This is a genomic window from Pantoea sp. B566, assembly GCF_024793925.1.
Classification (GTDB): domain Bacteria; phylum Pseudomonadota; class Gammaproteobacteria; order Enterobacterales; family Enterobacteriaceae; genus Pantoea; species Pantoea ananatis.
In genome coordinates, this window is the sequence record NZ_JANUQL010000003.1 from 2,241,700 (window position 1) to 2,298,268 (window position 56,569).

Consider the following 56,569-nt stretch of genomic DNA (forward strand, 5'->3'; position numbering starts at 1 on the left):
TGCCATCGTGCCCGGTCAGGGCGATGTCGCTCAGGTTAACCTGATCGATCACGGCGGTATTCCAGTAGGGGATTAACGACAGCGAAATCAGCACCAGGCTGGCGATAAACGGAAACACCAGCCAGCTCATCACCTTTACCATCAGGTCTTTACCAAACCAGATCACAAAAGCCATCAACAGCAGCAGCAACAGCGCCACCACACCGCGATTGAGGGCCGGCAGCAGTAGCTGATATTGCCAGAACGCCATGAAGGTATTGGTGATGGTGACGCCATAAATCCAGAGCAGCGGGCAAATCGCGAAAAAGTAGAGAAAAGTAATGACCACCCCGCCCGTTTTTCCGAAATGCTCTTCTACCGTTTCGGTAATATTGCCCGATACGTTACTGCCTGACAGACACAGTCGGGCCAGCGCCCGATGGCAGTAAAACGCGATGGGCCAGGCCAGCACCAGCATGATCAAGATAGGGATCAGCCCACCGTAACCGGCCCGAATGGGAAAGAAAAGCACGCCGGCGCCAATGGCCGTGCCAAACAGTCCGAGTGTCCATGTGGTATCGGACTTACGCCAGGTTGAGGTTTTTTCCTGGTCGAGAATATTTTCAGAATTACTCATAACTTATCCTTTATGCGTCAGCAAAACCCGTAATCTGGGAAACCCGGGACAAATCAATATTGCCGCCTGAGATAATGCACACCGTTTTCCGCCCCTGAATGTAGTGGTCGACTTTGCCGCTCAGTAACGCGGCGCATGCCAGCGCGCCGGCACCTTCTGTGACCACTTTGTTTCGCTGAATCAATGCAATCATACTTTTACGAATGTCGTCTTCACTCACTAACACCATCTCATCGACCAATTCTCTCACAATCGCGAAGGTGAGATCGCCCGGACAGGCGACATCGCAGCCGTCCGCAAGGGTGCCGGTAAGACGATGGCGCGTAATGGTATCAGCAAAAAAGGAGGCTGCCATACCGTGAACGTTTTCAGACTGCACGCCGATGACGGTAATCGTGGGATTAATGGACTTGATCGCCGTGGCAATCCCGGCAATGAGCCCGCCGCCGCCTACGGGAACGATGACGTTATCGACATCAAAGAGATCCTCAAGAATTTCCAGACCGATGGTGCCCTGTCCGGCAATGATTTTCACATCATCATAAGGCGGGATAAATATGCGGCCTTCGCTGGCCACAATGTCTTCCACTTTGGTTAGCGTGTCATTAAAGTTTTCACCATAAATGACCACCTCCGCGGAGTAATCGCGCGTCGCCGCTTCTTTGGATTTTGGCGCACCCGCAGGCATGACCACTTTGCCGTCAATATGCAGCATGGCGCACGACAGTGAAACGCCCTGCGCATGGTTACCCGCTGAGCAGGCGACAACGCCCTGACGTTTTTCTTTCTCCGTCAGTGAGCTCATTTTATTGAATGCACCACGAATCTTAAAAGAACCCGTTCGCTGCATATTTTCAAATTTAAGGAATATTTCTCCGTCGCAGCGCTCGCTGAGATAGTTTGAACGTGGCATGCCGGTTTTATAAACTTTCCCTGTGAGTCTCTCTCTGGCAGCATAAATTTCATCAAGGCTAACGGGAAGGTTTTTATTGATATTCATATCGACTCCTTTTTCAGGCAGGGTTTATTCAGCAAAATTCCCCGAAGAGAAATGCGATCGTATAAAAGCTGAAAAAAAGTAATAAACTTACCGTTTTCGCTTCGCAGCATGCTGTAACAGCATGAGCTTACGCAGTTGATTTAAAAAGAAACGGGCAGCGAGAGGATAGGAAAAGGATGGCGATAAAACAGCGTATTGTGTGGAAGAAACTGTATTACTGACGGAAGGGATAAAACGTATTCTTGCAGAAGAGACGGGGTTAAAGCGATTCGTTAATAGGGGGCGAACAGTGCTCTGATACAGTGTTAGCCGGGGCGTTCGTCGTTGCGTATACCTGTGCATGATGTCATTCCTTTACGTCGCCTTTATCCGCTACGAATCTTAATCATCATAAAAAAATGGGATTGTGCTGTTTCTCACACTTCACTCTTTTCTTATGAGAACCAATGCTTTTGTTTATACTGACTTTGTGAAGATCAATAAAATATCTTTTTTTCACTTAAGAATATTTCGCCGAAAAAAGCAGAGCGATGAAACAGCCGTTAACAGAACAAGGATAAGGGAAGACAATCACGCTATTTAAGACGGGCTTAGCCGGGAAAGGGGGAAGGTCATTATTATCCCTGAAACGCTGAAGATAACGCATCCAATAGCATTTTAATGCGCGACGTTTGCCGATGAGTCGCGTTAAAAGATTAACGCCCATCTGTTCAATGGGCGTTATTTAAAAGTTATTTCGTTTCGCACGCGACGGGCCAGGGCTTCGCAGGGGAGTTGAACGGATGGTACTGGTAGCACCAGGTTTCCGACACCACCTTGTCTTGTGCTTTCAAATAGAGCTTAAGCTCTACCGGATCGCCTTCGCCGGCGACCAAATCAAACTGCGCCAGCCAGTTGCCTGAATCGTCCGGCAATTTAGACACGAGCACGTTCTCAAAAGTACCACGCGATGCAGAAAGCACGGCTTCGGGGGAAACGCCTGACGGCAGATGATTAAGCACATCGCCACGGAACTCGACGGCAAACTTACGGCTGTCATGCGGACGATCGGAACCCGGTACACCGCCCCGGCCCAGTCGGGTAGCCCCACAACGCGCCAGAGGAGAAGGATAAGGCTCATCGGCCAGCCAGTGCAAACGATAATGGAAATGATGCTGATCGCCCGCTTTTGCTGGCGCATCCGGTACCCACATGGCGACGATATTGTCGTAGATTTCATCGTCAGTCGGGATTTCCATCAGTTGAACTGAGCCTTTGCCCCATTCCCCTCGCGGTTCCACCCACAGATCGGGACGTTTCTCGTAGTGCGCAGCGTCCAGATAGCTGTCGAAATCCCGATCTTTCTGCAGTAAACCAAAGCCGCGCGGGTTCTCATCATGAAAACTGGACGTGACCACGCGTAATGGGTTATTTAACGGCCGCCAGATATGTTCGCCGCTGCCGGTCCACATCGCCAGACCATCGGAGTCATGCACTTCCGGGCGCCAGTCTGTCGCCGCTCCTTTAACCGTTTTTGAGAACCAGTACATGGAGGTCAGAGGCGCGATACCGAAACGCTGAATGTCCTTACGCAGGAAAAGCGTACATTCGACATCCTGTATAACCCCTTTGCCGCGCTGCAGGATAAATTTGTAGGCGCCCGTGATACTCGGCCCGTTGAGTAGCGCATAGACCGTGAGATGTTTGCTGTCGTCTTTCGGCGCTTCAAACCAGAAATCCGTAAAGTCAGGGAACTCTTCATCGACACCCGGCTGAACGGTATTCAGCGCAATACCGCGCGCGGATAAACCAAACTGACCCAGCTCGCCGATGGCGCGGAAATAAGACGCGCCCATAAAAGATATCCAGTCATTTTGTGGATTGGTTTTTAGCGTGTCCTGGCTGGCCAGCACTCTGAAACCTGAGAATACGTTACCTTTCAGCGCCGGCAACGTAACGTTTTTATCCGTCGTGGTGAAGTAGTCAATATTTTGAATAATTTCACGCGCGGCGTTATTTTCCACGACGTGCATTTTCACCGGCATACGGTGTAAACCGTTTACCATGAAAAAGGTAACAGGAAACCGTCCGGCATTTTTAAACAGCGCATAGTCCGGCTTGTAGACGGTTTTCATGTAGGCGTCATAGGTTATGTTGGATAACAATGACGGGTCGAATGAGGTGGGTTTTTCATAGGGTTTGGCTGCCAGGGCCTTGGCCTGGGCAATCAAGGTTTCAAAGTTAAATGCTTCGCTGTTACCTAACTTGAGAACGCCTGCTGCGATAGCGCCGGGAGAAATGCCTAATGCAGATAAGGCAGCAAACGCCCCGGAATAAGTCAGTAAAGTCCTTCTTGTAACCATGATCCACCTGTTTTTTTAATCTTCATTCAATGAATTCGCGCCCAATGGGGCAAAACGTAAAATAATGACGTGTGGCAAGCTGCCTTCAACTATAGACGAGAGAAACCGTTGCCTCCCAAACAGATGGCAAGCCATCATCTGACACATCGGATGAGCCTATAGTGCATTGGAAAGAAAATGGATGGGATTTGCCTGAGAAACAAAGCCTCTGGCAACGCGGCCCATTTTTCTTGCCAGATCAGGAGAGTGAATCGCGTTTCCTCTCAGGGTCGCCAGCGCAGAAGCGCCCTGACCGGCTAACGCCACATTGTTTTACAACGGTATCGGGCAACGCCCTTCATCGCGCTGGTCAGCCCGCGTCAGCAAGGAGCCGTGGCCTGCTTGCCGATATCCCCCGCGTCTGGTGGCGGCAGCGACGCCTGCTTTGCCGCGCCATAAAGCAAAAACCCCGCTTGCGCGGGGTTTGCATTAAGAAGTCGAAACTGACCGATAAGCCGGGTTCTGTCGTGGACAGTCATTCATCTAGGCCAGCAATCGCTCACTGGCTCAAGCAGCCTACCCGGGTTCAGTACGGGCCGTACCATGTGAACCCCTATTTGGCCTTGCTCCGGGTGGAGTTTACCGTGCCACGGACTGTTACCAGCCGCGCGGTGCGCTCTTACCGCACCCTTTCACCCTTACCTGATCCCATTACTGGGCCATCGGCGGTTTGCTCTCTGTTGCACTGGTCGTGGGTTTCCCCCCCAGGCGTTACCTGGCACCCTGCCCTATGGAGCCCGGACTTTCCTCCCCTCCGCCCGTCTCCTTCAGAGAAGGACGACGACGAAGCGGCGACTGTCTGGTCAGCTTCGGCGCGCATTATAGAGGGTTTAGCCCGCGCTGTCACGCCCGGCGCGCAGGCAACTCAACAGGCTCAGGCCTGCTGCTCAAGCGCATGTTTATAGAGCGCATTCTTTTTCACACCGTGTATCTCAGCCGTGAGCGCCGCCGCCTTTTTCAACGGCAGTTCCTGCTGCAACAACGCCAGCGTGCGCAGTGCATCTGCGGGTAATGCCTCTTCGTCAGGATGATGGCCTTCAACGATGAGCACCATCTCACCTTTACGGCGATTTTCATCCTCTTTCACCCAGGCCAGGAGTTCCCCCACCGGTGCGCCATTCAGGTTTTCCCAGGTTTTGGTTAATTCGCGCGCCAGCACGACGTAACGGCCAGCCCCCAGCTCCGTGACCATATCCTGCAGGCTGTCCAGCAAACGGTGCGTGGATTCGTAAAAGATTAAGGTACGCGGCTCCTCGGCCAGCGCCCGAAGCGCATCACACCGCGCCTTTGTTTTGGCGGGTAGAAATCCTTCGTAACAGAAACGATCAGACGGCAATCCCGCTGCGCTTAATGCTGTTATCGCTGCGCAGGCACCCGGTAAAGGAACGATGCGAATACCGGCCTCACGGCAGCGGCGAACCAGGTGATAACCCGGATCGTTGATCAATGGCGTGCCAGCATCAGAAACCAGAGCTATGCTTTCTCCCTGTTGCAGCCTGGTTAGCAGGATTTCTGCTTTCTGCTGTTCGTTGTGGTCATGAAGTGCGAAGAGTCGCGCATTGATGGCGAAATGTTGTAGCAACAGTCCGGTATGACGTGTATCTTCCGCTGCGACCAGATCGACGCTGGAAAGTACCGCTAGCGCCCGCTGGGTAATGTCAGCCAAATTACCTATTGGGGTTGGCACGATGTAGAGCGTGCTGGCGGAAATGTCTGCCCGATCGAGTTGTTTCATTGTTTCATCCGAATTGCCGATTTAATATTGAGCATCTTGAAAAAAACATCACTGGATACAGTATGCTTCCTTCAAAAATCGTTCGTCATAAAGCAGGACGCTTTGTGCCTGTCCTTCTTGCTGGTCTGATTTTAGCCGCGTGTAGTGGCCAGGGCCCGAAAAGCCAGTCCGTAGACATCCAGGCACCCGTTACTAATAATTCCGCCTACTATCTGCAGCAGGTGCAGCAAAGCAGCGATGATAGCAAGACCGACTGGCAATTACTCGCAATCCGCGCCCTGTTGAAAGAAGGAAAATATCCGCAGGCTGCTCAGGCGATCGGCGAACTGCCTAATCAGCTTTCTGATAAACAGCAGCAAGAATTACTGCTGCTGAAAGCCCAGTCTCTGGTTGCTCAGCAAAAGATTGCCGATGCCCAACCGATATTGAGTCAGGTGAAAACCAGCGAGCTGTCTCAGGATCAGCTGGCGCGCTACTACGGTTTACAGATTGCCAGCGCACAGGGTAAAACCTCGCTGGCCCTGCTCCGCGCCTATATTGCTCAGGAGCCGTTGCTGAAAGGCAATGAACGCCAGCAGAATATCGATGCCACCTGGCAGGCGCTGACCCAGCTGTCGCAGCAGGATATGAATTCGCTGGTGATCAATGCCGACGAAAACATTCTGCAGGGCTGGCTGGATCTGCTCACGGCGTGGCATGCCAACGCCCAGGATGCCAACATGCTGAAGTCAGCTATTAAAGACTGGCAGACGCGCTATCCCGACAACCCTGCTGCAAAAACCTTACCGACCCAGCTGAGTCAGGTGCAGAACTTTACCAAAGCGTCCACCAGCACTATCGCGCTGCTGCTGCCGCTGAACGGTCAGGCTCAGATGTTCGCCAGCGCTATCCAGAAAGGCTTTAACGAAGCGAAGAACGGCACCCTCGCTACCGCGCCTCAGGCGACGCCGGGCAGCGCCCAGGATCCTATCGCGATAAATCAGCAGCAGCCTGCGGACGCGAATGCGGTCGTCAGCCCGTCAGCTAACCCGGCGGCTGCACAGCAGAGCGGCACGGCGCAGCAACCGGCAACGACGCAACAGCAGCCTCAGCAACAGCCGGCCGCCGAACCCGCCAGCAATGCGCAGGTGAAGGTTTACGACACCAGCAGTCAGCCCATCGCGCAGGTGATGCAGCAGGCCCAACAGGATGGTGCCACGCTCATTGTTGGACCGCTGTTGAAAAACAACGTTGAAACGGTCGCGAACAGCCAGACACCGCTGAATGTCCTGGCGCTGAACGAGCCAGAGCAAATCCAGAACCATCCGAATATGTGCTATTTTGCGCTGTCGCCTGAAGATGAAGCGCGCGATGCGGCGCATCATATCTGGGACCAGGGCAAACGCCAGCCGCTGCTGTTAGTACCTCGCAACGGCCTGGGCGATCGCGTAACGGCGGCCTTTACGAAAGAGTGGCAGTCACTGGGCGGCGGCACCGTGCTCCAGCAGCGCTTTGGTTCTGTTTCAGAACTCAAGCAGGGCATCAATAGCGGTGCAGGCATCAGCATGAGCGGTACGCCCGTGGTTATGCCCTCGTCTTCTCAGCCGCAAAGCGTTTCCGTTGCGGGCCTGAACATTCCGGCACCGCAAACCAGCGCCCCGGCCGCCAGCAGTGGCGGAGCCATTGATGCCGCTTATATCGTCTCGACTCAGGATGAACTGCAACTGATCAAACCGATGATCAGCATGCGCACCGGTAGCCGCAGCAACGTTGCGCTCTACGCCAGTTCGCGCAGCGCGCAGGCGGGCGCAGGGCCGGATTTCCGTCTGGAAATGGAAGGGCTGCAGTTCAGCGATATCCCCCTGCTTTCCGGCGCAAATCCGGCGTTGATGCAGCAGGCCGCGAAGTCGTTCAATAACGATTACTCGCTGGTGCGTCTGTACGCGATGGGGATTGATGCGTGGACGCTGGCTAACCACTTTAACCAGATGCGTCAGGTGCCGGGCTTCTCGCTCGACGGCAATACCGGCAAGCTGAGCGCCACCGCTGATTGTGTGATCAACAGGAAGTTGACATGGAACCAGTATCGCCAGGGCAACATCGTACCGGCCAGCTAAACCGCCGTCGTACGGGTGCCGAGCACGAACAACTCGCCCGCCGCTATCTTGAGCGGGCGGGGTTAACATGGGTCGCCAGCAATGTTTATTATCGCGCAGGGGAACTAGACCTGATAATGCGAGACAACCAGTGTTGGGTGTTCGTCGAAGTGCGTTACCGGCGTAACGCACGCTTCGGCGGCAGTCTGGCCAGTATTACCCGACAGAAACAACACAAGCTGCTGCGTGCCGCCTCTCTGTGGCTGGCGCAACGCGGCGGCAGTTTTGAAACAGTGAATTGCCGTTTCGACATCATTGCCATTACCGGCACGGCGCTTGAATGGTTGCCGAATGCCTTTAATGCAGACGTTTAGAACCAGGTGGTCGTGTGCAGGAAAGAATTAAAGCGTGTTTTACCGAAAGTATTCAAACTCAAATCGCTGCTGCAGAGGTGTTACCCGATGCCATTTCGCGTGCAGCAATGACAATGGTGCAGTCGCTTCTCAACGGTAACAAAATACTGAGCTGTGGTAATGGTGCGTCATCCGCCAATGCTCAGCACTTTGCCGCCAGCATGATCAACCGCTTTGAAACCGAACGCCCCAGCCTGCCCGCGCTGGCCTTAAGTGCGGACAACGTCATGCTGACGGCGATCAGTAACGATCGTCTGCATGACGAGATTTACGCTAAGCAGGTGCGTGCACTGGGACAAACCGGTGACGTTCTGCTGGCAATCTCTACACGCGGGAATACACGGGACATCGTGAAGGCCGTCGAAGCCGCCGTCACGCGCGATATGACTATCGTTGCGCTTACCGGTTATGATGGGGGCGAATTAGCCGGATTGCTGGGACCGCAGGATGTGGAAATTCGTATTCCTTCACATCGTAGTGCTCGCATTCAGGAGATGCATATGTTAACACTCAACTGTTTGTGCGATCTGATTGATAACACCTTGTTTCCCCACCAGGAATGACGGAAGGAGCACCAATGAAAGCATTGAACGCTATAGCCATTGTTTTAACCGCCATGCTGCTGCAGGGCTGCGTCGCGGTGGTTGCCGGTAGCGCCGCTGTGGCGACCAAAACCGCCACCGATCCCCGCTCTGTCGGAACGCAGGTCGATGACGGCACGCTGGAATTACGCGTCAGCAACGCGCTGGCAAAAGATCAGCAAATCAAAACCGATGCTCGCGTCATTGCTACCGCCTATCAGGGTAAAGTCCTGCTAACCGGTCAGGCCCCAAGTCAGGAGATTGCCAACCGCGCGAAACAGATCACCATGGGCGTTGATGGCGCAACCGAAGTCTATAACGAGATTCGGATTGGGCCGAAAGTCAGCCTTGGCACCTCGTCGTCTGATACCTGGATCACCACCAAGATTCGCTCGCAGCTGTTGGGCAGCGATCAGGTGAAATCATCAAGCGTCAAAGTCACCACGGAAAACGGTGAAGTGTTCCTGCTGGGCCTGGTGACGCCAGAAGAAGCAAAAGCCGCCGCGGACATTGCCAGCCGGGTCAGCGGCGTGAAACACGTCACCACCGCGTTTACCATGGTGAAGTAATGCTGAGTTAACCCCAGGACAGCTGTCCGGGTTGTTACTGGCGCAGACAGAAAAGCCGCACCCTGTTGGGTTGCGGCTTTTTTTATTGCGGGTTTAGCCGTGACCGGGCCAGAGCCAACAAACGTTTTCCGGCTTGCCGCCCAGCATTATCGCGCCGCCCGAGGTTGTCTCCGCTGGCGGCGGCGTAACGAGAGAAGGCCTCAGACCGGAATATCGATCACCAGTGCGCGGGTCGGGGTTTTCGCTGACAGCCACAGCTGTTGCTCTTCCTGCAAAAATGCGCCATCGCCACAGCCCAGCTGTTCCTGATGAGCGCCCCCGGCCGAGGCCTCAAACGCGCCATGGATAGATTGCAGATAGGCGCGCGCGCCCTGAAGCGGCACCAGATGCTGCTCGCCTGCCGCCAGCTCAACCTGATGAATCCAGACCTGCTGACGCAACTGCAGGCTGCTGTCGCCGCCATCTGGTGAGGCCAGCAGTTGCGAACGCATGCCGCCCGACAACGTCATTTTCTGCATACGGGGATTTTCACGTTCCGGGCAGGCCGCCAGCCAGAGCTGCATACGGGTTAACGGGCGATCTTTACTCGGATTAAGTTCGCTGTAGCTCACGCCAGGCTGAGCGGAGAGCAGCAACGCCTCACCTTCACGCACGCTGATGTGATTGCCTTCGCTGTCCCGGTATTCCGCCTCACCCTGTAAAACGATATTCAGCACATCCACCTGAGGATAGGTGCGCGGCTGAAATGCCGCGCCGGGTGCCAGGACTTCCTGATTCAAAACGCGTAAGGAGGCATAACCCATTAATTTGGGATCGAAATAGTGGCCAAAAGAGAAGCTGTAGCGCGCCTGTAACCAACCGTAATCGGCCTGACCACAAGCGGATGCACTGCGTGTCGTAATCATTATGTACCTCCAGCATCCGTCGGCAAGAATCGACGACGGGAAATATGCCTTTATGGTAAAAGTCTGGACGCCGGATTGTTAGCCAGTTAATCTGCCGTGCATATTCAAATTTCCTGACAGAGAACCGGGATGGCCAAAGATCGTGCGTTAACCCTTGAAGCTTTACGTGTGATGGATGCTATCGATCGCCGCGGCAGCTTTGCCGCCGCCGCCGATGAACTGGGCCGCGTGCCCTCAGCGCTTAGCTACACCATGCAGAAACTGGAAGAAGAGCTGGATGTGGTGCTGTTTGACCGTTCGGGCCATCGAACGAAGTTCACCAATGTCGGAAGAATGTTACTGGAGCGCGGTCGGGTGTTGCTGGAGGCCGCCGACAAGCTCACGACCGATGCCGAGGCGCTGGCACGCGGCTGGGAAACCCAGCTGACTATCGTGACGGAAGCGTTAGTGCCCACCGATGCGCTGTTTCCATTGGTCACGAAGCTGGCTGACAAAGCCAATACCCAGATCGCCATCATCACAGAAGTACTGGCTGGCGCCTGGGAGAGACTGGAACAGGGGCGGGCTGATATTGTCATTGCACCGGATATGCATTTTCGCGCCTCGACCGAAATAAACACCCGCAAACTTTACAGCATCATCAGCGTTTACGTTGCCAGCCCTGACCATCCAATACACAACGAACCCGAGCCGCTTTCAGAAGTCACCCGGGTAAAATATCGCGGCATTGCCGTGGCAGATACAGCCCGCGAACGTCCGGTTCTGACCGTGCAACTGCTGGACAAGCAACAGCGCCTGACCGTCAGTACGATGGATGACAAACGTCGCGCGCTCCTGGCCGGTTTAGGGGTCGCCACCATGCCTTATAACATGGTGGAGCAGGACATTGCAGAGGGCCGCTTGCGGGTGGTCAGCCCGGAGTATTCGCGTGAGGTCGATATCATCATGGCCTGGCGGCGTGACAGCATGGGTGAGGCAAAAGCCTGGTGCCTGCGCGAAATTCCTCGCCTGCTGGCCCGGAAAAACTCACCGACGCCGGGCGCCCATCCCTGAAGATTACAGCCGGCTCAGACAGTCCAGCGCGACGCTTTTAAAGCAGGCAAAGTCACTGCTGTCGCGCAATCGCGTCATCGCCCGCTCGCGCATAAAGGTCACGAACAGGTCATAGATAGCCATCGCTTCCTCATACTCGTTTTTGCTGATTGCCAGCAGGAAAATCACGTAAGCCGTGTCCTCGCCCCAGGGGATCCCCTGCGGGGCCAGCACGGTGTACACCACCGTTTTTTTCGCCATCAGCCCCAGCGAATGCGGAAGCGCAATCCCTTCGCCCAGCATGGTGCTGACAATGGCTTCACGCTCCTCAACGGAAGCATAAAACGCGTTGTCCACCACGCCTTCTGCCTCCAGCCGATCGCATAACAGCCGAAACAGCGCAGACTGACTCATCGGCCGATCGATGATGCAGAAATGGCGGGCATCAAAAAATTTCTCCAACATATAGGGCCGGGTGCGGTCCACCAGCACCAGCTTGCCTATCTGCTCCCGTTGAAATTCCGTCGGGAAAGGCGCGACCACGACAACCGGTTTCTCTTTTTCACTCAGCCGCGTAGTGGAAATCACAAAATCTTCTTCGATGCGCTGGCGGGCCTCATATTCACGCTGCGACAGGCACTGCGTCACCTGCAACTGGGGATAGTTGCGCATTAACATGGCTTCGATCATGCGGAGCGTCGACGTACCGCTGTCGCACACCAGCAGTACCTGAGGGCGACGCTGGTAACCCACGTTATAATGGCGCTCCAGCCCGACGCCGATATGAAGCACCAGAAAACCAATTTCATTTTCGCTAATCGTATAGGGCGAATATTTTCCCCAACTGGACACCGCCGCCAGCGTCACATCGTAGGCCATTGGATAGTGCTGCTTGATATTGCTTAATAACGGGTTAGGAATATGGATCTGATAACGCACGCGCGTGATCATCGTTTTAATATGGGTAAGCAGATCGGCACGGAGTTGAGGATCGTTCTGCAGATCGTAATAGTAGTGAGTGTTAATAAAGCTGAGCAGGTAGTTAACCAGCGCCTCCGCATCGTCAGCATTAATGGCGCTGGGGGCAACGTCCTGAATGCGTCGGGCGGCGATATTCACCCGCAGCCAGCTCTCTTCCGCCGGAGAAACCGGTTTAACGGTGAGCGGCCGCAGCGCATGGATCAGCGTCTGCGCAGACTCGCGCACGTCATCCCCGATCTCTTCCACCTGTGGATCGCTCAGCGGATAGCCTTCATTGATGCGACGTAGCGCCACCGCGCAGTAAAAACGCAAATAGCGCTCGCCTTCATCACTGAGGCGGATATTGTGCTGGGCAAGGCCGTTTTGCAGCAGCGGCTGAAGGGTTTCCAGCAGGCCGCTTTCCAGCGATTCGGGCACGATCAGCGGGCTGTCAGGCTGCTCCTGATCGATCTCAAACAGCAGATCGGTTAAGCAGGTGCGGATCGCCACTTCACTGCCAAACAGCTTCATGCCGTGATGGGGTTTGCTTTCGATACTCAACTGATAACGGCCGAGCCATTCGCGCACGTCGGCCATGTCATTCTGCAGCGTGGCACGGCTGACAAACCACTCCTCAGCCAGGGTTTCCAGCTTCAGGGAATAGGCGGCGGTGAGAAAGCGCACCAGCAGGTAGCGGATTCGGTCGTGTGAGGTGCGCGGCACCCGCAGAGGCGCACGCGTCTGCTGCTGCAGCACGTTAAAGCGCAGTGCATCAATAATTTTAAGCTGGTAGCCCGCACCGCGATTCAGGACAAACTGCGCGCCGTGCTGCTGCAGCATGGCGTTGAGCGCGGTAATATCCGTGCGTACGGTGCGCGTGGACACCGCAAACCGCCGTGCCAGTTCGTCCTGGGGGAGCGTTTCGTTTTTCAATGCGTCGAACAGTTGCGCAAGGCGCTGATTCGGGAATCTCACGTCGGGTTACCTGCTTCAGCGGTTAACAAGAACAAAGTAAACGTCAGACTGCCGGAAAACAGGCGGCAGGTCTATTATGCCCTGCGCGCCCGTAATCTGTCCTTGAAGTGGCGCACAGGCCTGGGCTCAGTCCAGCAGACTTTTACAGATGGCCAGCAGTTGGCGCACGTCTTCCACGCGGGTTTCGCCACTGGCTTTGTCGATGATCGAACTGTAAATGTGGGGAATGATCTTGCTCACGCCAGCGTCCAGGGCAATACGCAGGATCGGCCCAACGTTTTGCAGATCGATCCCGCCGGTCGGCTCCAGCCAGAAATCCTGTTTCGCACAGGCTTCGGCCACCGCGCGGTACTCGTCCACCGTGTCCAGACCGCCCATTGGAAAATACTTCACGGAACTGCCGCCCATGTCCTTCAGTAACGCAATCGCGGTATCAATGGGCACAATTCCGTCGCTGCCCTGTGAACTGAGGGGACCGGTGGAAATTTTCACCTTGCCCGGCGTGCCGGTTGGTGAAATCAGCCCGTTGACTACCGTTTGTGACTGACCGAGCAGCGCACGGCTGGTGCCGACGCCGGTAAACACCTGATTAACATGTTGCGGCTGTAGTACAGCGGCCAGTTCGCTGACCATTCGCGACTGCCGGGGATCGCCCGCGCCCAGGCCGATGGACAGTGCGTTATCAATCAGCGCGGCATACTCGCGCATATCCGCAATAGCGGCCTCGTTGCTGGGGTAGTTTTTTGATAACACGCCGACCAGTACGTGGCCTTCTGCGGCCTGCCAGATGGCTCGCGCGTTCTCTTTTGAACCCGCCAGTACGTTAAGACACAGGCGATCCTGATAAAAATTGGGGGTTAGCGTCATGCTATTTTTCTCCTGTTAACAGCGCCCGAATGCGGGTGAAAATAATCTGCAGCTGCTCAGCGCTGACGCTGCGCACGTCGGCTTCAATAATGCCCTCATTAGCCTTGTAGCCACGGAAGTAAATGGCGATATCACCGTTTTTTAGCGCCTGCACCAGATCGCCGGTTCGACGCGCGATGTTAGCCTCATCAAACTTAATTTCGGCACGGGCAATGTCGCGTCCGGCGGCATCCCATACAACGCGCGCACTGACGCCATCCAGACCGTTAAGGTTGTTGATGAAAGGCGTCATTTTTTCCACCATCTGGGCGCCGGTGGTTTTCGGCAGGGTCAGGTAGGATTCAATGGCCTGGGTCAGTCCCAGAATCCCCTCTTTGCCCACTTTCATGGTGCGGCCAATGCCGTTGCTCTGGCGCTTCACCCACTCGACAAGCTGATGTTTCCCGATAACCAGGCCGCTGGTGGGGCCTTCAATGGCTTTAGCCCCGCTGTAAATAACCAGATCGGCACCCGCCTGGTAATAGCACTGCAGATCTTCCTCAGCGGCGGCATCCACGATAAGCGGCACGCCATGCTTACGTGCCACCTCGGCGGCCTGCGCGACGCTCAGGTGGCTCTTTTGTACGCAGTGATGGGACTTCACATAGAGAATGGCCGCCGTCTGGGCGGTGACTGCGGCGGAAAGCTGCTGTGGCGAGCACTCGTTACTGTAACCCGCCTCAACCGTCCGACCGCCGCCCAGCGCAATCATGCTGCCAACGGGCGCGCCGTAATTCACGTTATGCCCTTTTGGCACCACGATGTCGTGCGGCACGGTCAGCGGTGCGCTATGTAAATTATCCAGCAGCCAGTCGTCATCTTTCACAATGACGGCAGCCACGCTTTGGGCGATGCCCGCAGAAGCACAGGACACCACCAGCGCATTTTCCACCTGCAGCAAATTAGCGATGTAAGCCCCGGTCTTATCAACCAGGTCCTTCACTTCAAAATAGTGCTCCAGGCCGTATTTAACCGTATCAACCACGTCGCTGGCCGGTGTAGACACGCCAAGAATGGTCATGCGGCCAGAGGCATTAATGACCTGCTTCAGGCCATATTTCTCATACAGTGAAGACATTGTGTTTTTTCCCTTCTTCAGTCATCCAGCACTCACCGGCGACGATAGCCGCCAGAGGAATCAATTGGCGATCGCCCTGCTCCGCCAGCCCTTCCGCATCCACAAACGACACGGATTCGTGCGCCACGGTAAACAGGGTAAAGTCGGCATCAAGTCCGGGCTCAATAGCACCTTTGCTGCGTAATCTCAGCCCGCTGGCCGCCTGATGCGTTACGCAGGCAATAATCTGTGGCAGCGTCATGCCTACATTGAAAAATTTCGACATCACGTGCGCCAGGGTATAAACCGGTCCGTTCAGACGATTGCGGCAGTAGATGTCTGAACTGATGGTGTCAGGCAGAATGCCTTGGGCGATCGCCGCGCGCGCCACCTCAAAGCTGAAGCTGGCACTGCCGTGGCCAACATCAAGCCGCACGCCCCTTGCCAGTGCCTGTTTTACCGCTGCACGCAGTTGCCCTTCGGGCGTCAGGATGCGGTTTGGCTTGCCGTTGTAGCAGTGGGTGATGATGTCGCCGGAGGTCAGCAACGCGGCAATTTCATCGAGGTTGGGGGGATTGTTACCAATATGCACCATCAGGGGCAGGTTGCCATTTTCCTGCTGAATCGTCTTCGCCAGCACCAGCGGCCGAATGCCGTTTTCGCCCACTACGCTGCTGCTCATCCGGGCTTTAAGCCCGACGATAAAATCGGGATGACGTCTTACCGCGTCGGCAATCGCCGGGCGATCAATCTGCGTCATGTCCGCCAGTTCATTTTGGGTAACGATGCCGGTGCGGGCGATATTCAGCAGCGCAAAAACCTGGGTGGTGACCGCTTGCGTGCGCTGTCTGAAATCATCAATGTCGTCTGCACCTGTACTGCCTGCATCGACAACACAGGTGACGCCGCTTTCCACGCCAATCCGGTCGGGATGATCGTGGTAGATGGGCGATTTTTCATAGCAGTGTACATGGGAGTCGATCCAGCCCGCACTGAGATAGCAATCCACCGCCAGGGTTTGTTCCACTTTTGCCCTGCCGGTTACCTCACCCACGGCGGCTATTTTTCCGTCGAGTATGGCGATATCGATCAGACGTTCATCCGGCAGTCGCGCCCGACGCAGAATCAGATCGTACATAGGAATCTCCTTTGACTGCCCCGATCGGCCTTCACCGATCGGGCATTAACGCGATCAGATCGCGACCGGAAAAATCGCGCCGAGGATCATGGCACCGAGGATCGCCCCGCCGGTGATCGGTTTGTTCCACAGATAGAACACCAGCGCACCCAACAGCGAACCGAGACCGATAGGAATGGAGGCGCCTATGGCGGCCAGGATAATCAATGGCCCCAGGAAGCGTCCTGATGCATTGCCCGCGCCCATCATCACGTCCGCACCATAGGTGCTGTTGCTTTGATTAATGGTGAACTTACGCGCCAGAATGATGACGTAGCCTATCGCCACACCGATAACCAGACCGGTGACCAGCGAAGCCGCAAAATTCGCCACCGGGAAGACAAAACCGGCGCCCAGCAGCAGTGCGGGCACGCCCAGCCCGACGCCGGTCTGGATGGCACCACCGATATCCAGAATCCCTACCAGCGATCCTTCAATGATGCGGGCGAACAGAAAGCTGGCACCGAAAGCAGCCACCGCGCCGTAAACGCCGGTATCGATGCCCGCCCGTAACATCGAGACGAAGGCCACCTCGTTAAAAGCGCCGATGCCGTACAGGTAGTACATATGGGTCCCGGCAAACACGCCGGAGGAGAGCAGACCGACAAAAATCGGGAATGACCAGTCGGCATACCAGAAACCTTTGTTTGATTCTTCCATTGCAGACGCTCCGTTATTTGCCGCTCAGGCTGTTATGAATACTGTCGAGCCAGCCAGGAATGCCGAGCTGGAAGGATTGCAGCATCTTCATATCGAAACCGCGGAAGAAGGCGCTGAGAACAAACAGGGCGACGATGGCGGTCATCATGATTTTGGTCACTTTGTTCCAGCCGCTCTCTTCAACCCCTTTACCAATCAAAATGCCCAGCACCAGGCCCGGTACGGCATTGCCCATAATCAGCTGTGCCAGACCGCCGAAGATGGTGGCCCAAAAGCCCGATTTCTTACCAGCGTCAATTGCCGCCAGCCAGAAGATCACCGGCATGACCGTGTTCACCAGCAAATTAGCGGCCGGTACCAGCACCTTTACCGCCGTGACCTGCAGAGCCGCCGGAACAGCAGAGGCGGTCGAGTTGAGAAAAGCCACCACCACCATGCCGATGATGCCGCAGGCGATAGCCATCTTTTTCGGGTCGTATAGCGTCTCTGCCACATTGCGGTTTTTGATCATGATCGCCGCCGCGCCCCAGTTGGGGATGATGCGATGATCCACGTCCTGCGTGAACGCACCCGCCGCCACGGAGGAGGCCCAGGCGTTAAAGAAGAATCCCAACCCAAAAGAGAAGTGAGAGGCAGGATCGCCTTCACAGGAGTTAAGTTCACCCAGTGTGCGAAAGGCGCCCATACCTTGTGTCGTCGGGGCATGGAACATGCGGGCGGCACCGGCACCCACACCGACGCCCACGAGGCCGCCGATAATTAACGACTTGAGCAAAATGATGAGAAACATCCTCTTTCCTTATATGTGTTGTTTGAGGCTGACTTACACGCGGGTGAACTCGACCTTATCGCCGTCCAGGCAGGTCACGTTAATGGTGACCTCCAGGTCGACGCTGAAGAGCCTGCGCTCGCGTGCCAGGAAAAAGAAAAGGAATTTTTCGGTTGTGACGCGTTCCCGCGCGCGCACCACCTTTACGTCCTGCGGTTCAATGCGCAGCAGAATCTTATTGGCGTTGCGCAGGACTTCGTGCTGTACACGACTCAGCGCATCTGCGAAGGCTTTCGCCTTGGTATCGCCCTTACCGCTTACGGCAACCGAGGTTGTAAAGGTCTCTTTCATTCCTTATCCACCGTGTTTTTTGTTCCAGGCCTGAACCAGACGTTCACCCAGCTCTTCTTTGTCCATAAAGCCGAAGCCCAGCACGTTGGCGCCTTCATTAATGGCGGTCACGCCTTCATCCACAGAGCGCATACCATGTTTGGCCTTATAGCCGTATTTGTTTTGCGCCGTAATCGCGCCTGCCCCTCCGCTGCCGCAAAAGGAGATACCGAAATCGGCATTCTCTGCTTTCATGACGTCGCCCAGCTTCATGTCTGCCGCGACGCCCGGCACCACAACGGCACGGCCACCGGCTTTTTCTACGCCAGCCGCCACTTTTTGTCCTTTACCTAAACGATCGCCGATCACTACGGTTACCATATGTCTGTTCCTCTCAGGGTTGGAAAATTAGTCGTTCTTCGCCACTTCAAAGTGGACAGAAAGCAGCCAGGCTTCTTCTGGTGGCAAATTGCCAAACAGGTCCACCACCTGCTGTGCCAGCGCCATCGACTCTTTGGAAATTTCGTCAAACAGCTCAGCCTCAACCTCTGGCAGACTCTCGCCGGTGACGGATCGCAATGCCATTGCCCGCACGTGCGAAGCCAGCATTTGTATCTGCACGGCATTCGGCTGGATGGCCCGCTCGGCAAAAAGCACCTCAATCTGCGCCATCACGCGATCCGTCAGGGCCTGAATCCTTTGCTGTTCGTCTTGTGACGCATTCATCGCTACCGCTCCCTTACCCGTACTCATCGTCTGCTTCCCATTTCGCGCTTAGCGTGATCTCAAACTAACCAGAGGCGGCAGCGCTGTGGAGAACGACTTTTTCCGTTTCGAAGTGGAAATCCGGCCCTTGTGAGTGATCCGGAACGCAAACTTGCGCGTTCGCTTAGCGGACGGATTATTTTTACCAGATTAAACAGTGAGTTAAAAAAGGGATATCACACAGGAAAGGCGGCAGGTGAGGAATAAACAGAAAACCGGGTTGCTGGTCAGCCGTCACAAAACTGGCAAACAGCAACCCTGAGGGCAAGGTAACAGAGAAACTTATGACTCAGCGTCAGTGGGCTGACGTAATGGCGTAACGCGGTTTTTGTCGTCAACGGGCTGGAGGCGATGCGTTTTACGTCGGCTAATGGCGGCCACGATCAGGGCAAAACGCGCTTCATTCAGCTTGTAGCAGAAGCCCATGATCAACGCCGCCGCAATCGCCAGCGAACAGGGCCAGATAAAGATCAGCTGCCTTAAACCTGCCAGCGTGCCATCGCTTTGTACGGCATTGGGCACGTAGCCTATTTGCGTCAGCATCAGACCGGGCAAAAATCCTGCCAGCGCGGCGGATATCTTGCGAAAGAAGGTGTAGCCCGTGTAACAGGCACCTTCTGCCCGAATGCCGGTTTTCCACTCCCCGTACTCGACGGTATCAGGCACCAGCGCCCAGTTAAGGCTGTTAACGAATGCCGTACCGAAAAACGCCACGCAGGAGAACATGACGAACAGCAGAGAGCTGCTTCCCCAGAGAAAGTTACCCAGATCGCCCAGGGCCCAGAGGATGAGTCCCCCCAGATAAACCTGTTTCTTACCAAACTGTTTTACCGCTGTGGGCACCAGCAGTACGCCCACCAGAATACAGCCCATGCTGAAGAAGCCCATCCAGGAGAGCAAATGAACATCGTTCAGCACGTACTGCGTGTAGTAGACCTGAATGGCCAGCTTGATATTAAACGCCGCCAGGGTACAGAGGTTCGCGAGGCACAGAACCAGCAACGGCGGATTGTGAAAGATGGCGCGGAAGGCCGTTGCCACACCGGGTTTATGATGCGTCGGGGTGAGCTCAACATAGCGCTCTTTAACCCCGCTGTAACAGAACCACATGCACAGCAGCCCGGCGACCACAAAGACGGCGGCGGCAACCTGATAGCCCAGCGCACTTTTGCCAACAAACAGCGACTGAATGGGCATAAAGCACACGGTGCAAACCAGTAATCCCACCGTTGCCCCGCCCTGCCGCCAGGCGGCGAGGTGGGCGCGTTCGTGGGGATTTTTGGTTATGGCTGGCACCATTGCGCCATAGGAACAGTTCATCAGGCTGTAAAACAGACCAAACGTCATAAACAGGGCGGTCGCGATCGTTTTCTTTATCGTCAGGCTAAAGTCGTTAGCAACAAACTGTGCCGTAGCCACCAGCGCTACCGGCAGCGAGAAATAGAGAATAAAAGGTCTGAATTTTCCTCTCGTGCCAATATGGCGGCGTGAATCCAGCACAATGCCGGTGAACATATCGGTTAGGGCGGTAAAGAATTTCGCCACCAGGAAAATCACCCCGCCGTACCAGGCTGGCATGCCCAGCTCATCGGTGTAGAACTTGAGTAAATAAAGCGTCCCGATAGTCAGCATCAGGTTGGAGCCAAAATCACCGACGCCGTAAGCCACCTTCTCACGCAGCGGGAGTTTCAGCGTTAATGGATCGGAGCCTGTCTTCATAAGTGATCCTTTTAGCGCCGCGACCGGCGCAGTCACAAAGCCAAATTAGCGCTGACGCTTACGTGCATCGATCTCCTCAATGATACGGACATACATCTTCTCATTGAGATTGTAGAAGCACCCCATGGCCACGATGGTGATCACGGCCAGCGCACCGGGATAGATGAACATCAGCTGCTTCAACCCTTCTACCGTTCCGGACGACTGAATCACGTTGGGCACGTAGCCAATTTGTGTCAGCATCCAGCCGGGGAAAAAGCCGGCCAGCGCCTGTGAGACCTTACGGAAAAAGGTAAAACCGGTATAAACCGTACCTTCAGAACGAACGCCCGTCCGCCATTCCCCGTACTCCACCGTATCGGAAACCAGCGCCCAGTTAAGGCTGTTGACAAAGGCTGAGCCAAAAAAAGCCAGACAGGAATACGCGACAAAACTGACCGAACCGCCGCCGAAGAAATAGTTGAGCAGATCGCCCGCGACCCAAATCAGCAAACCGCCGATATACACTTTTTTCTTACCAAAGCGCCTGACCGCGCCGGGCATCATAAATACGCCAATAAAAATGCACCCCATGCTGAAGAATCCCATCCATGACAGCAGAATGGGATCGTTCAGCACGTACTGGGTGTAATAAACCTGGATCGCCAGTTTGACGTTAAAGGCGCCTAGTGTGCATAAGTTGGCAATGCACAGGATAAACAGTGGACGGTTGCCCGCGATGGCACGGAACGACGCTAACAGTCCCGGTTTCTGCGTGGGGCTGCTGGCGGGTTGCTCGACATAACGCTCTTTTACGCCGGCATAACACCACCACATAAAAAATAAGCCAAACGCCGAGAACAGCGTGGCCGCAACGACATAACTCAGCTGCGGATTGCCTTCAATCAGGTTCATGACCGGTACAAAACCCACGGTACAGATCAGCAAGCCCAGCGTTGCGCCGCCCTGCCGCCAGGCGGCCAGTGCGGCACGCTCGTCGGGGTTTTTCGTCATCGCGGGCACCATCGCACCGTAGGAACAGTTCATCATGCTGAAGAACAGGCCATACATCATAAACAGCACTGTGGCGACGATCGTTTTTCCGGTGACGTCAAACGGCGTACCCACAAAATTGGCGATAGCTAACAGAGTTACCGGAAAGGCCGCGTACAGCACGAAGGGGCGGAACTTGCCTTTCGGGCCAATCCGACGCCGCGAATCCAGCATGATGCCGGTACCCATATCGGTAAAGGCGGTAAAAAACTTGGCCACCAGGAAAATGATGCCGCCGTAGGTTCCCGGCAGCTCCAGCACGTCGGTATAGAACTTCAGGAGGTAGAGCGTACCGATATCTAATAAAATATTTGAACCCAGATCGCCGATGCCATAGGCGACTTTCTCTTTGAAGGGCAACCGTAACGTCGCCGGTTCACTGCCGGAAGCAAGATGGTGTTGGCTCATGATTTCTCTCCGCTGCCCCACTGAACCTGTCAGCAGGGCCGCTTTTTCAGGATGGTTTTGAAGCGTTTTGTTGCTCGATTTCAGCGCGAATAGCGGCCACTTTTTTACCAAACAGCAGCTGCATGACGGCCAGCAGGCCAAATGAGGGCACCAGTACCTGCCAGGCCGGGATATCCAGAGCGCCTTTGATCAGCATGGAGCCCGAAGCAATCAGCAGGAGAAACACCATCAGTCGGAAAGCCCGCACGGAGATACGCTTGTGCACATACTGGCCCACTAACGATCCCAGGATCATGGTAGGAATGCAGAACATCACCAGCTTGACCGTTGAGACCGTTAAAATGCCGCTGGTGGTCAGGCCGCCAATAATGGCGATGTTATTCGCGGTAAAAAATGCATTGAGCGTGCCGCGAAAAGCAGCGGGTGCCAGATTCCTTAACATGCCGTAGATCACGACGGGCGGACCGTTGGTGGCAAACGCCGAGCCGAGCGCCCCGGCGATAATACCGGTGGGCATCACTATCCAGTTTTTGTCATAGACAGGCAGACGAGGAATAAACAGGCTGTAGAACGAATAAAGGATCAGGAAAACGCCCAGCCCGGTTTTCATCATGTCGTCCGGAAAATTGGACAGCGCGTAAATGCCCAAAGGGATACCGGCAAAGGAGAACAGGATCAGCACGAGGGCTGACTTCCAGTTGGTTTCCTTACGAGACAGCCAGGTGGCATACAGCGCCGTTGCCGTCCCCACAATCACCGACATCGGTGCAGCCATTTTGACCGGCAGCAGCAACGTCAACAGCGGCATCGTAACCAGCGCGCCACCAAATCCCGCACAGATGCCAATAAAGGTGTACAGAAACATAATCGCAATAATGATGCAGACGACCTCAGTGGTGATTTCCAGACCTTCAGGTGTAAGTAGCGTAAAGAAATCCATAATCCTTTCTCCCGCTACTGTGGCAAGATCTGACTGCCAGCAAGCCGTAATGAAGCAAACAATGACTGCCATTCGCTGTCTGCCCGATAAAATACCGGCGGCTGACCCATCGGCGCGGCGACAGTGATATCCCCGCCGTTTAGCGTTTCTCCGGTCCACATGTTGACCCAGCGGTCTTCAGGCAGATAGAGCGACCAGTCGCGGCGGCCCTCTTCATAAACCGGTGCCACCAGCAGGTCACGCCCCAGCAGATATTGGTATTTGAGCGTGTAGGTGCGGGCATCCGCTTCATAGTGCAAAAACAAAGGGCGCATAACGGGTAAGCCCGAGTGGGCATTCTGCGCGACAGCCTGCTTGATATAAGGTTTTAAGGTGGTGAAGATCGTGGACATGCGGGCAAAGTGGGCAATGGTTTCTTCATCGCTGTCAAACTGCCAGTTATCGCCAGGACGGTTCCCTTCATGGGTGCGCATCATCGGGGTAAAGGCATTGAAGTCACACCAGCGAAGCAGCAGTTCTTTACTGCGTTTCATGCCGTACAGCGTGGTGTAGCCACCGATGTCGCTGTGATGCAAACCGTGGCCGCTCATCGCCAGTGACAGCGCGGCGGGCACCACCGAGGCCAGGCCATCGTCCAGGCTCCAGTCAACATTTTGATCCCCGGCCCACATCATCACGGAGTATTTCTGACTGCCGGTGTAACCCGCACGCATAAAGAACAGCACGTCACCGAGTTTGCCGGTTTCTTCCAGCGCCTCATAGTTACACTTCGCCCACAGCGCGGGCCAGGCATTGTGCATGATTTCGGCGCTGACGCCGTTGTGCAGATACGTGTCCGTTGGCAGGTACTCCCCAAAATCCGCCATCCAGCCGCGACAGCCCAGGGCAATCAGATTGTCTTTGATGACGCCTTTGAACCAGTGGTAAGCCTCCGGATTCGTGAGATCGACGACGCCCGCATAAAACTCACCAAATTCGACGTGGTAATCGTCCCCAGCCGCATTTTTGGTCAGATACCCTTTCCGGGCAGCCTCTTCGCACAGGTTACGGTCGCTGGCGACGTAAGGGTTGATATAAGACAGGAACTGTACGCCTTCCGCTTTCCACTGCTGAATGCGCGCGTCCAGTTGGGGATAAAGCTCGCTGTCCCACTGCCAGTTCCACATCACGCGTTTGCCGAAGGAGGTCATCCGGATGCCGGACCAGTCCTGCGCCCAGATGCCATTCACTTTCACGCCCGCCTGACGCATTTTGTCCAGCTTCTGCTGGCAGACGTCGGTGCCGCCCTGGATCCCCAGCGTGACGCCATCGTAAACCCAGTCCGGTAATACCGGCTGACGCCCCAACAGGGCACTCATTTTTTCCAGCAGGGCGATGTAGGTATCGGCACATTCAAAACGTAACGTGGCGTTATTTTCCCAGAAAGCCAGTTCATGATAATCCGCTGCGCTGAAGTCAAAATTCATGTAGCCGCTGTTATCCACATGGCAGTAATACTTCTGGCTGCTGACAAAGGTCGGCTGGGGGAAAAAGGTCCAGTAGTAATCTCCGCCGGCATTCTCTGCACAGTCAGCCTGCCAGGTGACCACGCTTTTCTTATTGCGCCCGACGCCCTGTTCGCTGGTCCAGAGTGGAAAAGGTTTCCCGCGCAAATCAAAACAGGAAAACTGCTCGCCACAGCCGTAGATATGATCGTCGTCCAAGGCTGACAGCCTCAGCCAGATACGGTTAAGCCTGTCGCTGTCGTTTGTCAGCGTAAGCAACAGGCGGCCGTTTTCGTCTGTGCCGATGATCAGCGTGGCGCTAAACTCCTCTCCGCGTGAGAAGCGCACCGTCCAGCCGGTGTCCTGCGCAGTCACAACGGCCGAGGTTAACGCCAGTTTTTCATTCAACCGGTCTTTAATACTGAAATTGCCGCGAAACATGTCGATATCGGCGTTGCCATTGCCTATCCACAGACAGGGTTTTTCCTCGCTGTGGCTAAGAATTTGTCTGTTTTGATAAGTCAGTGAAAAGCCGTTACCGGCGGCAGTCAGCTTTACGCCTGCCGTCTCAGGATGTTGTAAATGCATTCTGACCTCTGCGTTGTAGGATAAAAAAATAAGGTTTAGCGTGATTCGTGCTGGTCACAGCCAATCGTGAACGTCATGAGATGGCGCGCCTGTGGCGCAAGAAAAATCACATCAATGCCAGAATTGAACGCGTCAGGTGGACAACTCATTGGCTCGGCTGCCAATCCCGTGCGGCCAAGTTTTTCGCCGCTGTAAATTTGCAACCAGGGTTGATCGCTGCGTAAAAAAACCGAAAGTGCCTGCTGTGGACAAGTTAATCTCACCTCCCATTCGCGTCCGGCTGCGCGGGTGTTAACACTGCAGTCGATCTGCGTCGACGCCAACCGACGCGGGGTAAGAAAATCCCCTTCTGCAATCGCGGCCGGTAGCGTAAGCAGGCAGTGATCCACCAGGGTCATGTTGCAGGTCAGATAAGGATGCGAACCGACACCGTAGGGCGCGGGTTGATCGCCTACGTTCTGGCTGCTGATACTGACCTGCAGGCCCTGTGCGGCATCAAGCCGGTAAGTCACTGCCGATAGCAACGCAAACGGATAGCCGTAACTGGGCGGCAGGAAAACCGTTAAGGTCGCCTCGCTGTCGGTGTGTTTGGCGATCTGCCAGTCACGCCAGGCCAATAAGCCGTGAATGGCGGTAACGCCTTCGTGGTCATTGATGGGTAGCTGAAGCAGCTTGCCGTTATGTTTCCAGGTTCCTTTCGAGACGCGATTCGGCCAGGGAATCAGGACTTTGCCCATATGCGCCAGCGGCATTGCCTCCGGAGGATGTGGGAGCACCAGATGGCGGCCCGCGTGCGTCAGCTCAGCCAGGCCAGCGCCTACGGTGACGATTTTTGCCTGATATTCTCCAGCGTGAAGAACAAGGGTTTGTCCGCTGCTGTGCATAGCTGGTACTCCCGTTAGTCTGTTTTTCAGGGGTTATTTCGCATTACAGTCCAGTAATCCTGCCGCTACGGCGGGTGCCAGCCCCGGTGCCAGAGGAAGGCGCGGGATCACCAGGCAATGCAGCAGGTGATAGATATCCTGTTTGCCGTCCCACACTTTGGTGGTCACCTTGTTTTCGCAATCCAGCTCTTGCCACCATGAGCCATTCTCGAAATCCATCATGTAAGTGATGCAGTAATCCCACCATTTCTGGTACCAGGCTTCGTATTGCGCCTCGCCAGTGACCGCATACAGGGCGTAAGCCGTGCCCATTGCCTCAACCACGGGCCAGCGCACTCTTTCACTCACTACGGGCTTGCCATCCCAGTCCACGGTGTAAACAAACCCGTCTGCGCCATCGGGCGCCCAGGCATCGCGGATAGTGGCGTCGAATAAGCCTTTCGCATCTTCAATAAGCCAGGCCGGCGGCGTTTCGAAGCGCGCTTCCAGCGCAGCATGCAGATGCAGCATCAGACGTCCCCATTCAATCCAGTGTCCGGGCGTGCCGCCATAAGCCCGGAAGCGGTGAGCGGGATTCTCTTTGTTATAATCGCGTAATGGGTTCCAGTCAGTGTCGAAGTGTTCATTGACGCGGTACTCACCGCTGCGCGCGACGTCGTGAATAATCACCGAGGTGACACGCAGCGCGCGATCCAGCCATTTCTTGTCGTGCGTGACGTCATAGACAATCAGGAAGGCTTCAACGGCGTGCATATTGGCATTGCCGCCGCGGTAGTCTTCTGTCTTGCTAAAGGCTTCATCCCAGGACTCCAGGCACATCTGTTCGTCTTCACTCCAGAAGTAGCGATCGATCACGTCGATCGCGTCATCCAGCAGTTGGCGGGCGGCAGGATGCCCCGTAGTGACCGCACTGGCCGCGCCCAGCAACACGAAAAAGTGCTGATAACCCTGTTTGGACGCATCAACGACGCCTTCATCGTTTACGCAGGCATACCAGCCGCCGTACTGTTTATCGCGCAGCGCACCATTCAGGGCGTTAATGCCGTGATCGACCAGTTGATAAGCTCCCGGCCGTCCCATCGAGGCCGCAACGGCATAGACATGCAGCATGCGTGCGGTAATCCACAGGTGCGTGCCCATCTCGGGTTTTACCTGCCCGGTATTCCCCAGCCAGCCAAATCCGGTGGCGACCGCTGCGTTTTTACCAAAGTCGAGAATCCTGTCCGTTTCCTGTTCGAGCCAGCGGTTATGACTCAGCGTGTTAAACCATTTCATTTGCGTTGCCCTCTTAGCGTTTAGCCATCATTTCATCTACGATCTCACCCAGCCGTTGCAGCCTGGGGACGGAGACATCCCGCAACATCAGGTCGGTATCCGGTAAGCCAATGACGGAAGACCAGACGGCTCGCCCGGCCAGGAAGCCCGATGCGCCCGCCTGCATCGCCACCCGCACGGCGCGCGGGAATAATTTTTCATCAATGCCGGACGAGAGAATGACCCACGGCATCGCGATCCGATCGTTGAGCTTTTGCGCGGCCGCCAGCAGATCCGACTGTGTACCTTTGCCGTACAGGGGCATTTCCACCTTGTAGAGATCCGCGCCGCTGTTGCCCAATTCTGTGGCCGCGTCCAGGATCGCCTGCTCGCGATCAAAGCGATCGCCACGGCGCGGTGGCCTGACTACCGGTTCGATAATGCTGAGCAGGCCATGGCGGTGGCAGCGGGTGTTGAAGGCCTTAACTATGTCGAGACGTTGCTGCGGATCTTCATCGCTGCGCCACAGCACCAGCAGCTTCAGCGCCTTCGCGCCGTCACGCTTCATCGCCACCGGATCGACGTTGTTATCGATCGCCACGCTGTCCACCGGAATGCCATTGCCCGGAATGAATTCATCCGCCGCGACGATAAGGCCGCAGCCGGGGGCAACCGCTTGCCGTTCGACGATGTGCGGGAAACAAAACTGTTGATCAATCAGGATCGCCGAGGCATAGGGCGATAACACGCTGGCGGCATTGACTTTAAACTCGGTCAGCACGCGATCGCTGACGGGTAGTGACGCGCCAGCGGCCGCGAACATCAAACGCATGGCCTCACGCTGATCGACTGCGAGCATGGCGAAACCACCTGAAGGTCGGGTGATGTCTTTAAGGGTGTAATGAGTCATGCTTCTTTCCTCTGAATTAAGCGTCACACTGTGTGGGGAGAAATGAGGCCCGCGCTGGCGCGAACATGTTCAAGGATGGCGGTCCAGTCCTCGCGTCCGCGTCCGGCAGCGCGGGCCTGGTTGTAAACTTCACGTGAGGCAGCCCCGAGCGGCATCGGTACATGCAGCTGGTTGGCAACATCCAGCGCAATCCCCAGGTCCTTATGCGCCAGATCGATCATGAAGGCCGGTGAGCGATCCCCTTTCAGTACCTTGTCAGGCCAGGTCGTGGTGAAATGCCCTTTGCCCGCAGGCGTGCCGTTCATCACCTGCAACGCCACGTCAAACGACAGCCCCAGACCTTCACACAGCACCGCCGCTTCCGCCGAGAGGGCATTCAGGGCGATGCTCATGTAGTTGTTGATCAGCTTGACGCGAATCCCCATACCGGGGCCGCCTGCCACGACCAGCTCATTGCCCATCGCCCTAAGCACGGGTTTTGCTCGTGCAACCTGTTGCGGCGTGCCGCCTGCCAGTAGCAGCAGTGAACCGGCTATCGCATGGTCTGACGTGCGGCCGACGGGCACGTCCATCATGCTGAAACCGCGAGCGGCCATCTCACCGATCAGCCGATCGGTTTGCAGCGGATGGATCGTGGACATATCAATCACCAGCGCAGTGGATGCCAGCGTGCTACACACACCTTTGTCGCCAAGCAGTACGGAACGCACTAACTCGCCGTTGGGCAGCATGGTGATAACAAACTCGGCCCCGGTTGCCGCCTCCGCAGCAGAAACGCTCGCCCGGGCGCCCTTATCAACCAGACGCGCGACGGCCTGAGGATCCACATCAAAGACGTTGAGCTGATGGCCCTGCTTCAGCAGATTGCTCGCCATCGGCGCGCCCATTTGTCCCAATCCAATAAACGCAATTACCGACATACCGCTCTCCCAACCCCGTTATTGTCATATTTTGTCATTAAAGACGACTTTTACTGTCTGTTTTAGATCATATTTGTAATTTATGGTCAAAAAATTGACAGGTGTCACTTTTAAAACATTTGATGAAATTAAAATGACAACACCAACAAAATGTGAGGAAGCGTTATGACGCGTATTGCTTGTGTAGGGATCACCGTATTAGATCGCATTTGGTATCTGGATACCTTGCCGTCTCAGAGCGGAAAATATGTGGCAAACAACTATCGGGAAGTCGGCGGTGGTCCGGCTGCTACAGCGGCCGTTGCCGCAGCTAAACTGGGTGCAGAGGTGGATTTTATTGGTCGGGTTGGTGACGATGACACAGGGAAGAGACTGCTGTCTGAGTTAAATGAGTACGGCGTAAAGACCCGATATACTAAGGTTTTTGAGGCCGCCCGCTCTTCACAATCCGCGATTCTGGTGGATGCCGAGGGGGAACGGATGATTGCCAACTACCCTAGCCCGGACTTAGCAGAATGCGCAGACTGGCTAACAGAGATCGACTTCTCACAATGGGATGCGGTGCTGGCAGATGTTCGCTGGCACCAGGGTGCCAAGTGCGCGTTTACCCTGGCCCGCCAACAGGGCGTTCCCACCATTCTGGATGGGGATGTGACCCCGCAGGACATTGGGGAGCTGGTGGCGTTAAGCGATCATGCGGCATTTTCAGCGCCGGGTTTACAGCGCTTAACCGGGCTGGAGGGGGAAACGGCGGCGTTAAAAAAAGCACAAATGCTCACAAATGGTCATGTCTATGTTACCCAGGGCGCTCAGGGCTGCGTCTGGCTGGACGCCGGCACGCTCCAGCATCAGCCCGCCTTTGAGGTACAGGTCGTCGATACCACCGGCGCGGGCGACGTCTTCCACGGGGGGCTGGCCGTGAAACTGGCGCAGAAGGGCTCTGTCACAGAGGCCGTGCGCTTTGCCAGTGCGGTCGCGGCGCTAAAATGTACGCGACCGGGCGGGCGAGACGGGATCCCTGATTATGATCAAACCTGTTCTTTTATGTCGGTAAATGTATAAACTGTGTGCCATGGTGGTATTCAGAGAACAATCCATGATCCTCTCGGACGTAACCGGTAATCCTCGCCACGATCGTTTGCTCAGGCTGATCGCTGAACGTGGCTACATGAATATTGATGAACTCGCCTTGCTGCTCGACGTTTCCACACAAACGGTCAGGCGCGATATTCGTAAACTCAGCGATCAGGGATTAATCACGCGTCATCATGGTGGTGCGGGCCGTGCATCCAGCGTAGTGAATACCGCTTTTGAACAGCGCGAAGTCTCACAGACTGAAGAAAAACGTGCGATTGCGGAAGCCATTGCGGACTATATTCCCGATGGATCAACGGTATTTATCACTATTGGCACTACGGTTGAACACGTCGCCCGGGCGCTGGCAAATCATAAACATCTGCGCGTTATCACCAACAGCCTTCGTGTCGCCCATATTCTGTACAAATGCCCACAGTTTGAAGTGATGGTGCCCGGCGGCACGCTGCGTCCCCACAACGGTGGCATTATTGGCCCGGTCACGTCCGCGTTTGTGGCCGGTTTTCGGGCAGATTATCTGGTTACCAGCATGGGCGCCATTGAGAGCGATGGGGCGCTACTGGAATTTGATGTTAACGAGGCCGCCGTGGCGCAAACCATGATGGCGCATGCGCGTCATATTTTGTTAGCGGCAGACCACACCAAGTTTCAGGCATCGGCAGCGGTAGAAATGGGCAGCGTTACCCAGGCGACCGCCCTGTTTACAGATCGGTTGCCGGCAACGGCGTTGCAGAACGTACTTAAAGCACATCAGGTGGAAATCATTCAGGCGACGCCAGGCGGCGATGAAGAGCCCTGAGCAATTAACCCCGGCAAGCCGGGGTTATCGGTAAAATTAGCGGAACTTCTTGTGGTTTTCGTTACGGATAGCCGCCAGCTTTTGCGCTTCTGCTTTGGCTTCATCCAGTTTACCCTGCTTAGCCAGCGCATCCGCTTTATCAATCTGGGCGATCAGGTCATCCATACCTTTGTGAAAGTCTTTCATTTCCGGGCTGTCCGGGGCTTTGCCTTCCAGCTTGTCCGGCGTGCCTTTTTTGGCATCCTCTGCTTTAGCACGCAAATCACTTAACATCTTGTGCAACTGGTCGGCGCTTTTCGCCCCGTCCAGTGACTTATAGATACCCGACATATCTTTCATATCGTGCTCAAGAGAGGCAGCACCGGCGGTCACGCTCACGGATAACACGGCTACAGCTAACAACGACATAAGCTCTTTACGCATGCTCAGCTTCCTTTTTATTGTGGGAATGCTTTTTATAAAAAAACGGAGGGTCGATGCCCTCCGCTTGCTATCGCATAAACAACTTAAAAGAGATTTTACTGTCCGGCAATATACATTTCGGGGAGTAAGACCGAACCGCACTGAATATTGCTACGGGTTTCAATGTCATCGCCCACGGTGACAATGTTCCGCCACATGTCGCCTAAGTTACCGGCGATAGTAATTTCGCTTACCGGATACTGGATTTCACCGTTTTCTACCCAGAAACCGGCTGCGCCACGTGAGTAGTCGCCCGTGATCGCACTGACGCCCTGCCCCATCAGTTCTGTCACCACCAGGCCGGTGCCCATCTGCTTCAGCATAGCGTCGAAGCTGTGCCCCTGACCGGCGATGCGCCAGTTGTGGATACCGCCCGCGTGGCCGGTGCTGGTCAGGCCCAGCTTGCGCGCCGAATAGCTGGTCATCAGCCAGGTTTGCAGCACGCCATCTTTGATAATGTCGCGAGCCTGGGTGCGAACGCCTTCGCTGTCAAACGGCGTTGACGCTAAACCTTTCAACAAGTGCGGCTGCTCCTGAATGGTCAGCCACTCAGGCAAAATCTGTTTGCCCATGGCATCCAGCAAGAAGGTGGATTTCCGATATACGCTGCTACCGCTGATGGCGCCCACCAGGTGACCGAACAGACCCGTTGCCACTTCGGGGGCAAAGATCACCGGCGCTTTCATGGTGTCGAGCTTGCGTGGCGCAAGACGCGACAGCGTACGGCGCGCGCATTCTGCGCCGACCCAGTCCGGGCTTTTTAAATCGTCGATTGCCCGGCCGATGGTGTAAGCATAGTCACGCTCCATATTGCCGTCCTGCTCAGCAATCACGCAGCTGGAAAGCGAGTGGCGGCTGGAGCAGTAGCTCTGTAACATGCCGTGGCTGTTGCCGAAGACTTTAATCCCGATGTGGCTGTTAAAGCTGCCGCCTTCGGTGTTGGTGATGCGTTTGTCCGCCTGCAGCGCCGCCTGTTCTGCCTGGGCCGCCAGTTTGATGGCGTGATCGGCATCGATCTCCCACGGATGGTAAAGATCGAGATCCGGAGCCTCATAAGCCAGTAATTCTGCATCCGCCGGTCCGGCAAAAGGATCGGGTGACGTATAGCGTGCAATATCGATCGCCGCCTGCACAGTCCGTTTAATCGCGTCCGGGCTGAGATCGGTCGATGAAGCACTGCCTTTACGGTTTTGATGATAAACGGTAATACCCAGTGCGCCGTCGCTGTTGAACTCAACGTTTTCTACCTCGCCGTAGCGGGTACTCACACCAATACCGGTCGTCTTGCTCACCGCGACTTCCGCGCCATCCGTACTTGCTTTTGCCAGTTCAAGCGCCTGCGCAATTGCCTGTTCCAGTGCTGTTCGCTGTTCTGCAACTTGAGTTGATACGTTCATCGACCTGCCGTCTAATCTTATGGTTGAATAATTTGAGTCTATCAGAGTCAGAGAACAATTTCGCAGTCACCCGATAAACTGGTAGGATTAGCCTCTTTTTTTTGGAGCCAGATATGACTAAGCAGCCTGATGAGTGGCTCGACGATGTACCCGATAATCACGAAGAAGAAGATGAAGAGATTATTTGGGTTAGTAAGAGCGAAATAAAACGTGATGCTGAAGAGCTGAAACGCCTGGGTGCCGAGCTGGTCGATCTGGGTAAAAACTCTCTGGATAAAATTCCGCTGGACGAGCGTCTACGTAACGAGATTGAACTGGCACAGCGCATCAAGAAAGAAGGTCGCCGCCGTCAGTTACAGCTTATCGGTAAACTGTTGCGCAGTATGGATGTTGAGCCGATCCGCATCGCACTCGACAAACTCAAGAACCGTCACAACCAGCAGGTCGCCCTGTTCCATAAACTGGAAATGCTGCGCGATCGTCTGATTGATGAGGGTGATGAGGCGATGGCGGACGTGATCGCCCTTTATCCGCAGGCCGATCGCCAGCAGCTGCGTAGCATGATCCGTAATGCGCAGAAGGAAAAAGCCGGTAACAAACCGCCAAAATCTGCCCGTCAGATTTTTCAGTATCTGCGTGAGTTAGCCGAAACCGTCTGACCTTTCCGCTGATTTGCGGCTGAGCAGCGCCCAGCCGCAGGGTTTTCTTCTCCCGTCTGAGGGAGAGGAACGGGTCCGCTAGTGATCAGCGCGCCAGACGATCCAGCAGCTTCTGATGAATCCCACCAAAGCCCCCGTTACTCATGACCAGGATGGAATCGCCCGGCTGGGCCGTTTTCGCGATCGTCTCTACCAGCGTATCGATATCCGCGCTGCAGTGAGCGGGCTGCATGCAGGCTTCTGCGACGTCCGCGACCTGCCACGGAATATGGCTCGGCTGGAACAGGAACACTTCGTCTGCGCGCGCCAGCGACGGCGCCAGCTCATTTTTATTCACGCCCATTTTCATGGTGTTTGAACGCGGCTCCAGCACCGCCAGAATGCGCGCGGTGCCGCCCACTTTACTGCGCAGTGCGCTCAGCGTGGCCAGAATCGCCGTCGGGTGGTGGGCAAAATCATCATAGATCTTGATGCCGTTGACCTCACCGCGCAGCTCAAGACGGCGGCGGGCATTAATAAAGCTGTCCAGCGCCTGGCTTGCGTCCTCAGGTTTTACGCCGACATGGCGCGCTGCCGCAATCGCCATCAGGCCATTGTGCATGTTGTGCTCGCCTACCAGTCCCCAGTTCACCTCGCCCACTTTTTCACCCGCCAGCAGCACTTCCCAGCGGGAGGCATCCGGCGTCAGCTTCTTCGCCTGCCAGTGACCGCCGTCGCCCACATGCTCCTGTTCGCTCCAGCAGCCCATTGCCATCACCTGCTTCAGGTTATGATCGTGCTCTGGCAGCAGGATCTTGCCCTGACCCGGCACAATGCGTACCAGATGATGAAACTGTTTCTGGATGGCCCGCAGATCGTCAAAAATATCGGCATGATCGAATTCAAGATTATTCAGAATCAGCGTACGTGGGCAGTAATGGACGAATTTCGAGCGCTTGTCGAAAAACGCGCAGTCGTATTCATCAGCCTCAATGACAAAGAATGGGCTTTTTCCTAATTTTGCAGAAACATCGAAGTTACCGGGTACGCCACCAATAATAAAGCCAGGTTCAAGGCCGCAGGCTTTCAGAATCCACGCTGCCATGCCTGCTGTGGTGGTTTTACCGTGCGTGCCCGCCACGGCCAGCACCCAGCGATCGCGCAGCACAAAATCGTGCAGCCATTGGGGGCCAGAGAGGTAAGGAATGTTGCGTTCCAGTACCGCTTCCACGCAGGGGTTACCGCGCGTCATGGCGTTGCCAATAATGACCAGGTCCGGTACGGGCTCAAGCTGGCTCGCATCGTAACCCTCTGTTAATTCAATGCCTTGCTGCTCAAGCAACGTGCTCATCGGTGGATAGACATTGGCGTCAGAGCCTGTCACCTGATGACCAAGGGAGCGGGCCAGCATAGCCAGTCCGCCCATAAAAGTGCCACATATCCCGAGGATGTGAATGCGCATAACGAGGTCCATAACTCAAAAGTTCGGCGCACAGTGTAACCTCGCTTGCACACGGAAGAAACGGATTAGGACTATGGTTTTTAAAGTTCAATCGGCTAAACTGCGTACGCATCCACGGGCAGTTAAGTATGCCGCTGCCACTCCATCGATGATTCAGGGAATGTGTTATGAAAACGTTGGGCGAATTTATCGTCGAGAAGCAACACGACTTTCCGCACGCCACAGGTGAACTGACGGCACTTATCTCAGCCATTAAGCTGGGTGCTAAAATTATTCACCGTGATATCAACAAAGCCGGCTTAGTCGATATTCTTGGTGCCAGCGGCGTTGAGAATGTTCAGGGTGAACAGCAGATGAAACTGGATCTGTTCGCCAACGAAAAACTCAAAGCCGCACTGAAAGCACGCGGCATTGTTGCCGGTATCGCTTCTGAAGAAGAAGATGAGTTTGTTATCTTTGAAGGCGAGGAAAACGGAAAATACGTCGTATTGATGGACCCGCTCGACGGTTCGTCGAACATCGATGTTAACGTCTCCGTCGGCACCATTTTCTCCATCTATCGCCGCGTCAGCGAGCCGGGTACGCCAGTTGTCGAAGCCGACTTCATGCAGCCAGGCAACAAACAGGTTGCCGCCGGTTACGTCGTTTATGGCTCATCCACCATGATGGTGTACACCACCGGTTGTGGCGTCCATGCGTTTACCTACGATCCGTCCCTGGGCGTGTTCTGCCTCAGCCATGAACGCATGACCTATCCAGAAGTGGGTTACACCTATTCCATTAACGAAGGTAACTACATTCGTTTCCCACAGGGCGTGAAAAAGTACCTGAAATTCTGTCAGGAAGAGGATGTGGCGACGCACCGTCCTTACACATCACGCTATATCGGCTCTCTGGTCGCGGATTTTCACCGTAACCTGCTGAAGGGCGGCATTTATCTTTATCCCAGCACCGCCAGCCATCCAAAAGGCAAGCTGCGCCTGCTGTATGAGTGCAACCCTATGGCTTTCCTGGCGGAGCAGGCCGGCGGTAAAGCCAGCGACGGTCAGAACCGTATCCTGGATATTCCCCCGGTCACGCTGCACCAACGCTGTCCGTTCTACTGCGGTAACACCGCCATGGTTGACGACGTAGAGCGTTTCCTGGCTGAATTCCCCGAGTGCCGTCAGGGCTAAACATCAAGGGCGCGCGTGACGCGCCCTTTTTGCGTTACGACTGCTGCAGCCTGAACTGCGCCATCGCCGCCTGGAGCTGCTCGGATTGCGACTCCAGTGAATGGGTCGCCGCCGTTGCCTGTTCTACCAGCGCCGCGTTCTGCTGCGCCGCTTCATCCATCTGCGTGACCGCGTGATTCACCTGATCGATTCCCCGGCTCTGCTCTTCTGACGCCATGGAAATCTCTTTCATCAGGGCCGTAACCCGCATAACTTCAGCGGCAATCTCATCCATTGTTTCGCCCGCACGCGTCGCCATTTCACTGCCCTCTTTGACGCGCGTTTGTGAATCACCGATCAGCGTACGGATCTCTTTCGCCGCACTGGCACTGCGCTGTGCCAGCGTACGAACCTCATTGGCGACCACGGCAAATCCGCGCCCCTGCTCTCCGGCCCGTGCCGCTTCCACCGCCGCGTTCAGTGCCAGGATATTGGTCTGGAAAGCAATGCCGTCAATGACGCTCAGGATATCGCCGATACGGTTAGCGCTGTCGGTGATTTCATGCATTTTTTCCATAACATAATTCACCACCTCTGCGCCGCGATCGGCACTGTCAGACACGGCGTTAGCCAGCTGATGGGCCTGCTGGGCATTGCTGGCGTTAAGACGGACCGTTGCGGTTAGCTGCTCCATGCTGGCCGCCGTTTGCTCCAGCGATGCCGCTGACTCTTCGGTACGTTGGGAAAGATGGACATTGCCGGCGGCCAGTTCACGGCTACCGATGTCAATTTTCAGGCCGGCTTCGCGCACCTGATTAACCGATTCGCGCAACGCATGCTGCATGCCCGCCAGCGCATTGTTCAGGCGCCCCAGCTCATTATTGCCCGCCAGCGGCAACGTCTGGGACAAATCGCCCGCCGCAATCTGCTCAAGATGGATGATCGCGTTGTTTAGCGGAATCAGCAGCATGCGGCGCAACAGCATCCAGGCCAGCACCAGCAGCAACAACGAGAGTCCGACGGCCACGGCTATCAGCACTTTCATCATGATTTCATTGCGCTGGGCTTCAACTAATTGCGCCTGGGTAATCTCATCGGCTTTTTTACCGAAGGTTTCTACCGCTTTGCTGTATTTCGCCGAAAGCGGCTCCAGCTTGCCCTCCAGCAGCTGGTAGTATTCATCGTTGTACTGTTTATCCAGCGCCTTCATCATTGGCAGGATGCCCTGATCGAGGTAGTCCTTATAGCTGGATGCGATGGCATCGGCCATAATTTTCCCTTCAGCGGTCACGGTACCGGCATCGACAAATCGCTTAAGATTCTGCTGCGATGCCGCGACATCAGCCTGCGCCGTTTTGGTGACCTGCGCGCCCTCATCCAGTAAACCAATCTCAATTTTACGCACCGCCAGCGCAGCACTGGCCCGTGCGCGCATTAAATCGGCATTACTTTGATACAAGCTGTTTAACTCGATTCCCTGAATGCGGTTGATCACATCCAAAGAACGGTTACCTTTATTAATGGCCACAATGCCCATCACACTCACCGCCAACAGCAGCAGTGTCATGAATGCCAGCAACGCCAGCAACCCCGTGCGTAGTGATAACTGTTTCATCTTGATCGTTTCCGTATGAGTAGTAAAAGGCGAAAAAAATTTCGACAACCCTTAAACGGAGAAAGTATCGGCACTGCGATTCGTAAACTTTAACGCCAGTGAATGATTAACCCATTCATTACCGCTAATCTGTTAATGAATCTGAAGGTATTGTGTTAAAAAAACAAAAGGGGAAATCCATGAAAAGAGGATGGGTGTTGCTGTTACTCTTAAGCTGCAACGCAGCAGTTGCGGAGCAGTCCACTATTGATGTCACATTAAATCAATGCCTTAATCAAGCTAATACCACGTTGGCCTTGATGCAATGCCAGGATGCGGCGACCCAGGAATGGGATAAGGAAATGAACACGCAGTACAATGCATTGATGAAAAAATTAAGCGGACAGCCCAGAGAAAAACTGCGTGCCGCACAGCGCGCATGGATGAAATACCGTGAGGCATGGTTAGCGGCGAGCCGCAGCCAACTGAATACGCAGGGCACCCTTGGCCCCGTTGCGCTGGCGGCGCAGAGTACAGCCCTGGTACGCAATCAAACGTTACAACTGCAATCTTTGGCCAATGGCAGTTGCGCTAACCCCGACGATTGTTGATTAATGTCAGTCCGTTGTTGGCTTTTTGCCAATGTTGTCTTTTACCTGCAGGGAAAAATCATGGCTGCTTATGCCTCTACGCTGATATTAATCGGCCTTGCCATACTGAGCTATTTTGTCCACAACACCGCCGTAACCCTTTCTATATTGATTCTGCTGGCCATCAAACTGACCCCGTTGGCGCAGTTCTTCCCTTACGTGGAAAAACAGGGCATTACGATAGGCATTATCATCCTTACGGTGGCGGTCATGGCCCCGCTCGCCAGCGGTTCGTTGCCCGCCTCCTCCCTGATCAAGTCCTTTGCCAGTTGGCAATCCATTGTGGCGGTGCTGGTGGGTATTTTTGTCGCCTGGCTGGGCGGCCGTGGCGTCAGCTATATGAGCGTGCAACCTTCGGTCATTGGCGGGTTGTTGATGGGCACGGTGATTGGTGTGGCGTTTTTCCGCGGCGTCCCGGTAGGGCCATTGATTGCTGCGGGCATTGTTTCCCTGTTCATCACGGCCAAATAGCGTCGAGGAGCATTCCGAAACGCCAAAAAGGGGGCGTACTTTCACAGTCAGTTGGCTATAATAGCCAACACTCAACACACGACGACTGAAGGAATTCCCGATGAGTTTGAACCAGGTGCCAGCAGGTAAAGACCTGCCAGAAGATATCTACGTAATTATTGAGATCCCGGCCAATGCCGATCCGATCAAATATGAAGTTGATAAAGATTCTGGAGCCCTGTTTGTAGATCGCTTCATGTCCACTGCGATGTTCTATCCGTGCAACTATGGTTACATCAACCATACCCTGTCACTGGATGGCGATCCGGTAGACGTGCTGGTCCCTACCCAGTACCCATTGGAGCCAGGCTCAGTGATCCGTTGCCGCCCGGTTGGCGTATTAAAAATGACCGACGAGTCAGGTGAAGATGCCAAGCTGGTTGCCGTTCCGCATACCAAGCTCACCAAAGAATACGATCACATTAAAGATGTGAACGACCTGCCAGAGCTGCTGCGTGCGCAGATCACCCATTTCTTTGAGCACTACAAAGATCTGGAAAAAGGCAAATGGGTTAAGGTTGACGGCTGGGATAACGCTGAAGCAGCGAAAGCTGAGATCATCTCTTCTTTCGAGCGTGCGGCGAAGAAATAAATCCCCTTGCGCTGAAACGCCCTACCGCTTTTCAGCACAGGACAAAAGGCAAACGACGTTTTCCTTTGTCATACATACAGGCCCTGCTACGGGCCTGTATTTTTTTGTCGTTATTCAGTTGCTTCGTTGCGGGCTGGCCGCCTGTTAGTGCTGGCATCCCTTTAATGTGAAATCGACGGTTAAACGATCGCGATACTTATACAGGTCATAGTCCTGATTATGCGCAATGCGTTCTCCATGGCACATCGACATGACCACATCCTCATGGCTTACCGTAATATCGTCCTGTATGGGAACCCTGAGAAGACACGATAATGAGGCAGGCTGGAGAGTCGCCTGAAAACAGGAATAAAAGGGTTCATCAAGATCATGAACCCTTTTATCTGAATGGCATTCAGCTTAACTGGCTGGTGAGTCCAACGAATTAATCGCTTTCCTGCTCCTCTTCACGTTTCAGCCAGTCGCCGCTCATAATGCGCTGACGTCCTGAAACTGAACGTTGATAAACATAAAGCCACGCGCTCCCAAACGGCGTCTGAATCAGAAAACGTTTGTATTCTCCGCCTTTGGTGCGAAGCGCATCTAACTCGGCGAGGATGGAGGCATCAATTCGGTATACTTCGCAATATACCGTTCCTTCGCCAGTAATCACGCCGGGATAGTGACCCAGACTGTAAAGCTCATAGCCCTCAATCTGATGGTCACCCAACCATTGCGCGTGTGTCATCCAGTGACTGTTTCCCTGTTTGCGCCGTAAACTGCCATAGACAATTATTCGCATTGCTAAAACTCAAACTGATAAAGCAAATCAAGAGCCTGATCCACACCGGACACGGCTTCCAAATAGAGTTTGGGCATCAGGCGGTAACGCAAGGTTAACGTTGCCAGTGAATCAAAAATGCCCACTCCGTATTTTACTTGTAGACCCGGCAGTACATAGCCGCTGACCTGCACCTGTTGACTGTCGCCAACGCCGGTGGTGTCGAGAGCAAGGTTACTTACACCGAACGTCTCGCCGATTTTACCCACAACCTGCCCACTTTGTGCAACCCCTAAGCCGACTAACGCCGAAGTTAGTGCGTTACCGTCACCGTCGCTTTTCAGTCCCTGACCCCGTAACAGGTATGAAAGGGCTTCCTGCTGTGACATCGCCGGATCGGAGAACACTTCTACTTTTGGCTCGTCTGCCAGCCCCGTGACGCGCAACCCTGCGGTGACGCCATCCTCTGTTGCATCCGGATTACGAATCGCCTCCAGGTTGAGATAAGGCTGGTCTGGCGGGCCTGCAAACTGCAGTTCACCTTTGCGTACGATCAAGTCCTGACCATAGGCATGGAAACGGCCGGATGGAATGTTGATCTGTCCATTAAGCCCCAGTCCGGATTTATCCTGCACCATTTTCAGATCGCCATTGAGCCGGGCTTTTAGTCCAAAGGCCGACAGACGTACGTCGTTTCCGACGTGAATGGTCAGGTTACTGTTAATCGGTATTGAGGCGGTTTTAGGCTCAATCGGTTTGAGGTTCTTATCCAGCATCACCTCGTCAGAGGAGACGCCCACGGCGCTCTCTGGCACCTCTTGTACCGTGATGCGCGCCCATGGGATATCCACCCGGCCGTCAAGGTTAAAGGCGGCTGGCGTAGCCTCAAAGACCACATCCGGGGAAACGTCCATGCGCACCATGGGCGGCACGGTGACGCGAACCCGACTGCCTTTAGCGGCAACGCGCGCACGCCAGTTATCCAACTGACTCCAGTCCGCATCACCACTCAGGTTAATGTTGCCCTGTGCGGTCTGGAGCAGGCCATTCAGCGTCGAACTCATGCCGTTAAACACCATATTCAGGCTGGCACTGGTGAGATCCACCGGCATGAAGTTGCCTTTTACATTCACATCTTTGAGGCCGAGTTGACCAAAAATCTGCGGCTGCTGTGCTGTTCCTCCCAGACGCAGATTACTGTTCAGATTGCCTTTGATGCTTTCGCCCTGCATCAACGCCGGGTTGATCATTGCCAGGGAGATGTTGCGGATATTCACGTTGCCGCCCAGCGCACGGCGCTGCTGCGGATCGGTAATCTGCACATTGCCGTCCAGTTGACCGTTATTCACGATGCGAATCAGCCAGTCGAGCTGAGCCCGTCCGTCCCGCAGTGCCGCATTAACGTTAATCGTGTTAAAGGCGATGGGCAGCGTATTGCCCTGCACATCCTGCGCGACTTTCACGTTGTTACTCTTCAGCGCCAGCGTGCCGACGGGCAGTTTACCCTCCGCCGTCCAGTTGACGCGGGCATCACCGCTGAACACGCCGCTCAGCTGCGTTTGATCGGTCAGGAAGGGTTTCAACATTGCCAGATCGAAGCGGTTTAACACCACGTGAGCATGACCACTGGGGCCGGCTTCAATGGGCTCTGGCACACAAAGCTGTGCATTGGGGTTTTGCCAGCAGTGGGGGCCGATCGTCGCGCTCTGTTTCTGATTAAAATAGTCAATGGTCATCGCACGCGTCAGTCGCCATTCACCCACCGGCGTGTCAAAACGCGTATTATTAAGGCTGCCTTTCCACGTCTCTGTCTGACGGTCAAAGCTGCCGTTGAGCGCAAGCTGTCCTGATACCGGCTCACCCTGTACGTTGAGTTTGAGCTGGTGCTGCTTTTCATCACCCTCGGCATTGAGCGTCAGCAGGCTGATGTTGAGTGCATCCTGTTTTAGCTGTTCAACCCGCAATTGAAGTTTACCGGCGATCTGATCGCTGGAGCGCACGTCGCTTTTCAGGGTGATGCGGCGGACAAGCAGTTGCTGCCAGCGTAAACCCGTGGCGGTAAGATCGGCCAGCAACTGTGGCGCTTTCAGCGTACCGCGTGCTTTGATATCCCCTTTCACCACGCCGCCCAGGCCTGGAAGTGCATTATCAAGACGGGGCGCATCAACGTTGGCATCCAGGTTCAGGCTATCTGCCAGACTGCCTTTTATCTCCAGGTGATTGCGTCCCAGCGCTATTTTGATGCCGGGGATATCCCATTGGTTGTAGCTGTTGCCCCTTAAGGTCCCCTCTGCGCTGACCACATTCTGCTTAACGTTACCTTTTAGCATCAGTTGCGGTACGCTGACCTGCCAGCTGCCGCCATACAGGCTGCCGCGCGTGGTAATGTTGCCGTTCAGCTTTGCCGGCCAGTCAGGATACTGGCGTGCGGTATTGATGCCGTCCAGCGTCAACTCACTGCGCCAGCTGATCGCTTTGCTCCAGTCCACCAGCGCTGTCAGATCAACGTTGCCCTGTAACACCGCCACACGCAGCTTATCCAGACTGAACTGCTGAACGTTGCCTTTCCCCTCCAGGGCGACCGTCGCAGGCGGCACCGACTCCCCTTTGACCGACGTACGGAGCGACATGACATAGTCAGTCGCCTTGCCGTTGAACTGGTAGTGAAGATCGTCGGCCTGATACTGAACCGGCCCTGTCAGGGGCCAGCGTAACTGCGGACTGGTCAGGTTGAGCGCCAGCGGAAGCCCAATAACGGCGGGCTGGGCGCTGGCATCGAGCTGCGCGCGCACCGGGCCTGAAAGCGTTAGCGCCAGTTTCAACTCGTCGCGCATCGCGCCTTTTACTGTCAGATTTAGCTTTTCGCCTTTCACCGGATCAACGTTCACGTCACCGTTTAGCGCCAAATCAACGGGCCAGTTGTCGGCCAGCGTCGCCTGACCGCTGCCGTTCAGCTTGCCCAGGTTTGAATCCACCGCCAGCGTTTGCAACTGCATATGCCGGTCGAGGGTTTTTGCCTTCACCTGCAATCGGCTCACCGTAATATCGGTATCCCCAGTAATCCGCAACTGCTCGCCCACAATGTCCTGTACATCAATGTCCAGCGGAAGCTGAAAGTCGGGCAGTTCAGGCAACAGCGGTTTGGCAAACATCGCCTGTAAGGTTTCGCCCAGCGGCTTCTCGTCGGGCTTCGGCTGCTGTATTTTGGGCTGCACCACCTGCTCTTTTGCCACCTGCGCCGCTTTCGGCAGCGCAATCAGCAGGCTTTGAATATGGGTGGGATTGAGCGTCAGCGCACGATCCTGCCACTGCAGGCCGGTGGTAAAATCCACCAGCGAAATAGCGGTATCATCCACTTTCACGTTTATATTGTGCAGGCCCACGTGGCGCAGGGCGATCGGATAGGGCGTGCTGAGGTTTGTCTTGCCGCTTTCTTCTTCCGGCGGCGCGGTGGAGGGCGTCATCTTTTTGCTGTCGACCACCACGCTGATATCCTTCAGCGTAAGATCGTTCACACAAACAGACGAGTGCAGCAGGCAGTTAAGATCCACGGCCAGATGGATATTGCCCGCGTTAACGCTGACGCCAGGCATCTCATAGCGCAATCCACTGAGGGTAAGATTACGCCAGCCACCGTCCACTTTGTTGATGGATAGCCCCGGCACCCAGCGCGTAGCGCCCTTCAGCACCAGATGTAATCCCGGCGTTGTACCAATCAAAAATGCCAGGCCGGCAAACAGCAGCACTAAAAAAATCAAAAAGCCAATCAGGACCTTTTTCCAGCGCGTCATAATTCAGGCCCCAATCCTACGTAAAATTGCACACCATGCTCCTCGCTGTCCCCAATAGGGCGGGCAATATCAAACTTAATGGGCCCCACGGGTGATGCCCAGCGTACGCCGATACCGGCACCGGTTTTGATATTGCTTTGACTGATGTCATTAACGGCCTCACCGGAGTCAATAAACACCGCACCCCACCATTTGCCGCTGACGTTGTATTGATATTCCAGCGAACCGGTGGCCATTTTCGAGGCCCCGGTCAGTTTGCCGTCACTGTCACGGGGCGAAACGTTTTTGTATTTATAACCGCGAATGCTGCGATCCCCGCCGGCGAAGAAACGCAGGTCCGGCGGCACCCTGTCGAAGTCGTTGGTTTCAATCCATCCCACCGTGCCGCGCGCGATAAAGCGGTTCTTTTCGCCCAGTGTGCGGATCCAGACGTTTTGCGCCTGCAGGATCAAGAAATCGACATCCGATCCCCAGGTGGTATCGGACACATCGGCGGAATAACGCTGCGAGTCGCCCCAGGTGGGCATTAAGCCCCCGCGCGAACGGGTGCGGTTGAGACTGACGCCGGGATAGAGCAGCATCGTGGTGTTAGTGACGTTACCCTGTGTAAAGTGGTCCAGGCTCCAGCGCAGATTAAGGGCTCTTTGCCAGCCGCTGCTGCTGTCCCAGTTACGTGATACCGCCAGCGTACTGGTGTCCGCCTTGGTATCGTTGAGGTCGGTGCGCTTCAGGCCGCCCGAGAACGTGTAGTACTGCTCCAGGGGGCTTTTCAGCAAGGGGACTTTATAACTGAGATCGACCTGCTGCTCGGGGGCAGAAACATAGGCACTGGCGACCATGCTGTGACCGCGATCGTTAACCCAGGGCTTTCTCCACGTTCCTTTCAGGCGCGGTCCGACATCGGTTGAATAACCGACACCGGCTTCGATGGTGTTTTTAGCGCGGGGCGATACCACCGCATTCAAGGGCAGGACTTTGGTTTTACGTCCCTGCTTAAACTCAGGCGCAACCACAACTGACTGGAACCAGCCGGTCGCAGAAAGACGGCGGTTAAGCTCCGCCAGATCGCGCGAGCTGTAGTAATCGCCCTCTTTAAAAGGGACTAAATTTTGCAAATAGGCTTCGCGAATCTGCGAACCTTCAAAGCTGACATTGCCAAAACGATAGCGCGGGCCGCTGTTGTAATCGAGATCCCAAAAGGCTTCGTGGCGCGCAACGGAAACGCCCAGCTCGCTTTTCTCAAACTCACCGTCGAAATAGCCGTTACGGAGGGCAAGGTTAGTGAAGCCGCTTTTGAATTTGTCGTACTGCCCGTGATTCAGCACCGTTCCGACTTTGGGGCGCCCCTGCGCGATCCAGTTTTTATAGTCCGCATCGTTTTTAGCCTGGCCGGTGACGATAATCGTACTGCCCGCAATTTTTACCGGCTGACCGGGCGTGACGCGGGCGATTAACACCGGACGGCCGCCCTGAGGTGGCGCGGGCCGGGATACGAAGTCGATATCCGGCTCATAATAGCCAAGCGCACGCAGCCCCTCTTTTATTGCCGCGGATACGCGGGAGCGAAAGCGGCCATCGTTGGTGACTTCATCGCTGCCAATAGTCGACAGGCGTGCCCTGACGTTTTTTTGCAGTTCTCCGGTTAGCCCTTCCAGCTGTAGTCGAACCGGCGCTGCCCCGAAGGCGGGCGCGACGAGTAGTAAACCCGCCATGCAATAAACATAAAATCGTGGCACCTGTACTCCTGTCTGTCATGCCTGCCCCATTCCACAGGGCGCGTGTTAATCCTCGTTACCGATACGATCGCGACGGCAACTCACTCATCATAGCCGCACTTTTTGCTAACTGGCAGTGTACAACGAGTTATAAGTCAAATTGAGCATTATTGTCGGCAAAACCCACTTACGTTACAACGATGTTGTTACGTCGCAGGCGCGATTGCCGTTTGTCCGCCTGACCGGGCGGTTGATGACAGGCTGCCCGATGGCCTCACAGGACGCCACCGATTGCCCTCTGGCGGCGGCATCGTCGCTGCTGCTATAATCACCCACCACAGGCATCCCGCCTGTCTTCATTTCTGCCCCGACGCTCACGCATTGTGTTAAATAGGCGCAGACATTTTTGGCACGGATAGCTCCCCTTGCGTCACCAGCACAGGGAATGACCGCCTAAACCGCACGCTGCCCAGGCCAAAAATGACAAGTGAATAACTCTTTGGATCTCATATGCTTGATAGCTTACTTGTCATTCTGCTACTGATCGTAATCAGTGCTTTTTTCTCTCTTTCGGAAATCTCGCTGGCCGCCGCCCGCAAGATTAAGCTGAAACTTCTGGCCGACGAAGGCAACATCAACGCTCAGCGCGTTTTGAAAATGCAGGAAACACCCGGCATGTTCTTTACCGTGGTGCAAATCGGCCTGAATGCCGTGGCGATCCTCGGTGGTATCGTCGGTGATGCGGCGTTTTCGCCCGCGTTTTCCAGCCTGTTTAACCGCTTTATGTCGCATGAACTTGCCGAACAGCTTAGCTTTATCTGCTCGTTTACCATCGTGACCAGCCTGTTTATTCTGTTTGCCGACCTGACCCCGAAACGCGTCGGTATGATCGCGCCCGAAACCATCGCCCTGCGCATTATCAATCCCATGCGCTTCTGCTTGCTGGTGATGCGCCCGCTGGTGTGGCTGTTCAACGGTCTGGCCAACGTCTTCTTTCGCATTTTTAAACTGCCGATGGTGCGTAAAGACGATATTACCTCTGACGATATTTATGCGGTTGTCGAAGCCGGTGCGCTGGCCGGTGTGCTGCGTAAGCAGGAGCACGAACTCATTGAGAACGTGTTTGAACTGGAGTCGCGTACCGTCCCTTCCTCCATGACCTCACGCGAAAACATTGTCTGGTTCGATCTGCACGAAGATGAAGTCAGCCTGAAAACCAAAATCGCTCAACATCCTCACTCTAAATTCCTGGTCTGTAATGGCGATATTGACCACATTGTGGGCTATGTCGACTCTAAAGAGCTCCTGCTGCGCGTGCTGGGAAATCAGAGCATGGCGCTGAACAGCGGGGTTCAGATCCGATCGGCGCTTATTGTGCCCGATACGCTGACGTTATCTGAGGCGCTGGAAAGCTTTAAGACGGCGGGTGACGATTTTGCGGTCATCATGAACGAGTACGCGCTGGTGGTGGGCATCATTACACTCAACGACGTCATGACCACGCTGATGGGCGACCTGGTGGGCCAGGGCATGGAAGAGCAAATCGTCGCACGTGACGAAAACTCCTGGCTGGTGGAAGGCGGTACGCCGATAGATGATGTCATGCGCGTGCTGGATATTGATGATTTTCCGCAGTCAGGTAACTACGAAACCATTGGCGGCTTTATGATGTATATGCTGCGCAAAATCCCGAAGCGCACAGACTTTGTGAAGTTTGCCGGTTACAAGTTCGAAGTGGTGGATATCGACAGCTACCGAATTGACCAGCTACTGGTGACGCGGATTGATGAACGCCCGCCGATGCTGAATGTGGCAAAAACCGAAGAGTAGAAACACTAAGGGCGCCAACGGCGCCCTGTTATTTAGTTGAACTCTAGCTTGAGACGAACGACCTGGCGGTTAATTTCTGACATCACGCTCAGGTGCTGTTTGTCTTTGACCCGTGGGATCAGGACTTTACCTTTATCAAACTCGAATGCGCCAACATCCTTGATGTACAACCTTCCTTTAAACAGCGTCTTAACATATTTTGCTATCTGTAGTGGATTATAGCGCTGGAAGATTTTCATAGTGATTAACTCCTTAATTTTTAAGCACGCTTCACCGTTGCCAAATTCGGTACGGATCCATGAAGCGCGAATTCGAGATAAACTATAGAACACTCTGTTTGCTTCGCACGATAAGAAATAAATTTTTTTACCGTTCTGACACAACATTACAGAATACTCTGTTATTTACTTTTCACTATTCAGTGTAAACCTTCATTGGTTAAAGAATTGTGTTGTCGATAGCAAAGCTGACAGCTTTTTGAGACAGCCGCATCATCCCTACTTAATATGACAGTGGAATGACTAACTGGTCTGATCACTGGAGAGAATAATGATGCGTGCAACACTGGCAGCACTGGCTTTATCGTTGTTGATTCCCGTTAGCGCGCTGGCGCATAACATTGAGCTGGGCAAACGTGTGCCAGCAGTGGGCGTCAACGACAAAGGCGAGCTGATTTTACAGCAGGAAAAATTCAGTTATAAAAACTGGAACAGCGCTCAGCTGAGCGGAAAAGTCCGCGTAGTACAGCATATTGCCGGGCGCTCATCCGCGAAAGAGATGAACGCGGCGCTGGTTGAAGCTATCAAGGCAGCGAAATTGCCTCACGACCGCTATCAGACCACCACCATTGTTAATACCGATGATGCCATTCCTGGCACCAGCATGTTCGTACGCAGCAGTATTCACAGTAATAAGCAGCAGTATCCCTGGTCGCAGTTTATCGTCGACAGCAATGGCAATGTGCAGCACGCCTGGCAATTACAGCAGGGCGGCTCGGCTATTGTGGTACTGGATAAAACGGGTCAGGTTAAATACGTTAAAGACGGGGCGCTCTCTCAGCAGGAGGTGCAGCAGGTGATGAGCTTATTAAAATCGCTGTTGCAGGACTGAAGGCGGAAAGCGGGAGGGCTGCGCCTCCCGCACTGGGTTAAAACAGCGAGACGCGAAAGCCGGGATTAAGAAAAGATTCACGCGGTGCATAGTCCAGTGTTCTTCCCTGCCAGTCGTGAACGTGAGCACCCGCGGCCGCGGCAACGGCATGACCCGCTCCGGTATCCCAAATATTGGTTGGCCCAAAGCGCGGATAGAGCTGTGCTTTCCCTTCTGCCACCAGGCAAAACTTCAGTGATGACCCGGTTGCCACCGTCTGATGTTCCCCCAGTTGCTTGAGGTACTCTTTCATCTCGTCGTCGTCGTTGTGCGAACGGCTCACCACCACTAACGGTGGACGCGCATCAAGCACATGAATCTGTTGTCGCTCGCCGTTCTCTTCTTTCCAGGCTTTGCCCTCTGCGGCGGAATACATCACGCCCAGCGCGGGGGCATAAACCACGCCCATTACCGGTTTGCCCTGCTCAATCAGCGCAATATTCACGGTAAATTCGCCGTTACGTTTGATAAATTCTTTGGTGCCATCCAGCGGGTCAACCAGCCAGTAACGTTGCCAGTGCTGGCGAACCTCCCAGCCGGGCGGATCTTCCTCTGACAGCACCGGAATATCCGGTGTCAGCTGTTTTAAGCCCGACACAATCACATCATGAGCGGCCAGGTCTGCCGCCGTGACAGGAGAATCATCCGCTTTGTGAGAAACGTCTGTCGGAACGGAACCGTTGTAGACCTGCATAATCGCGTCGCCTGCTTCACGCGCCAGTTGGCTTATTTGCTCTAACATTTTCCACCTCATGTATGAGAATGCTACGCGTTAACTGTCATACCCGTTGGAATACAGTCTAGCAGCTTCACGTTCATCTCTGATTTCAGGCAAACATTCTGAATCATTTTTCAGGTATATCAACATAATAGAAAAAAATGGCAACGATATCCTTTTACAAAGCCTGCAACGCGTTTCGCCCGACCCCAGCGTGCGGCTGGCTCAAAACGTTATCTTCATCACGATTTAATCTGCCCTTTCATCAGAGTTTTACATTATTTTTGTAGCCTTGATCTATTAGCTTTGGGAGCGAGCATGTTTAAGGCGGGAATGATGTTACTGGCGTTGAGCGTTTCAGTTGCAGCACAGGGAGCCACCGTGGATTTACGCGTGCTGGAAACGACCGATCTGCACAGCAATATAATGGACTTCGACTACTACAAAGATACGCCCACGGAAAAATATGGTCTGGTGCGCACCGCCTCGTTAATCCATGCGGCGCGTCAGGAAGCCACCAACAGCGTTTTGGTAGACAATGGCGATCTTATTCAGGGCAGCCCGCTGGGCGACTATATGGCCGCAAAAGGGCTCAAACAGGGCGATATCCATCCTGTCTATAAAGCCATGAATACGCTTGATTACAGCGTCGGTACGTTGGGCAACCATGAGTTTAACTACGGCCTGCCATACCTGCAAAAAGCGCTGGCTGGCGCGCGCTTCCCCTATGTGAATGCGAACGTTATCGATCTGAAAAGCGGTAAGCCTCTGTTTACGCCCTACCTGATTAAACCGACCCGCGTGACCGATCGTGAGGGTAAAACACATACCCTGCAGGTGGGCTATATCGGCTTTGTCCCGCCGCAAATTATGGTGTGGGATAAAGCCAACCTGCACGACAAGGTGCGGGTGGATGACATCACAGAAACCGCACGTCGCTATGTCCCAGAGATGCGCGCTAAAGGCGCGGATGTTGTTATCGCCCTTGCCCACTCCGGTCTGAGTAGCGAACCTTATCAGGCCATGGCTGAAAATTCTGTTTATTACCTCAGCGAGGTCGCAGGCATTGATGCCATTATGTTTGGCCATGCGCACGCCGTTTTCCCGGGCAAGGAGTTTGCACGGATTAAAGGTGCGGATATTGAGAAAGGAACCCTTAACGGTATTCCTGCGGTGATGCCGGGCATGTGGGGCGATCATCTTGGCGTGGTGGATCTGGCGCTGAGCAACGCAGGTGGCCGCTGGCACGTTACTCAAGGCACCGCACAGGCGCGCCCTGTCTATGACACCGCAAACAAGACATCGCTGGCCGCAGAAGATCCGGCACTGGTTAACGTCCTGAAAGACGATCACCATGCCACCCGCGAGTTTGTCGCTCAGCCCATCGGAAAATCCGCCGACGTGATGTACAGCTACCTGTCGCTGGTTCAGGACGATCCCACCGTTCAGATTGTGAATAACGCTCAGCGCGCCTACGTGGAGCATTTTATTCAGGGCGATCCCGATCTGGCGACGCTGCCAGTGCTGTCGGCCGCTGCGCCGTTTAAAGCCGGTGGACGTAAGAACGATCCTGCCAGCTACGTGGAAGTGGAGAAAGGTGACCTGACGTTCCGAAATGCGGCGGATCTTTATCTCTATCCCAATACGCTGGTGGTGATGAAAGTGAGCGGCGAGCAGGTAAAAGAGTGGCTGGAATGCTCCGCAGGCCAGTTTAATCAGATCGATCCGACCAGCACCCGTACGCAATCGTTAATTAACTGGAATTTCCGCACCTATAACTTCGACGTGATCGACGGTGTGAGTTACCAGATTGATGTGACACAGCCGGCCCGTTATGACGAAGAGTGCCAACTGATTCATCCTGATGCCTCACGTGTTAAGGATCTTCGCTGGCAGGGGCAACCCATCGATCCTAAAGCAACCTTCCTGGTGGCGACCAATAACTACCGGGCCTACAGCGGTAAATTCGCGGGTACGGGCGACAAGTACATTGCTTTTGCCTCACCGGATGAAAACCGCTCAATCCTGGCGGCCTATATCAGCGCAGAAACCAAAAAGCAGGGGGAAGTGCGCCCTCAGGCTGACAATAACTGGCGGCTGGCGACGATCAAGGCTGCACAGCCTCTTGATATTCGCTTTGAAACCGCGCCCGGTGATAAAGCCACGCACTTTATTCAACAGCATGCGCAGTATCCAATGAAGGCAACAGGGAATGACGAGACGGGATTTGCTCTCTGGCAGGTAAATTTACAGCAGTAAGAGGGCTAAGGGCGGCATCGCGCCGCCCTTTTATCCTTACAGGATTTCCAGCAGCTCAACTTCAAAAATCAGGGTGCTGAATGGCGGGATGGACGCACCCGCACCGCGCTCGCCGTAAGCGAGGTTGTGTGGAATAACCAGTTCCCATTTGGAACCCACCGGCATCAGCGTCAGCGCTTCGATCCAGCCCGCAATCACGCCGGTAACCGGGAATTCAGCCGGTTCGCCGCGAGCGACTGAGCTGTCAAAGACGGTGCCGTCGATCAGTTTACCGGTGTAATGCACGCGTACGCGGTCCTGGCGCGATGGAATCGGACCTTCCCCCTGCGTCATCACGCTGAACTGTAAACCTGACTCGGTGCTGCTGACGCCTTCGCGCTGGGCATGGTCCTGCAGGAAAGCCTGGCCTTCTGCGGCCATCGCTTCCACGCGCTCACGACGCACGCTTTCCGCACGCTCATGGACTTCACGCAGCGCGCGATGGACCACATCAACAGGCACCGCGGGTGAGTTCCCTTCCAGCGCGTCGCGCAGGCCCGCGAGCAGTGCTTCTGGCTGCAGCCCCTGCAGACCAGACTCCAGCAGCTGCTGGCCAACCTGTAAACCAATACCGTAACTTGCTTGTGCTTCGACGCTGTCGAAAGAAGGGGTAGTCATCTTCGTTCCTTTCACTCTCGGATATAGTAAGACGGGCAGCATAGCAGCGCAGGCCGCTGGCGTAAAATCCACAGCGCCGCAGATGACTTTTGCTGGCGAAAGAGAAACAATACGCAGGTCAAATTTATCAATGCTGGCAGGCACTTCGCGTCCACATTGCCCATACTGTATAAGTGACAAGTTTTTCCTTGTCAGTGGCACTATAAGAAAGAGAGAAAATATGGGCCAGATTGCCCCTCGTCGCCGCAGGACGCACGCACTGCGTATTTTAACCCGGTTACAGGCCTGGCTGCCGCAACGAACGCGGCCGCAAGGTGCCGGAGCGGAGGAACCTGATATGCCTTCAAACGTCTCGTCTCGCCTGCCTCACTGGCTTTATCGAATCTGGCATTTCACAGACGATATCCGCTGGATGGACCCGCTGCCGGCTTTCCACCGTCGTGGGATCGTGCTCGCTTTACTCATCCTGCTGCTGGCCTTTCTCTGGCCGTCCAGCACGCCACAGTATCCGGTAGAACGGCCTGTGACGCCTTCGGCAGAAAAAGAGGTGCCGATGCAGGCGGACATCTACAATAACAAACCGGCTCAATCCGCGTCTCAGCCAGAGGCAAAGGCCGATTCTCAGGGTGACTGGCATAGCTACCAGATTGCGTCCGGGCAGACGCTGGCGCAGCTGTTCCGCGACAATAATCTTCCGGTGAATGACGTCTTTGCGATGGCGCGCGTCGAAGGTAACGATCAGCCGCTCAGCACATTAAAAGAGGGCCAACAGGTGAAAATCCGTCGGGATGCAAAAGGCGTCGTGACAGGTTTAACGCTGGATGGCGCGAACGGCCCGGTGCTGTTTACCCGCCAGCCGGACGGCAGCTTTTTACGGGTAGAATAAGCGATAACCGGTGGCTCACGTCACCGGCTGTCCGTTATCCCGCTTTTTTGATTTTATTGACCAGCACGATCCCCGAACAGACCAGCAGCAGGGCAAGCAGATACTTGATGCCCAACATATCTTCACCGTGGAAAACGGCGGAGAGCACCGTGCCTGCTACAGGCATCACGACGTTAAACGGCGCAATCATGCTGACGCGGTTATATTTTAGCAGCACGCTCTACAAGGCAACAAAGGTCACTGACGAGATCAGCGTCAGATAACCCAACACCGCCCCAGCACCGATACTGTTGATCTGCAGCGTCTCACTCGCCAGGCCACCGCCCATTACCATGACGCCCCCGCCCAGAGCCAACTGCCAGCCGGTCATCACCTTCGGATCGATAGTGTGAGAAATGCGTTTTCCCTATCGCGTGGCGGCAGAGAGGAGAAACGCGGCCAGCACCACGAAGCCGTTACCCTGCCAGACAAACTGAAAATCACTCAGTCTACTTTCGAGGTTGACCAGCATCACGCCGCTAAAACCCAGAAGGCAGCCAGGCGATTTGTTGTCACTGAGCCTGTCATTTTGATAGATAAAATGCGCCAGCATGATGCTAAAAAATGTGTCCGTGGCGTTCATGATCGAACCTTTTACCCCTGTGGTAAACGCGAGCCCGATTTAGAAAAACGTGTATTGAAGGGCGGTTTGCATGCTACCCAACAGGGCAAGCTGACTAAACTGGCGGGGGGATAAACGGTAAACCGGTTTGCGCTGCACCAGGGCAAAAAGAAACAATATCAGCCCCGCTAACAAAAAACGATAACCGGCAAAAACCCCTTTCGAGGCAATATCGTCTGGGCGATTCGATACAGCGCGTATCCGCTTTTGATCGCGGGGTAAGAACGTCCCCAGAGCAAACAGCACCGCGTTGCGCAGGCAAAAACCCCATTTCGACGGGTGAACACGGACTCGACAGAAGGATATGCATGGGCGTAGCCAATAATAAAATCGCGTTTCATTTTATATTCAACATGCCCGGAGGAGCCTGAATCTGCAAGACAGAGAAGGGAATTCTGTTACGTCGTTAAAACAAAAACGCCGACACAAGTGTCGGCGTTCAGGTGTGGCAGGTAACTAAAAATTAGCCTGCTACTACGTTCACGATCAGTTTCGCGAAGACTTCGCTGTGAACCTGGAAGTCCACTTCGTGCTCACCGGTGGTGCGCAGAACGCCGTTCGGTAAACGAACTTCGCTCTTAGCGACTTCAACGCCAGCTGCAGTGACTGCATCAGCGATGTCGCGGGTACCGATGGAACCGAACAGTTTACCTTCATCGCCTGCTTTAGACGTGATGGTAACGGTGCCCAGTGCGTTGATTTTCTCTGCGCGAGCATTAGATGCTGCCAGAACGTCAGCCAGTTTGGCTTCCAGTTCTGCACGACGTGCTTCGAAGAATTCAACGTTTTTCTTGGTAGCAGGAACAGCTTTACCCTGTGGAACCAGGAAGTTACGAGCGTAGCCCGCTTTAACGTTAACCTGATCACCCAGGCTGCCCAGGTTTGCTACTTTATCAAGCAGAATAACTTGCATTACCTTATCCTCTTAAAGTCGTTAATGGACAACAGCCGTTACTGATGACGATCAGTGTACGGCAGCAGAGACAGGTAACGCGCGCGCTTGATAGCACGAGCCAGCTGACGCTGGTATTTTGCGCGAGTACCAGTGATACGGCTTGGTACAATCTTGCCGCTTTCAGTGATGTAGTTTTTCAGCGTTGCGATATCTTTATAATCGATCTCTTGAACGCCTTCCGCGGTGAAACGGCAGAACTTGCGACGACGGAAATAACGTGCCATTTGGCTAGTCTCCAGAATCTATCAATTCAATCTGCTCGGCATGTAACACCATTTTACTCTGACCATTTCGCGCCTGATGGCAGCTGATAAAGCCTTCGAGAATGAGTTGCGTGCCGACCGTTATATGTTGAGTAATCACCTGATGGGCGCTGCCGCTAATAATAACAGGCATTCGACACCAGGCTTGCCGGTGAAATCCGGCCTCCTCCTGCACCGAGTTGTGCTCAAGCACGAACTGACAGTGCGGAATTCCTGACGGGCTAATTTTACGGACTGGCGTCTTGCACACCGTGCCAGACAAGCGCAGCCGATTAACCGTCACGATGGATTACTCTTCAGAATCCCCAGCATCTGAGTCATCAGCGGATTCGTTAGCAAAATCTTCGCGGCGCTCACGACGCTCGTCTTTCGCTTTAACCATCGGTGATGCTTCAGTTACCGCGTTTTTAACGCGCATAACCATGCTACGGATAACGGCGTCGTTGAAGCGGAAGTTCGTTTCCAGCTCGTCGATCACTTCCTGCGGCGCTTCTACGTTCAGCAGAACATAGTGTGCTTTGTGCAGTTTGTTGATCGGGTAAGCCAGCTGACGACGGCCCCAGTCTTCCAGACGGTGGATCGTGCCTTCTGCACCAGTGATAGCACCAGTGTAACGCTCGATCATGCCCGGAACCTGTTCGCTCTGGTCAGGATGAACCATAAATACGATTTCGTAATGACGCATCGAAATTGCTCCTTACGGATTATTCAGCCTCCTGTCAGGGTCAGCTGCGGCCCACGGAAGCAAGGAACGTTATAGGTCGTGGGTCACCGTAATGACACACACCTCTGAATGCAGCTGAAAAATTGACGCGTAATCATACTGGCGGCAACGCACAAACTCAAGCGGGGATTTCATTTAAATTGTCGGGAGACGCCCGCTTTCCGCCCTTGTGTGCGGAAAGCGGGAATGCAGAGGCAAACAGAGGCTGAAACGGAAGGCGCTGTCGTTTATGGGCTAGAGTTGGCGCTTAAAAAAGCTGACCAGCGCCGTCAGGCCCGACGGCGTAATTTTGTGTCCGATATGCTTTTCGGACAACGAAACAAGATGGGCATCCAGCCTCTGCTCGTGCAGAGCCCGTTCCAGCCGCTGGGTTTCTGCGAAAGGGACGACCTCATCGGCCTCACCGTGCCATAGCAGGAGGGGGCGGTCCGCGAGATTATGTAGCCGGGCAGCGGGATCGTAATCCGCCAGCGGCGCCATCCGTTTTGTGAACTGTGCCTGCTGTTCCGGGCCCGTTACCGTGACAGGCGGGAACAGCGTGTGGCTGAGTTGCATAAAATAGCCGGACCCCATCATGCAGGCGACGCTGTGAATATGCGCATAGCGCGCCATCACCCCTAACGCCGTCATTCCGCCCATTGAGGCCCCGGCGACGGCAAGACGGTCGCCGGCAATCAGGTCATCAGCGCGTAACGCGGCCTCTATCAACGGGAATTCATCAATGTTTTGTTTGAGGATGTCCCAAAAATGGCTAAACCGCGCGTCGGCATCGCCGTTATAGCGTGCGCCATGCATATCGGCGT

54 protein-coding genes, 1 other RNA gene and 1 pseudogene (2 of these 56 running past the window's edge) are annotated in these 56,569 nt (G+C 54.7%); 17 read left to right on the plus strand and 39 right to left on the minus strand.

The window, feature by feature from the left end:
• From tdcC to rsmI, 5 genes are all read right to left on the minus strand, one after another.
• Nucleotides 1-616: the beginning of a threonine/serine transporter TdcC gene (gene tdcC / locus NYE92_RS12130; protein WP_013027339.1), read on the minus strand. 713 nt of this gene lie to the left of the window's left edge; the window shows 616 of its 1,329 coding nt (coding positions 1-616); it begins with the start codon at nt 614-616; its stop codon lies beyond the left edge, outside the window.
• 10 nt (nt 617-626) lie between these two features.
• The gene (tdcB, locus tag NYE92_RS12135; protein WP_014594692.1) at nt 627-1,616 is read right to left on the minus strand and encodes a bifunctional threonine ammonia-lyase/L-serine ammonia-lyase TdcB; all 990 of its coding nucleotides are present in this window, start codon (nt 1,614-1,616) and stop codon (nt 627-629) included.
• Nucleotides 1,617-2,347: 731 nt separating this feature from the next.
• Nucleotides 2,348-3,958 (minus strand): glucan biosynthesis protein, encoded by a 1,611-nt coding sequence (locus NYE92_RS12140; protein WP_013027341.1) that lies wholly within the window; start codon nt 3,956-3,958, stop codon nt 2,348-2,350.
• Between the two features lie 474 nt (nt 3,959-4,432).
• An RNA gene (gene rnpB, locus NYE92_RS12145) (RNase P RNA component class A) lies at nt 4,433-4,808 on the minus strand.
• 63 nt (nt 4,809-4,871) lie between these two features.
• Nucleotides 4,872-5,732, minus strand: coding sequence for a 16S rRNA (cytidine(1402)-2'-O)-methyltransferase (gene rsmI / locus NYE92_RS12150; protein WP_014594693.1), 861 nt, complete (start codon nt 5,730-5,732; stop codon nt 4,872-4,874).
• 62 nt (nt 5,733-5,794) lie between these two features.
• Between rsmI and NYE92_RS12155 the strand changes: the two genes are divergently transcribed.
• The 4 genes from NYE92_RS12155 to dolP are packed head-to-tail and all read left to right on the plus strand — an operon-like array spanning nt 5,795 to nt 9,370.
• Entirely contained in the window at nt 5,795-7,828 is a 2,034-nt protein-coding gene (locus tag NYE92_RS12155) for a penicillin-binding protein activator (protein ID WP_259019036.1), read from the plus strand.
• Complete coding sequence (locus NYE92_RS12160; RefSeq protein WP_014604928.1) at nt 7,786-8,181, plus strand: YraN family protein; 396 nt, start codon at nt 7,786-7,788, stop codon at nt 8,179-8,181. Before NYE92_RS12155 ends, NYE92_RS12160 begins: the two co-directional genes overlap by 43 nt.
• A 14-nt stretch (nt 8,182-8,195) precedes the next feature.
• On the plus strand, nt 8,196-8,783 hold the full coding sequence (diaA, locus tag NYE92_RS12165; RefSeq protein WP_259019037.1) for a DnaA initiator-associating protein DiaA: 588 nt from the start codon (nt 8,196-8,198) through the stop codon (nt 8,781-8,783).
• Between the two features lie 14 nt (nt 8,784-8,797).
• The gene (gene dolP, locus NYE92_RS12170; protein ID WP_014604927.1) at nt 8,798-9,370 is read left to right on the plus strand and encodes a division/outer membrane stress-associated lipid-binding lipoprotein; all 573 of its coding nucleotides are present in this window, start codon (nt 8,798-8,800) and stop codon (nt 9,368-9,370) included.
• 200 nt (nt 9,371-9,570) lie between these two features.
• On the opposite strand, the gene NYE92_RS12175 is transcribed toward dolP, so the two are convergent.
• Nucleotides 9,571-10,275: a pirin family protein gene (locus NYE92_RS12175; protein WP_013027347.1), complete on the minus strand. Its 705-nt coding sequence runs from the start codon at nt 10,273-10,275 to the stop codon at nt 9,571-9,573.
• A gap of 129 nt (nt 10,276-10,404) precedes the next feature.
• Between NYE92_RS12175 and NYE92_RS12180 the strand changes: the two genes are divergently transcribed.
• Nucleotides 10,405-11,328: a LysR family transcriptional regulator gene (locus NYE92_RS12180; protein WP_013027348.1), complete on the plus strand. Its 924-nt coding sequence runs from the start codon at nt 10,405-10,407 to the stop codon at nt 11,326-11,328.
• A gap of 3 nt (nt 11,329-11,331) precedes the next feature.
• Here the strand turns inward: NYE92_RS12180 and NYE92_RS12185 are convergent, their stop codons facing one another.
• From NYE92_RS12185 to yihU, 17 genes are all read right to left on the minus strand, one after another.
• Nucleotides 11,332-13,242, minus strand: a complete 1,911-nt coding sequence (locus tag NYE92_RS12185) for a transcription antiterminator (protein ID WP_014604926.1) — start codon at nt 13,240-13,242, stop codon at nt 11,332-11,334.
• Between the two features lie 126 nt (nt 13,243-13,368).
• Nucleotides 13,369-14,109, minus strand: a complete 741-nt coding sequence (dagF, locus tag NYE92_RS12190; RefSeq protein WP_014604925.1) for a 2-dehydro-3-deoxy-phosphogluconate aldolase — start codon at nt 14,107-14,109, stop codon at nt 13,369-13,371.
• 1 nt (nt 14,110) lies between these two features.
• On the minus strand, nt 14,111-15,226 hold the full coding sequence (locus tag NYE92_RS12195) for a DgaE family pyridoxal phosphate-dependent ammonia lyase (protein WP_072404475.1): 1,116 nt from the start codon (nt 15,224-15,226) through the stop codon (nt 14,111-14,113).
• The gene (locus NYE92_RS12200; RefSeq protein ID WP_078829080.1) at nt 15,210-16,343 is read right to left on the minus strand and encodes an amidohydrolase/deacetylase family metallohydrolase; all 1,134 of its coding nucleotides are present in this window, start codon (nt 16,341-16,343) and stop codon (nt 15,210-15,212) included. The genes NYE92_RS12195 and NYE92_RS12200 overlap by 17 nt, the downstream gene beginning before the upstream one ends.
• A 54-nt stretch (nt 16,344-16,397) precedes the next feature.
• Nucleotides 16,398-17,042: a DUF4310 family protein gene (locus NYE92_RS12205; RefSeq protein ID WP_259019039.1), complete on the minus strand. Its 645-nt coding sequence runs from the start codon at nt 17,040-17,042 to the stop codon at nt 16,398-16,400.
• 13 nt (nt 17,043-17,055) lie between these two features.
• Nucleotides 17,056-17,832: a DUF4311 domain-containing protein gene (locus NYE92_RS12210; protein WP_072139074.1), complete on the minus strand. Its 777-nt coding sequence runs from the start codon at nt 17,830-17,832 to the stop codon at nt 17,056-17,058.
• Nucleotides 17,833-17,865: 33 nt separating this feature from the next.
• Entirely contained in the window at nt 17,866-18,162 is a 297-nt protein-coding gene (locus NYE92_RS12215) for a DUF4312 family protein (RefSeq protein ID WP_013027355.1), read from the minus strand.
• Between the two features lie 3 nt (nt 18,163-18,165).
• Nucleotides 18,166-18,522, minus strand: coding sequence for an SFCGS family glycine-rich protein (locus tag NYE92_RS12220; protein WP_013027356.1), 357 nt, complete (start codon nt 18,520-18,522; stop codon nt 18,166-18,168).
• Between the two features lie 27 nt (nt 18,523-18,549).
• On the minus strand, nt 18,550-18,894 hold the full coding sequence (locus NYE92_RS12225) for a glycine dehydrogenase (RefSeq protein ID WP_013027358.1): 345 nt from the start codon (nt 18,892-18,894) through the stop codon (nt 18,550-18,552).
• 294 nt (nt 18,895-19,188) lie between these two features.
• On the minus strand, nt 19,189-20,625 hold the full coding sequence (locus NYE92_RS12230; protein ID WP_259019040.1) for an MFS transporter: 1,437 nt from the start codon (nt 20,623-20,625) through the stop codon (nt 19,189-19,191).
• A gap of 45 nt (nt 20,626-20,670) precedes the next feature.
• A complete protein-coding gene (locus NYE92_RS12235; RefSeq protein WP_014594701.1) occupies nt 20,671-22,065 on the minus strand; it encodes an MFS transporter in 1,395 nt (464 codons plus the stop codon).
• A 46-nt stretch (nt 22,066-22,111) separates the two neighbouring features.
• Nucleotides 22,112-23,005 (minus strand): sulfite exporter TauE/SafE family protein, encoded by an 894-nt coding sequence (locus NYE92_RS12240; RefSeq protein WP_210487647.1) that lies wholly within the window; start codon nt 23,003-23,005, stop codon nt 22,112-22,114.
• A 14-nt stretch (nt 23,006-23,019) separates the two neighbouring features.
• Entirely contained in the window at nt 23,020-25,077 is a 2,058-nt protein-coding gene (locus NYE92_RS12245; RefSeq protein ID WP_210487649.1) for an alpha-glucosidase, read from the minus strand.
• 35 nt (nt 25,078-25,112) lie between these two features.
• On the minus strand, nt 25,113-25,961 hold the full coding sequence (locus NYE92_RS12250) for an aldose-1-epimerase (protein ID WP_015699439.1): 849 nt from the start codon (nt 25,959-25,961) through the stop codon (nt 25,113-25,115).
• 33 nt (nt 25,962-25,994) lie between these two features.
• Complete coding sequence (gene yihS, locus NYE92_RS12255) at nt 25,995-27,236, minus strand: sulfoquinovose isomerase (RefSeq protein ID WP_014604916.1); 1,242 nt, start codon at nt 27,234-27,236, stop codon at nt 25,995-25,997.
• Between the two features lie 13 nt (nt 27,237-27,249).
• Complete coding sequence (gene yihT, locus NYE92_RS12260; protein ID WP_014604915.1) at nt 27,250-28,125, minus strand: sulfofructosephosphate aldolase; 876 nt, start codon at nt 28,123-28,125, stop codon at nt 27,250-27,252.
• A 23-nt stretch (nt 28,126-28,148) separates the two neighbouring features.
• A complete protein-coding gene (gene yihU / locus NYE92_RS12265) occupies nt 28,149-29,045 on the minus strand; it encodes a sulfolactaldehyde 3-reductase (protein ID WP_259019041.1) in 897 nt (298 codons plus the stop codon).
• A 165-nt stretch (nt 29,046-29,210) separates the two neighbouring features.
• Here yihU and NYE92_RS12270 point away from each other — a divergent pair, with 165 nt between their 5' ends.
• Together NYE92_RS12270 and NYE92_RS12275 are read left to right on the plus strand one after the other, a co-directional pair.
• A complete protein-coding gene (locus NYE92_RS12270; protein WP_013027367.1) occupies nt 29,211-30,107 on the plus strand; it encodes a sugar kinase in 897 nt (298 codons plus the stop codon).
• 34 nt (nt 30,108-30,141) lie between these two features.
• Nucleotides 30,142-30,939: a DeoR/GlpR family DNA-binding transcription regulator gene (locus NYE92_RS12275; protein WP_141118340.1), complete on the plus strand. Its 798-nt coding sequence runs from the start codon at nt 30,142-30,144 to the stop codon at nt 30,937-30,939.
• Between the two features lie 36 nt (nt 30,940-30,975).
• On the opposite strand, the gene cybC is transcribed toward NYE92_RS12275, so the two are convergent.
• Nucleotides 30,976-31,362, minus strand: a complete 387-nt coding sequence (gene cybC, locus NYE92_RS12280) for a cytochrome b562 (protein ID WP_013027369.1) — start codon at nt 31,360-31,362, stop codon at nt 30,976-30,978.
• A gap of 95 nt (nt 31,363-31,457) precedes the next feature.
• Nucleotides 31,458-32,798 carry a metalloprotease PmbA gene (gene pmbA, locus NYE92_RS12285; protein ID WP_013027370.1) on the minus strand — a complete coding sequence of 447 codons (1,341 nt, stop codon included), beginning with the start codon at nt 32,796-32,798 and terminating at the stop codon, nt 31,458-31,460.
• Between the two features lie 113 nt (nt 32,799-32,911).
• Here pmbA and yjgA point away from each other — a divergent pair, with 113 nt between their 5' ends.
• Nucleotides 32,912-33,457 (plus strand): ribosome biogenesis factor YjgA, encoded by a 546-nt coding sequence (yjgA, locus tag NYE92_RS12290; protein WP_014594709.1) that lies wholly within the window; start codon nt 32,912-32,914, stop codon nt 33,455-33,457.
• Between the two features lie 85 nt (nt 33,458-33,542).
• Here yjgA and mpl read toward each other — a convergent pair whose 3' ends face one another.
• Nucleotides 33,543-34,898: a UDP-N-acetylmuramate:L-alanyl-gamma-D-glutamyl-meso-diaminopimelate ligase gene (gene mpl / locus NYE92_RS12295; protein ID WP_259019042.1), complete on the minus strand. Its 1,356-nt coding sequence runs from the start codon at nt 34,896-34,898 to the stop codon at nt 33,543-33,545.
• A 167-nt stretch (nt 34,899-35,065) separates the two neighbouring features.
• Here mpl and fbp point away from each other — a divergent pair, with 167 nt between their 5' ends.
• Nucleotides 35,066-36,073: a class 1 fructose-bisphosphatase gene (gene fbp, locus NYE92_RS12300; RefSeq protein WP_006118345.1), complete on the plus strand. Its 1,008-nt coding sequence runs from the start codon at nt 35,066-35,068 to the stop codon at nt 36,071-36,073.
• A gap of 34 nt (nt 36,074-36,107) precedes the next feature.
• On the opposite strand, the gene NYE92_RS12305 is transcribed toward fbp, so the two are convergent.
• Nucleotides 36,108-37,667 carry a methyl-accepting chemotaxis protein gene (locus tag NYE92_RS12305; protein WP_019104898.1) on the minus strand — a complete coding sequence of 520 codons (1,560 nt, stop codon included), beginning with the start codon at nt 37,665-37,667 and terminating at the stop codon, nt 36,108-36,110.
• 179 nt (nt 37,668-37,846) lie between these two features.
• Here NYE92_RS12305 and NYE92_RS12310 point away from each other — a divergent pair, with 179 nt between their 5' ends.
• The 3 genes from NYE92_RS12310 to ppa all read left to right on the plus strand — a co-directional run bounded on the left by NYE92_RS12310 (nt 37,847) and on the right by ppa (nt 39,398).
• The gene (locus NYE92_RS12310) at nt 37,847-38,257 is read left to right on the plus strand and encodes a lysozyme inhibitor LprI family protein (RefSeq protein WP_259019503.1); all 411 of its coding nucleotides are present in this window, start codon (nt 37,847-37,849) and stop codon (nt 38,255-38,257) included.
• Between the two features lie 60 nt (nt 38,258-38,317).
• On the plus strand, nt 38,318-38,767 hold the full coding sequence (locus NYE92_RS12315; protein ID WP_022622414.1) for a DUF441 domain-containing protein: 450 nt from the start codon (nt 38,318-38,320) through the stop codon (nt 38,765-38,767).
• Between the two features lie 100 nt (nt 38,768-38,867).
• Nucleotides 38,868-39,398 (plus strand): inorganic diphosphatase, encoded by a 531-nt coding sequence (ppa, locus tag NYE92_RS12320; RefSeq protein ID WP_013027376.1) that lies wholly within the window; start codon nt 38,868-38,870, stop codon nt 39,396-39,398.
• 424 nt (nt 39,399-39,822) lie between these two features.
• On the opposite strand, the gene NYE92_RS12325 is transcribed toward ppa, so the two are convergent.
• The 3 genes from NYE92_RS12325 to NYE92_RS12335 are packed head-to-tail and all read right to left on the minus strand — an operon-like array spanning nt 39,823 to nt 45,661.
• Nucleotides 39,823-40,179, minus strand: a complete 357-nt coding sequence (locus tag NYE92_RS12325) for a gamma-glutamylcyclotransferase (protein WP_013027378.1) — start codon at nt 40,177-40,179, stop codon at nt 39,823-39,825.
• 2 nt (nt 40,180-40,181) lie between these two features.
• Entirely contained in the window at nt 40,182-43,949 is a 3,768-nt protein-coding gene (locus NYE92_RS12330) for a translocation/assembly module TamB domain-containing protein (protein WP_259019043.1), read from the minus strand.
• A complete protein-coding gene (locus NYE92_RS12335; protein ID WP_014594713.1) occupies nt 43,946-45,661 on the minus strand; it encodes an autotransporter assembly complex family protein in 1,716 nt (571 codons plus the stop codon). Before NYE92_RS12335 ends, NYE92_RS12330 begins: the two co-directional genes overlap by 4 nt.
• A gap of 163 nt (nt 45,662-45,824) precedes the next feature.
• On the opposite strand from NYE92_RS12335, the gene NYE92_RS12340 reads away from it, so the two are divergent.
• The gene (locus tag NYE92_RS12340) at nt 45,825-45,992 is read left to right on the plus strand and encodes a hypothetical protein (protein ID WP_181134758.1); all 168 of its coding nucleotides are present in this window, start codon (nt 45,825-45,827) and stop codon (nt 45,990-45,992) included.
• A 182-nt stretch (nt 45,993-46,174) separates the two neighbouring features.
• Complete coding sequence (locus tag NYE92_RS12345; protein ID WP_013027381.1) at nt 46,175-47,494, plus strand: hemolysin family protein; 1,320 nt, start codon at nt 46,175-46,177, stop codon at nt 47,492-47,494.
• A 32-nt stretch (nt 47,495-47,526) separates the two neighbouring features.
• Here NYE92_RS12345 and NYE92_RS12350 read toward each other — a convergent pair whose 3' ends face one another.
• Nucleotides 47,527-47,733, minus strand: coding sequence for a DUF1107 domain-containing protein (locus tag NYE92_RS12350; RefSeq protein WP_003855513.1), 207 nt, complete (start codon nt 47,731-47,733; stop codon nt 47,527-47,529).
• A gap of 313 nt (nt 47,734-48,046) precedes the next feature.
• On the opposite strand from NYE92_RS12350, the gene NYE92_RS12355 reads away from it, so the two are divergent.
• Nucleotides 48,047-48,604, plus strand: a complete 558-nt coding sequence (locus NYE92_RS12355) for a YtfJ family protein (protein WP_024471139.1) — start codon at nt 48,047-48,049, stop codon at nt 48,602-48,604.
• Between the two features lie 37 nt (nt 48,605-48,641).
• Here NYE92_RS12355 and cysQ read toward each other — a convergent pair whose 3' ends face one another.
• Nucleotides 48,642-49,385 (minus strand): 3'(2'),5'-bisphosphate nucleotidase CysQ, encoded by a 744-nt coding sequence (gene cysQ / locus NYE92_RS12360; protein WP_014604907.1) that lies wholly within the window; start codon nt 49,383-49,385, stop codon nt 48,642-48,644.
• A 294-nt stretch (nt 49,386-49,679) separates the two neighbouring features.
• On the opposite strand from cysQ, the gene NYE92_RS12365 reads away from it, so the two are divergent.
• Entirely contained in the window at nt 49,680-51,620 is a 1,941-nt protein-coding gene (locus NYE92_RS12365) for a bifunctional 2',3'-cyclic-nucleotide 2'-phosphodiesterase/3'-nucleotidase (protein WP_028715850.1), read from the plus strand.
• 36 nt (nt 51,621-51,656) lie between these two features.
• Here NYE92_RS12365 and fklB read toward each other — a convergent pair whose 3' ends face one another.
• The gene (fklB, locus tag NYE92_RS12370) at nt 51,657-52,277 is read right to left on the minus strand and encodes an FKBP-type peptidyl-prolyl cis-trans isomerase (RefSeq protein WP_014604905.1); all 621 of its coding nucleotides are present in this window, start codon (nt 52,275-52,277) and stop codon (nt 51,657-51,659) included.
• Nucleotides 52,278-52,497: 220 nt separating this feature from the next.
• On the opposite strand from fklB, the gene NYE92_RS12375 reads away from it, so the two are divergent.
• Nucleotides 52,498-53,163 carry a LysM-like peptidoglycan-binding domain-containing protein gene (locus tag NYE92_RS12375; protein WP_024471140.1) on the plus strand — a complete coding sequence of 222 codons (666 nt, stop codon included), beginning with the start codon at nt 52,498-52,500 and terminating at the stop codon, nt 53,161-53,163.
• Nucleotides 53,164-53,197: 34 nt separating this feature from the next.
• Here the strand turns inward: NYE92_RS12375 and NYE92_RS12380 are convergent.
• From NYE92_RS12380 to yjfP, 6 genes and pseudogenes are all read right to left on the minus strand, one after another.
• Nucleotides 53,198-54,165 (minus strand): annotated as a pseudogene (locus NYE92_RS12380) (DMT family transporter).
• Between the two features lie 122 nt (nt 54,166-54,287).
• Nucleotides 54,288-54,737 (minus strand): 50S ribosomal protein L9, encoded by a 450-nt coding sequence (gene rplI, locus NYE92_RS12385; protein ID WP_013027389.1) that lies wholly within the window; start codon nt 54,735-54,737, stop codon nt 54,288-54,290.
• A gap of 38 nt (nt 54,738-54,775) precedes the next feature.
• Nucleotides 54,776-55,003, minus strand: coding sequence for a 30S ribosomal protein S18 (rpsR, locus tag NYE92_RS12390; RefSeq protein ID WP_000135199.1), 228 nt, complete (start codon nt 55,001-55,003; stop codon nt 54,776-54,778).
• Between the two features lie 4 nt (nt 55,004-55,007).
• Complete coding sequence (priB, locus tag NYE92_RS12395; protein WP_013027390.1) at nt 55,008-55,325, minus strand: primosomal replication protein N; 318 nt, start codon at nt 55,323-55,325, stop codon at nt 55,008-55,010.
• 6 nt (nt 55,326-55,331) lie between these two features.
• Complete coding sequence (gene rpsF, locus NYE92_RS12400) at nt 55,332-55,727, minus strand: 30S ribosomal protein S6 (protein WP_013027391.1); 396 nt, start codon at nt 55,725-55,727, stop codon at nt 55,332-55,334.
• 273 nt (nt 55,728-56,000) lie between these two features.
• Nucleotides 56,001-56,569 carry the 3' portion of an esterase gene (yjfP, locus tag NYE92_RS12405; protein ID WP_014594719.1) on the minus strand. It continues 181 nt past the right edge of the window, so 569 of the gene's 750 nt are visible here — the last part of the coding sequence; its start codon lies off the right edge, out of view; its stop codon occupies nt 56,001-56,003.

Bases quoted from the DNA above. Each gene is read 5' to 3' on its own strand.
- tdcB (WP_014594692.1), bottom strand. From the start codon at position 1,616: ATGAATATCAATAAAAACCTTCCCGTTAGCCTTGATGAAATTTATGCT.
- NYE92_RS12140 (WP_013027341.1), bottom strand. From the start codon at position 3,958: ATGGTTACAAGAAGGACTTTACTGACTTATTCCGGGGCGTTTGCTGCC.
- rsmI (WP_014594693.1), bottom strand. From the start codon at position 5,732: ATGAAACAACTCGATCGGGCAGACATTTCCGCCAGCACGCTCTACATC.
- NYE92_RS12155 (WP_259019036.1), top strand. From the start codon at position 5,795: ATGCTTCCTTCAAAAATCGTTCGTCATAAAGCAGGACGCTTTGTGCCT.
- NYE92_RS12160 (WP_014604928.1), top strand. From the start codon at position 7,786: ATGGAACCAGTATCGCCAGGGCAACATCGTACCGGCCAGCTAAACCGC.
- dolP (WP_014604927.1), top strand. From the start codon at position 8,798: ATGAAAGCATTGAACGCTATAGCCATTGTTTTAACCGCCATGCTGCTG.
- NYE92_RS12175 (WP_013027347.1), bottom strand. From the start codon at position 10,275: ATGATTACGACACGCAGTGCATCCGCTTGTGGTCAGGCCGATTACGGT.
- NYE92_RS12180 (WP_013027348.1), top strand. From the start codon at position 10,405: ATGGCCAAAGATCGTGCGTTAACCCTTGAAGCTTTACGTGTGATGGAT.
- dagF (WP_014604925.1), bottom strand. From the start codon at position 14,109: ATGACGCTAACCCCCAATTTTTATCAGGATCGCCTGTGTCTTAACGTA.
- NYE92_RS12195 (WP_072404475.1), bottom strand. From the start codon at position 15,226: ATGTCTTCACTGTATGAGAAATATGGCCTGAAGCAGGTCATTAATGCC.
- NYE92_RS12200 (WP_078829080.1), bottom strand. From the start codon at position 16,343: ATGTACGATCTGATTCTGCGTCGGGCGCGACTGCCGGATGAACGTCTG.
- NYE92_RS12205 (WP_259019039.1), bottom strand. From the start codon at position 17,042: ATGGAAGAATCAAACAAAGGTTTCTGGTATGCCGACTGGTCATTCCCG.
- NYE92_RS12210 (WP_072139074.1), bottom strand. From the start codon at position 17,832: ATGTTTCTCATCATTTTGCTCAAGTCGTTAATTATCGGCGGCCTCGTG.
- NYE92_RS12215 (WP_013027355.1), bottom strand. From the start codon at position 18,162: ATGAAAGAGACCTTTACAACCTCGGTTGCCGTAAGCGGTAAGGGCGAT.
- NYE92_RS12220 (WP_013027356.1), bottom strand. From the start codon at position 18,522: ATGGTAACCGTAGTGATCGGCGATCGTTTAGGTAAAGGACAAAAAGTG.
- NYE92_RS12225 (WP_013027358.1), bottom strand. From the start codon at position 18,894: ATGAGTACGGGTAAGGGAGCGGTAGCGATGAATGCGTCACAAGACGAA.
- NYE92_RS12230 (WP_259019040.1), bottom strand. From the start codon at position 20,625: ATGAAGACAGGCTCCGATCCATTAACGCTGAAACTCCCGCTGCGTGAG.
- NYE92_RS12235 (WP_014594701.1), bottom strand. From the start codon at position 22,065: ATGAGCCAACACCATCTTGCTTCCGGCAGTGAACCGGCGACGTTACGG.
- NYE92_RS12240 (WP_210487647.1), bottom strand. From the start codon at position 23,005: ATGGATTTCTTTACGCTACTTACACCTGAAGGTCTGGAAATCACCACT.
- NYE92_RS12245 (WP_210487649.1), bottom strand. From the start codon at position 25,077: ATGCATTTACAACATCCTGAGACGGCAGGCGTAAAGCTGACTGCCGCC.
- NYE92_RS12250 (WP_015699439.1), bottom strand. From the start codon at position 25,961: ATGCACAGCAGCGGACAAACCCTTGTTCTTCACGCTGGAGAATATCAG.
- yihS (WP_014604916.1), bottom strand. From the start codon at position 27,236: ATGAAATGGTTTAACACGCTGAGTCATAACCGCTGGCTCGAACAGGAA.
- yihT (WP_014604915.1), bottom strand. From the start codon at position 28,125: ATGACTCATTACACCCTTAAAGACATCACCCGACCTTCAGGTGGTTTC.
- yihU (WP_259019041.1), bottom strand. From the start codon at position 29,045: ATGTCGGTAATTGCGTTTATTGGATTGGGACAAATGGGCGCGCCGATG.
- NYE92_RS12270 (WP_013027367.1), top strand. From the start codon at position 29,211: ATGACGCGTATTGCTTGTGTAGGGATCACCGTATTAGATCGCATTTGG.
- NYE92_RS12275 (WP_141118340.1), top strand. From the start codon at position 30,142: ATGATCCTCTCGGACGTAACCGGTAATCCTCGCCACGATCGTTTGCTC.
- cybC (WP_013027369.1), bottom strand. From the start codon at position 31,362: ATGCGTAAAGAGCTTATGTCGTTGTTAGCTGTAGCCGTGTTATCCGTG.
- pmbA (WP_013027370.1), bottom strand. From the start codon at position 32,798: ATGAACGTATCAACTCAAGTTGCAGAACAGCGAACAGCACTGGAACAG.
- yjgA (WP_014594709.1), top strand. From the start codon at position 32,912: ATGACTAAGCAGCCTGATGAGTGGCTCGACGATGTACCCGATAATCAC.
- mpl (WP_259019042.1), bottom strand. From the start codon at position 34,898: ATGCGCATTCACATCCTCGGGATATGTGGCACTTTTATGGGCGGACTG.
- fbp (WP_006118345.1), top strand. From the start codon at position 35,066: ATGAAAACGTTGGGCGAATTTATCGTCGAGAAGCAACACGACTTTCCG.
- NYE92_RS12305 (WP_019104898.1), bottom strand. From the start codon at position 37,667: ATGAAACAGTTATCACTACGCACGGGGTTGCTGGCGTTGCTGGCATTC.
- NYE92_RS12310 (WP_259019503.1), top strand. From the start codon at position 37,847: ATGAAAAGAGGATGGGTGTTGCTGTTACTCTTAAGCTGCAACGCAGCA.
- NYE92_RS12315 (WP_022622414.1), top strand. From the start codon at position 38,318: ATGGCTGCTTATGCCTCTACGCTGATATTAATCGGCCTTGCCATACTG.
- ppa (WP_013027376.1), top strand. From the start codon at position 38,868: ATGAGTTTGAACCAGGTGCCAGCAGGTAAAGACCTGCCAGAAGATATC.
- NYE92_RS12325 (WP_013027378.1), bottom strand. From the start codon at position 40,179: ATGCGAATAATTGTCTATGGCAGTTTACGGCGCAAACAGGGAAACAGT.
- NYE92_RS12330 (WP_259019043.1), bottom strand. From the start codon at position 43,949: ATGACGCGCTGGAAAAAGGTCCTGATTGGCTTTTTGATTTTTTTAGTG.
- NYE92_RS12335 (WP_014594713.1), bottom strand. From the start codon at position 45,661: ATGGCGGGTTTACTACTCGTCGCGCCCGCCTTCGGGGCAGCGCCGGTT.
- NYE92_RS12345 (WP_013027381.1), top strand. From the start codon at position 46,175: ATGCTTGATAGCTTACTTGTCATTCTGCTACTGATCGTAATCAGTGCT.
- NYE92_RS12350 (WP_003855513.1), bottom strand. From the start codon at position 47,733: ATGAAAATCTTCCAGCGCTATAATCCACTACAGATAGCAAAATATGTT.
- NYE92_RS12355 (WP_024471139.1), top strand. From the start codon at position 48,047: ATGCGTGCAACACTGGCAGCACTGGCTTTATCGTTGTTGATTCCCGTT.
- cysQ (WP_014604907.1), bottom strand. From the start codon at position 49,385: ATGTTAGAGCAAATAAGCCAACTGGCGCGTGAAGCAGGCGACGCGATT.
- NYE92_RS12365 (WP_028715850.1), top strand. From the start codon at position 49,680: ATGTTTAAGGCGGGAATGATGTTACTGGCGTTGAGCGTTTCAGTTGCA.
- fklB (WP_014604905.1), bottom strand. From the start codon at position 52,277: ATGACTACCCCTTCTTTCGACAGCGTCGAAGCACAAGCAAGTTACGGT.
- NYE92_RS12375 (WP_024471140.1), top strand. From the start codon at position 52,498: ATGGGCCAGATTGCCCCTCGTCGCCGCAGGACGCACGCACTGCGTATT.
- rplI (WP_013027389.1), bottom strand. From the start codon at position 54,737: ATGCAAGTTATTCTGCTTGATAAAGTAGCAAACCTGGGCAGCCTGGGT.
- rpsR (WP_000135199.1), bottom strand. From the start codon at position 55,003: ATGGCACGTTATTTCCGTCGTCGCAAGTTCTGCCGTTTCACCGCGGAA.
- rpsF (WP_013027391.1), bottom strand. From the start codon at position 55,727: ATGCGTCATTACGAAATCGTATTTATGGTTCATCCTGACCAGAGCGAA.